The sequence below is a fragment of the Neptuniibacter sp. 1_MG-2023 genome, assembly GCF_030547185.1.
Taxonomy (GTDB): domain Bacteria; phylum Pseudomonadota; class Gammaproteobacteria; order Pseudomonadales; family Balneatricaceae; genus Neptuniibacter.
In genome coordinates, this window is record NZ_JAUOQR010000008.1 from 1 (window position 1) to 57,671 (window position 57,671).

At 43.0% G+C, this 57,671-nt stretch carries 59 protein-coding genes (1 of these 59 running past the window's edge); 33 read left to right on the forward strand and 26 right to left on the reverse strand.

Annotated elements, in window-relative coordinates:
- Window positions 1-291: 291 nt before the first annotated feature.
- Window positions 292-1,047, reverse strand: a complete 756-nt coding sequence (gene pssA, locus Q4492_RS10170; protein ID WP_303417563.1) for a CDP-diacylglycerol--serine O-phosphatidyltransferase — start codon at window positions 1,045-1,047, stop codon at window positions 292-294.
- 195 nt (window positions 1,048-1,242) lie between these two features.
- Window positions 1,243-2,241, reverse strand: coding sequence for a patatin-like phospholipase family protein (locus tag Q4492_RS10175; RefSeq protein WP_303417565.1), 999 nt, complete (start codon window positions 2,239-2,241; stop codon window positions 1,243-1,245).
- 158 nt (window positions 2,242-2,399) lie between these two features.
- Here Q4492_RS10175 and ilvY point away from each other — a divergent pair, with 158 nt between their 5' ends.
- On the forward strand, window positions 2,400-3,278 hold the full coding sequence (gene ilvY, locus Q4492_RS10180) for an HTH-type transcriptional activator IlvY (RefSeq protein ID WP_303417567.1): 879 nt from the start codon (window positions 2,400-2,402) through the stop codon (window positions 3,276-3,278).
- A 10-nt stretch (window positions 3,279-3,288) separates the two neighbouring features.
- Here the strand turns inward: ilvY and Q4492_RS10185 are convergent, their stop codons facing one another.
- The 4 genes from Q4492_RS10185 to Q4492_RS10200 all read right to left on the reverse strand — a co-directional run bounded on the left by Q4492_RS10185 (window position 3,289) and on the right by Q4492_RS10200 (window position 5,910).
- Window positions 3,289-4,092, reverse strand: a complete 804-nt coding sequence (locus Q4492_RS10185; protein WP_303417569.1) for a sterol desaturase family protein — start codon at window positions 4,090-4,092, stop codon at window positions 3,289-3,291.
- On the reverse strand, window positions 4,092-4,487 hold the full coding sequence (locus Q4492_RS10190; RefSeq protein ID WP_303417571.1) for a thioesterase family protein: 396 nt from the start codon (window positions 4,485-4,487) through the stop codon (window positions 4,092-4,094). Before Q4492_RS10190 ends, Q4492_RS10185 begins: the two co-directional genes overlap by 1 nt.
- A gap of 42 nt (window positions 4,488-4,529) precedes the next feature.
- Window positions 4,530-4,820 carry a hypothetical protein gene (locus Q4492_RS10195; protein ID WP_303417573.1) on the reverse strand — a complete coding sequence of 97 codons (291 nt, stop codon included), beginning with the start codon at window positions 4,818-4,820 and terminating at the stop codon, window positions 4,530-4,532.
- A gap of 418 nt (window positions 4,821-5,238) precedes the next feature.
- Window positions 5,239-5,910 (reverse strand): Bax inhibitor-1/YccA family protein, encoded by a 672-nt coding sequence (locus tag Q4492_RS10200; protein ID WP_067866632.1) that lies wholly within the window; start codon window positions 5,908-5,910, stop codon window positions 5,239-5,241.
- 133 nt (window positions 5,911-6,043) lie between these two features.
- Here Q4492_RS10200 and nhaR point away from each other — a divergent pair, with 133 nt between their 5' ends.
- Window positions 6,044-6,934, forward strand: coding sequence for a transcriptional activator NhaR (nhaR, locus tag Q4492_RS10205; RefSeq protein WP_303417575.1), 891 nt, complete (start codon window positions 6,044-6,046; stop codon window positions 6,932-6,934).
- Between the two features lie 56 nt (window positions 6,935-6,990).
- Here nhaR and fba read toward each other — a convergent pair whose 3' ends face one another.
- The 4 genes from fba to tkt form a co-directional block, all read right to left on the reverse strand.
- Window positions 6,991-8,055 (reverse strand): class II fructose-bisphosphate aldolase, encoded by a 1,065-nt coding sequence (gene fba, locus Q4492_RS10210; protein WP_303417577.1) that lies wholly within the window; start codon window positions 8,053-8,055, stop codon window positions 6,991-6,993.
- 79 nt (window positions 8,056-8,134) lie between these two features.
- A complete protein-coding gene (locus Q4492_RS10215) occupies window positions 8,135-9,298 on the reverse strand; it encodes a phosphoglycerate kinase (RefSeq protein WP_303417579.1) in 1,164 nt (387 codons plus the stop codon).
- Window positions 9,299-9,401: 103 nt separating this feature from the next.
- A complete protein-coding gene (locus Q4492_RS10220; RefSeq protein WP_303417581.1) occupies window positions 9,402-10,421 on the reverse strand; it encodes a type I glyceraldehyde-3-phosphate dehydrogenase in 1,020 nt (339 codons plus the stop codon).
- 77 nt (window positions 10,422-10,498) lie between these two features.
- A complete protein-coding gene (gene tkt, locus Q4492_RS10225) occupies window positions 10,499-12,493 on the reverse strand; it encodes a transketolase (RefSeq protein WP_303417583.1) in 1,995 nt (664 codons plus the stop codon).
- A gap of 311 nt (window positions 12,494-12,804) precedes the next feature.
- On the opposite strand from tkt, the gene metK reads away from it, so the two are divergent.
- The 10 genes from metK (at window position 12,805) to Q4492_RS10275 (ending at window position 22,929) form a co-directional block, all read left to right on the forward strand.
- Complete coding sequence (metK, locus tag Q4492_RS10230; RefSeq protein ID WP_303417585.1) at window positions 12,805-13,995, forward strand: methionine adenosyltransferase; 1,191 nt, start codon at window positions 12,805-12,807, stop codon at window positions 13,993-13,995.
- A gap of 122 nt (window positions 13,996-14,117) precedes the next feature.
- Window positions 14,118-16,247, forward strand: coding sequence for an EAL domain-containing protein (locus tag Q4492_RS10235; RefSeq protein WP_303417587.1), 2,130 nt, complete (start codon window positions 14,118-14,120; stop codon window positions 16,245-16,247).
- Window positions 16,248-16,278: 31 nt separating this feature from the next.
- The gene (locus Q4492_RS10240; RefSeq protein WP_303417589.1) at window positions 16,279-17,007 is read left to right on the forward strand and encodes a 16S rRNA (uracil(1498)-N(3))-methyltransferase; all 729 of its coding nucleotides are present in this window, start codon (window positions 16,279-16,281) and stop codon (window positions 17,005-17,007) included.
- Window positions 17,008-17,065: 58 nt separating this feature from the next.
- Window positions 17,066-18,013: a glutathione synthase gene (gshB, locus tag Q4492_RS10245; protein ID WP_303417591.1), complete on the forward strand. Its 948-nt coding sequence runs from the start codon at window positions 17,066-17,068 to the stop codon at window positions 18,011-18,013.
- Window positions 18,014-18,045: 32 nt separating this feature from the next.
- Entirely contained in the window at window positions 18,046-18,993 is a 948-nt protein-coding gene (locus tag Q4492_RS10250; RefSeq protein WP_303417593.1) for an energy transducer TonB, read from the forward strand.
- Window positions 18,994-19,029: 36 nt separating this feature from the next.
- Window positions 19,030-19,602: a YqgE/AlgH family protein gene (locus Q4492_RS10255; protein WP_303417595.1), complete on the forward strand. Its 573-nt coding sequence runs from the start codon at window positions 19,030-19,032 to the stop codon at window positions 19,600-19,602.
- Window positions 19,603-19,659: 57 nt separating this feature from the next.
- Complete coding sequence (ruvX, locus tag Q4492_RS10260) at window positions 19,660-20,136, forward strand: Holliday junction resolvase RuvX (RefSeq protein ID WP_303417597.1); 477 nt, start codon at window positions 19,660-19,662, stop codon at window positions 20,134-20,136.
- The gene (pyrR, locus tag Q4492_RS10265; RefSeq protein ID WP_303417599.1) at window positions 20,117-20,632 is read left to right on the forward strand and encodes a bifunctional pyr operon transcriptional regulator/uracil phosphoribosyltransferase PyrR; all 516 of its coding nucleotides are present in this window, start codon (window positions 20,117-20,119) and stop codon (window positions 20,630-20,632) included. The genes ruvX and pyrR overlap by 20 nt, the downstream gene beginning before the upstream one ends.
- Window positions 20,633-20,641: 9 nt before the next feature.
- A complete protein-coding gene (locus Q4492_RS10270) occupies window positions 20,642-21,646 on the forward strand; it encodes an aspartate carbamoyltransferase catalytic subunit (RefSeq protein WP_303417601.1) in 1,005 nt (334 codons plus the stop codon).
- Window positions 21,647-21,651: 5 nt separating this feature from the next.
- Window positions 21,652-22,929 carry a dihydroorotase gene (locus Q4492_RS10275; RefSeq protein ID WP_303417602.1) on the forward strand — a complete coding sequence of 426 codons (1,278 nt, stop codon included), beginning with the start codon at window positions 21,652-21,654 and terminating at the stop codon, window positions 22,927-22,929.
- An 80-nt stretch (window positions 22,930-23,009) separates the two neighbouring features.
- Here the strand turns inward: Q4492_RS10275 and Q4492_RS10280 are convergent, their stop codons facing one another.
- Together Q4492_RS10280 and Q4492_RS10285 are read right to left on the reverse strand one after the other, a co-directional pair.
- Complete coding sequence (locus Q4492_RS10280; protein ID WP_303417604.1) at window positions 23,010-24,176, reverse strand: PilT/PilU family type 4a pilus ATPase; 1,167 nt, start codon at window positions 24,174-24,176, stop codon at window positions 23,010-23,012.
- A 33-nt stretch (window positions 24,177-24,209) separates the two neighbouring features.
- Window positions 24,210-25,244, reverse strand: a complete 1,035-nt coding sequence (locus Q4492_RS10285) for a type IV pilus twitching motility protein PilT (protein ID WP_303417606.1) — start codon at window positions 25,242-25,244, stop codon at window positions 24,210-24,212.
- A gap of 86 nt (window positions 25,245-25,330) precedes the next feature.
- Between Q4492_RS10285 and Q4492_RS10290 the strand changes: the two genes are divergently transcribed.
- From Q4492_RS10290 to hemW, 9 genes are all read left to right on the forward strand, one after another.
- Entirely contained in the window at window positions 25,331-26,020 is a 690-nt protein-coding gene (locus tag Q4492_RS10290) for a YggS family pyridoxal phosphate-dependent enzyme (RefSeq protein ID WP_303417608.1), read from the forward strand.
- Window positions 26,021-26,080: 60 nt separating this feature from the next.
- Complete coding sequence (proC, locus tag Q4492_RS10295; RefSeq protein WP_303417610.1) at window positions 26,081-26,908, forward strand: pyrroline-5-carboxylate reductase; 828 nt, start codon at window positions 26,081-26,083, stop codon at window positions 26,906-26,908.
- A gap of 115 nt (window positions 26,909-27,023) precedes the next feature.
- Entirely contained in the window at window positions 27,024-27,569 is a 546-nt protein-coding gene (locus tag Q4492_RS10300; RefSeq protein ID WP_303417612.1) for a YggT family protein, read from the forward strand.
- A gap of 37 nt (window positions 27,570-27,606) precedes the next feature.
- The gene (locus Q4492_RS10305) at window positions 27,607-27,861 is read left to right on the forward strand and encodes a DUF167 family protein (protein WP_368389441.1); all 255 of its coding nucleotides are present in this window, start codon (window positions 27,607-27,609) and stop codon (window positions 27,859-27,861) included.
- A 143-nt stretch (window positions 27,862-28,004) separates the two neighbouring features.
- Window positions 28,005-29,174 carry a homoserine O-acetyltransferase gene (locus tag Q4492_RS10310; protein ID WP_303417614.1) on the forward strand — a complete coding sequence of 390 codons (1,170 nt, stop codon included), beginning with the start codon at window positions 28,005-28,007 and terminating at the stop codon, window positions 29,172-29,174.
- Window positions 29,174-29,764, forward strand: a complete 591-nt coding sequence (gene metW, locus Q4492_RS10315) for a methionine biosynthesis protein MetW (RefSeq protein ID WP_067866681.1) — start codon at window positions 29,174-29,176, stop codon at window positions 29,762-29,764. The genes Q4492_RS10310 and metW overlap by 1 nt, the downstream gene beginning before the upstream one ends.
- A 12-nt stretch (window positions 29,765-29,776) precedes the next feature.
- Window positions 29,777-30,226, forward strand: a complete 450-nt coding sequence (locus Q4492_RS10320; protein WP_303417616.1) for a DUF4426 domain-containing protein — start codon at window positions 29,777-29,779, stop codon at window positions 30,224-30,226.
- A 97-nt stretch (window positions 30,227-30,323) separates the two neighbouring features.
- Window positions 30,324-30,944, forward strand: coding sequence for an XTP/dITP diphosphatase (locus Q4492_RS10325; RefSeq protein ID WP_303417618.1), 621 nt, complete (start codon window positions 30,324-30,326; stop codon window positions 30,942-30,944).
- Between the two features lie 16 nt (window positions 30,945-30,960).
- Complete coding sequence (gene hemW, locus Q4492_RS10330) at window positions 30,961-32,097, forward strand: radical SAM family heme chaperone HemW (RefSeq protein WP_303417620.1); 1,137 nt, start codon at window positions 30,961-30,963, stop codon at window positions 32,095-32,097.
- Window positions 32,098-32,275: 178 nt separating this feature from the next.
- Here hemW and Q4492_RS10335 read toward each other — a convergent pair whose 3' ends face one another.
- The 7 genes from Q4492_RS10335 to Q4492_RS10365 all read right to left on the reverse strand — a co-directional run bounded on the left by Q4492_RS10335 (window position 32,276) and on the right by Q4492_RS10365 (window position 37,741).
- Window positions 32,276-32,899: a hypothetical protein gene (locus Q4492_RS10335; protein WP_303417622.1), complete on the reverse strand. Its 624-nt coding sequence runs from the start codon at window positions 32,897-32,899 to the stop codon at window positions 32,276-32,278.
- Window positions 32,900-33,124: 225 nt separating this feature from the next.
- Window positions 33,125-33,844: an HAD family hydrolase gene (locus Q4492_RS10340; RefSeq protein WP_303417624.1), complete on the reverse strand. Its 720-nt coding sequence runs from the start codon at window positions 33,842-33,844 to the stop codon at window positions 33,125-33,127.
- Entirely contained in the window at window positions 33,841-34,740 is a 900-nt protein-coding gene (xerC, locus tag Q4492_RS10345; RefSeq protein ID WP_303417626.1) for a tyrosine recombinase XerC, read from the reverse strand. The genes Q4492_RS10340 and xerC overlap by 4 nt, the downstream gene beginning before the upstream one ends.
- 30 nt (window positions 34,741-34,770) lie before the next feature.
- Window positions 34,771-35,454: a DUF484 family protein gene (locus tag Q4492_RS10350; RefSeq protein WP_303417627.1), complete on the reverse strand. Its 684-nt coding sequence runs from the start codon at window positions 35,452-35,454 to the stop codon at window positions 34,771-34,773.
- Window positions 35,451-36,293, reverse strand: a complete 843-nt coding sequence (gene dapF, locus Q4492_RS10355) for a diaminopimelate epimerase (protein ID WP_303417629.1) — start codon at window positions 36,291-36,293, stop codon at window positions 35,451-35,453. The genes Q4492_RS10350 and dapF overlap by 4 nt, the downstream gene beginning before the upstream one ends.
- A gap of 11 nt (window positions 36,294-36,304) precedes the next feature.
- Entirely contained in the window at window positions 36,305-37,561 is a 1,257-nt protein-coding gene (gene lysA, locus Q4492_RS10360) for a diaminopimelate decarboxylase (RefSeq protein WP_303417631.1), read from the reverse strand.
- Window positions 37,562-37,579: 18 nt separating this feature from the next.
- A complete protein-coding gene (locus Q4492_RS10365; protein ID WP_303417633.1) occupies window positions 37,580-37,741 on the reverse strand; it encodes a lipoprotein in 162 nt (53 codons plus the stop codon).
- Between the two features lie 212 nt (window positions 37,742-37,953).
- On the opposite strand from Q4492_RS10365, the gene cyaY reads away from it, so the two are divergent.
- Window positions 37,954-38,286, forward strand: coding sequence for an iron donor protein CyaY (gene cyaY / locus Q4492_RS10370; RefSeq protein ID WP_067866692.1), 333 nt, complete (start codon window positions 37,954-37,956; stop codon window positions 38,284-38,286).
- A 2-nt stretch (window positions 38,287-38,288) separates the two neighbouring features.
- The gene (locus tag Q4492_RS10375; protein ID WP_303417636.1) at window positions 38,289-38,855 is read left to right on the forward strand and encodes an SIS domain-containing protein; all 567 of its coding nucleotides are present in this window, start codon (window positions 38,289-38,291) and stop codon (window positions 38,853-38,855) included.
- Here Q4492_RS10375 and waaA read toward each other — a convergent pair.
- Complete coding sequence (gene waaA / locus Q4492_RS10380) at window positions 38,852-40,129, reverse strand: lipid IV(A) 3-deoxy-D-manno-octulosonic acid transferase (RefSeq protein WP_303417638.1); 1,278 nt, start codon at window positions 40,127-40,129, stop codon at window positions 38,852-38,854. The two genes, Q4492_RS10375 and waaA, sit on opposite strands and share 4 nt — an antisense overlap.
- 155 nt (window positions 40,130-40,284) lie before the next feature.
- Between waaA and Q4492_RS10385 the strand changes: the two genes are divergently transcribed.
- Both Q4492_RS10385 and Q4492_RS10390 read left to right on the forward strand, forming a co-directional pair.
- Complete coding sequence (locus tag Q4492_RS10385; protein ID WP_303417640.1) at window positions 40,285-41,472, forward strand: FAD-dependent oxidoreductase; 1,188 nt, start codon at window positions 40,285-40,287, stop codon at window positions 41,470-41,472.
- The gene (locus Q4492_RS10390) at window positions 41,466-42,263 is read left to right on the forward strand and encodes an aldo/keto reductase (protein ID WP_303417642.1); all 798 of its coding nucleotides are present in this window, start codon (window positions 41,466-41,468) and stop codon (window positions 42,261-42,263) included. Before Q4492_RS10385 ends, Q4492_RS10390 begins: the two co-directional genes overlap by 7 nt.
- Before the next feature lie 19 nt (window positions 42,264-42,282).
- On the opposite strand, the gene hldE is transcribed toward Q4492_RS10390, so the two are convergent.
- Window positions 42,283-43,716 carry a bifunctional D-glycero-beta-D-manno-heptose-7-phosphate kinase/D-glycero-beta-D-manno-heptose 1-phosphate adenylyltransferase HldE gene (hldE, locus tag Q4492_RS10395; protein ID WP_303417644.1) on the reverse strand — a complete coding sequence of 478 codons (1,434 nt, stop codon included), beginning with the start codon at window positions 43,714-43,716 and terminating at the stop codon, window positions 42,283-42,285.
- 17 nt (window positions 43,717-43,733) lie between these two features.
- Window positions 43,734-45,524 (reverse strand): lipid A export permease/ATP-binding protein MsbA, encoded by a 1,791-nt coding sequence (gene msbA / locus Q4492_RS10400; protein WP_303417645.1) that lies wholly within the window; start codon window positions 45,522-45,524, stop codon window positions 43,734-43,736.
- A 133-nt stretch (window positions 45,525-45,657) separates the two neighbouring features.
- Here msbA and Q4492_RS10405 point away from each other — a divergent pair, with 133 nt between their 5' ends.
- From Q4492_RS10405 to lpdA, 6 genes are all read left to right on the forward strand, one after another.
- Window positions 45,658-46,575 (forward strand): lysophospholipid acyltransferase family protein, encoded by a 918-nt coding sequence (locus Q4492_RS10405; protein WP_303417646.1) that lies wholly within the window; start codon window positions 45,658-45,660, stop codon window positions 46,573-46,575.
- 15 nt (window positions 46,576-46,590) lie between these two features.
- Window positions 46,591-47,454 (forward strand): glycosyltransferase, encoded by an 864-nt coding sequence (locus Q4492_RS10410; RefSeq protein ID WP_303417647.1) that lies wholly within the window; start codon window positions 46,591-46,593, stop codon window positions 47,452-47,454.
- Between the two features lie 3 nt (window positions 47,455-47,457).
- Entirely contained in the window at window positions 47,458-48,510 is a 1,053-nt protein-coding gene (locus Q4492_RS10415; RefSeq protein ID WP_303417649.1) for a glycosyltransferase family 4 protein, read from the forward strand.
- Window positions 48,511-48,516: 6 nt separating this feature from the next.
- A complete protein-coding gene (locus Q4492_RS10420; protein ID WP_303417651.1) occupies window positions 48,517-49,743 on the forward strand; it encodes an O-antigen ligase in 1,227 nt (408 codons plus the stop codon).
- Window positions 49,744-49,803: 60 nt separating this feature from the next.
- Window positions 49,804-50,550: a glycosyltransferase family 2 protein gene (locus tag Q4492_RS10425; protein ID WP_303417653.1), complete on the forward strand. Its 747-nt coding sequence runs from the start codon at window positions 49,804-49,806 to the stop codon at window positions 50,548-50,550.
- Window positions 50,551-50,661: 111 nt separating this feature from the next.
- Window positions 50,662-52,797 carry a dihydrolipoyl dehydrogenase gene (lpdA, locus tag Q4492_RS10430; RefSeq protein WP_303417655.1) on the forward strand — a complete coding sequence of 712 codons (2,136 nt, stop codon included), beginning with the start codon at window positions 50,662-50,664 and terminating at the stop codon, window positions 52,795-52,797.
- On the opposite strand, the gene Q4492_RS10435 is transcribed toward lpdA, so the two are convergent.
- Genes Q4492_RS10435 through Q4492_RS10450 form a run of 4 tightly spaced genes read right to left on the reverse strand, consistent with a single transcriptional unit; the run spans window position 52,770 to window position 56,029 of the window.
- Window positions 52,770-53,501: a glycosyltransferase gene (locus Q4492_RS10435; RefSeq protein ID WP_303417657.1), complete on the reverse strand. Its 732-nt coding sequence runs from the start codon at window positions 53,499-53,501 to the stop codon at window positions 52,770-52,772. The genes lpdA and Q4492_RS10435 overlap by 28 nt on opposite strands.
- A 2-nt stretch (window positions 53,502-53,503) precedes the next feature.
- On the reverse strand, window positions 53,504-54,352 hold the full coding sequence (gene mtnP, locus Q4492_RS10440) for an S-methyl-5'-thioadenosine phosphorylase (RefSeq protein WP_303417659.1): 849 nt from the start codon (window positions 54,350-54,352) through the stop codon (window positions 53,504-53,506).
- Window positions 54,353-54,397: 45 nt separating this feature from the next.
- A complete protein-coding gene (locus tag Q4492_RS10445) occupies window positions 54,398-55,309 on the reverse strand; it encodes a radical SAM protein (protein ID WP_303417661.1) in 912 nt (303 codons plus the stop codon).
- Window positions 55,310-55,330: 21 nt separating this feature from the next.
- Window positions 55,331-56,029: a DUF2064 domain-containing protein gene (locus Q4492_RS10450; protein WP_303417663.1), complete on the reverse strand. Its 699-nt coding sequence runs from the start codon at window positions 56,027-56,029 to the stop codon at window positions 55,331-55,333.
- Between the two features lie 187 nt (window positions 56,030-56,216).
- On the opposite strand from Q4492_RS10450, the gene nfsA reads away from it, so the two are divergent.
- Window positions 56,217-56,954, forward strand: coding sequence for an oxygen-insensitive NADPH nitroreductase (nfsA, locus tag Q4492_RS10455; protein WP_303417665.1), 738 nt, complete (start codon window positions 56,217-56,219; stop codon window positions 56,952-56,954).
- Between the two features lie 52 nt (window positions 56,955-57,006).
- On the forward strand, window positions 57,007-57,671 hold the 5' portion of the coding sequence (locus Q4492_RS10460) for an EAL and HDOD domain-containing protein (RefSeq protein WP_303417667.1). The gene runs 562 nt beyond the window's last position; the window shows 665 of its 1,227 coding nt (coding positions 1-665); its start codon is at window positions 57,007-57,009; the stop codon falls past the right edge of the window.

Here is a 57,671-nt window from a genome sequence, read left to right on the forward strand (position 1 = left end):
CAAGGACGGCGAATTATAGACACTTCCTAAACAAGGTCAACAGGCAAAACTAAAAAACTGCAAAATAAAGGCAAAAAAGCGACATTAAGCGGAAATCGGGGCGGAATTGGTTATTTAGCGATCAAACCAAGCACTTCCCCTCCTTTTTAAGCAAAGACAGAAGCCTAGTAACACACATGTACGTTTTAGTACTCACTAAAACAAGGGGAGCCTCATCAAGATTATTATTTATAAAGGTAAAAGTGACAAACGGATACAAAAACGGCCTTCATAATAGAAGGCCGCTTAAACTTACATACTAGATTTGTGTTTACTCTTTCGCCAAGCCCAGAGTAATGGCCCAGAGATCGCATACGCTAAAAAGAGTATCCACAGAAATATGGCAGGACTAATAGATATAACACCTACAGCAAGCACAATGCCTGCGAGGATAAGAAAGGGCACCTTCTCTTTTAGGTTTACATCTTTAAAGCTGTAATAAAGAACATTACTCACCATCAAAACACCTACGATAGCAACGTAGGCAGCGATAAGGTAAACATAAGGGCCACCATCTATATCGTATTCAGTCGCAGCCCAAACAAGCCCCGCTACGGCCGCTGCGGCGGCTGGACTAGGCAACCCGATAAAGTATCGTTTATCCGTAGAACCAATTTGGGTATTAAAACGTGCGAGCCTTAATGCCGCACCAGCCACATACACAAACGCAGCAAACCAACCCAACTTACCTATATCATCCAAGACCCAATTAAATACCACTAAAGATGGCGCAACCCCAAAGGAAACCATATCAGCCAATGAATCATATTCTGCACCAAATGCACTTGAGGTATTGGTCATACGAGCAACTCGCCCATCCAAACCATCAAGCACCATAGCAACAAAGATAGCAACAGCAGCATTTTCAAAATGCCCATTCATACTGGCAACTACGGCATAAAACCCCGAAAAAAGCGCACCCGTTGTAAAGAGATTTGGTAATAGGTAAATGCCTCGGCTACGCGGCTTAACTGATTCCGGCTTATCTTTATTCTGAAAGTCTGTCATTGCTCTTTAAATCACCTAATTAAGCATGCAAAAACACATTCTACTGCGCTAGAGGTTAGGAAGCCATGTTATCAAATAAATCTATTTTTCAGTTGTTACTGATCAACAAAAAAACCTTCTACAAATTACTCTACTCTCAAACCTGCTAGTACGTTCACGCTAACCGCTCACAACCAACCTCTATAAAAACTTTTATTACAGAAATAGAGGTTCTAAATCACAGCTCGGTTTATTACCGACCTTTTCCCAGTTTTCTACAATCCATCGATCGGCAGTTAAACGCCCTTTTTCTTTTAATTCCTGTAAAAATGTCTGCCGAGTATCATATTTACTCGCTTGCTCTAAAGATGAAAAAACCTCTCCTGACTCAATTAGATGAAAGCGTAGATTTCTAAAACGACGCTCCAATTTATTAAGACTAAAATAGCAGCTTTTTGCTTGCTCCATTGTGTAACTGATCGCACGCATCTCTCGTAAAAAAGTGCTCTGAAAGCCAAGCTCTGTCACTCTTTGATTAATTGCTTGCGACGTAGTGGGCAACTCTCCGCCTTGAAGGGGCTGTAACAAAACCAGCAATATGTCATCTTCTTTACAATCAAATATCAATGGATATACCGCAGGGTTACCTGAGAAGCCTCCGTCCCAATAGTAGTTCCCATCAATTTCGATTGCTTTATGTAATGTTGGCAAACACGCCGATGCTAAAGCATGCTCTACCGTCAACTCATTTTCTCGAAACAACTTAATCTTCCCGCTACTGACGTCCGTAGCAGCAATAAATAGCTTAACTGGCGATGCTTCTTTCAATTTTTCAAAATCAACAAGATCCTCTAGTAAGTATCGCAAAGGATTAATATCTAGCGGATTAAGATCGTATGGGGAAATATAACGCAGTAGATCCATCACCCAACCCGTCATAGACGTCACTTGGGTATCGTGTAGTTGAGAACCTAAAAGCTCTCCTGGAGAATTTAACGAAACTTGTGTCCAAAACTGATCTAATAAGGCTTTTGCACCCTCGGCTTTACCTTGCTGCCAACCATGGGCAAGCAATATGGCATTCATAGCCCCTGCACTCGTACCGGTTACAGCCTTGGGTTTAAAATCCTCCTCTAACAAGCGGTCAAGAACCCCCCAAGCAAAGGCACCATGCGCTCCGCCACCCTGTAAGGCCAGATTTAATATCTTTGTCATAACGAGCCTCCGGTTTTATTGTGCACTGCACAATAATAGCATAAATAATAAACACTACCGAAAGCAAATAAGCTTAAAAAGCTAAGATCACTAGTTTCAAATCCCACTAAATAGCATAAACTAATGGCAAATATCTCAATATTTGCAACAAAGTACATATGGATATAAAACAGCTACGACAATTTATTCACTTAGCAGATAGCCTACATTTTGGCCGCGCAAGCGAAGCATCTCATATTAGCCCCTCCGCCTTGAGTAGAAGCATAAAACAACTCGAAGACGAAGTCGGTGTATCCCTTTTTGATCGGGATAATAGAAGTGTAGCCTTAACAGCAGAAGGAAATATTTTTCTTAGCTATGCTCGGGAGTCCCTAACCCAGTGGAACACACTAAAAACTCAGTTAATGGAACGCACAGGAGAATTACAGGGCCAAATCAGCATGTACTGCTCCGTTACCGCTAGCTATAGCTTTTTATTTGCCATCCTCAGCGAATTTAGAAGCAACTACCCTAAAATTGAAATAAAGCTACACACCGGCGATCCTGAACATGCCATCAATCAAGTTCTTTCAGGTAATGAAGATTTTGCTATCACAGCCAAACCTGACTCTCTGCCGACCGGTCTAGCATTTAAACCTATTGCGCTATCCCCCTTATTATTTATTGCCCCGAAACAAGGGATTGAAGGCAAACCTAGATCAATTAACAAGCTCGATGAAACAGTACCTATGATACTGTCTGAGGAAGGCATTGCCCGAAAACGCATAGATCGCTGGCTAAAAGAACAAACAATAAAACCACTTATTTATGCCCAAGTTGCGGGTAATGAAGCGATTGTCAGCATGGTAAGCCTCGGCTTTGGCGTTGGGGTTGTTCCGCAAATAGTGCTAGACAATAGCCCTCTAGCTAATACTGTAGATATTCTAGACATCTGTCCAAAGCTGAAAGCTTACGAAGTAGGGATCATCACTTTAGAGAAAAAGCTCAAAAACCCTTTAGTTAGCGCATTCTGGGCACAACTAAAATCTAGCCTCTAAAAGAGGCTCACTAACGGCGAAACGGAAGCGTAATCATTCCTTTAAGTGAGCATACCAAGCTAGGCTCTTTAAGTTCAGATAAACCTATATCCATACCTAAATGACCTTTTTTGGGTTGCGCCGTGTAAGTTGAAAACAGGCGATCCCAGCAAGAAAGAGAGAAACCATAATTACTATCCGTTTCTTGTTGAATCTGCGAGTGATGCACTCGATGCATATCCGGCGTTACAAAAAACATCCTTACAAACTTATCCACAGTACGATGAAGTTGAATATTACTATGATTGAACATGGCCGATGCATTCAAAAGGATTTCAAAAACAAGTACCGCAACAGCAGGTGCTCCCAACAAAACAATAGCCGCCATTTTGACTAACATTGACAACAAAATCTCTATTGGATGGAACCTCGCACCGGTAGTGACATCATAGTCAAGATCAGCATGGTGCACTTTATGTAAAGCCCATAACATCGGTATTTTATGAAATAAAACATGCTGCCAGTAGATCAGCATATCTAAAGTCACAACCGCTATAAACGTACTTACAAATAGCGGTAGCCCCAGCAAATTCAGTAACCCGTATCCCTTTTGCTCAACTAAAAGAGCAACCCCAACGGCGGCAACTGGAAACAACAACCTAAGTATCAAACTATTCAGAAAAACCAATGCAAGATTATTGCTCCACCTATACCATCGAGTAAAATTAAGTGGACGACAAGGCCTAGCTTTCTCCCACAGAGCCATAATTAAAAACACCCCAAAAAAGGCGCCTAGACGCAGATACAGCTCATTAGTTAACAACCAGCTTTCCATCACTCAGCCTGCTCGATTAAAGCTTCTATTTCTGGCAATACACAAGGCCTACCACGTTGATTTAACGCAACGCCGATAACAAGGGCCTCAAGCGCGATGGTTCCATCCGAACAAATAACCTGCTGACGAAACCCAAACTTTACTTTACTAATGCGCTCCACATTCACACGCACCTCAAAACAATCACCACTGGTCAGCGAGCGTTTGTAATCCATTTCAGAACGAACAACAACCAAGTGTATTTTTTGGGCCGTTAACGCTGCAAAGTTAATCCCTTTAGCAAGTAAAAATTCATGTCGAGCATGTTCTAAATAATTAAAATAAACACCGTTATTTACAATACCTTGCAGATCACATTCATAATCTCGAACTTTAAACGCTAAGCAAAATGACATGAATTTTCCTTTTATACTTTTTCACAAAAAACAACCAAGATACTAAACAATACGCAGAACCCATACAGCACAAGCCACATTCTTACATTGAACAACCAAGAACTTAGGATTACTACAGAGTTTTAAATAAGGTAATACAACGATAGTTAACGCGCTATGCTTAGACACTATAAGCACCAACAAGTTGCCATTTACTTCCAATACTACAAAAAAAATTGTCGTTGAAATTAAATGATGGCTACCACAAAGAGAGCAACCATTGGTGTTCCCCACAAAAAGTAGATAGTTATCTAAGCTACCTATGCGGTCAGGTTTACTATGAGATAACGCCACCTTACTCAACCTTTCAATATTGCTTTCGCTCCCGTTGACGCAAAGCTACAGGCAGCGATCATGCAAGTAATATCATTATTCCGCCAGAGCAATTTAATGAACTCAATGTAAATCTAACAGCCCATATAGCAATACTAGGTTTTGACTTCAGCTATCGGCTGGGAAAAACGAGGGAAAAACACTTATCCATGAATTGTCTACGTTACATAAACAAGAGCAAAAAAATCAGTTGAAGTAGCAGATCTCTATACCTTAACTTTCCCAAAACAGGCATCAGGCATTAGTTATTTAGATATCAGTAACATTCAGCGACCTATATAAGTCGTGACTGACCGGTTGGCAGGCCCTAAAAGAAAAAAAGGCGGTTCCTTGGAAGACCGCCTATAAAATCCCTAACAGGGTTTATCACATAGCTAATTTACTCATCACCACCTAAAAAGCCTAAAAGGTGTAATAAACTGGTGAACAAATTGTATATCGATAGATATAAAGAAACAGTCGCCATAATGTAGTTTGTCTCACCGCCATGAAGGATATTACTTGTTTCATAGAGAATAAAACCGGACATTAACAACACAAACATGGCCGAAACTGCTAAAGATAAAGCAGGCATCTGGAAAAAGAAGGCCGCTAAGCTCGCGACGACACCCAAAATCATCCCGACCATCAAGAAACCACCCATGAAGCTAAAATTCTTCTTAGTGGTTAATACATATGCAGATAATGCTAAAAAGATAATTCCTGTCATCCCCATAGCATTCATAACTATAGCGCCGCCGCCAGGCATAGAAAGATAGTGCCCAACGATAGGCCCTAAGGTATATCCCATGAAACCAGTCAGCGCAAAAACGGAGGGAAGCCCCCAAATACTATTGCTTAATTTAGCGGTTAAGAAAAACAACCCTAAAAAGCCTACTAAAGAGATGATGATGCCGGGGTGGGGAAGTTGCAGCAATAAAGAACCACCCGCCATAATCGCACTAAATAGCAGCGTAAGGGACAACAATGCATATGTATTGCGCAGTACCTTATTCGTCTCAATCGCAGATGATTGCGAATAAGTCGCGGAAGAACTCATAGATGTTTTCATAACACCCCTCCTAAAAAAAATTAACCAAAAGCCTATAAAGACTTTCCGGCACCAACCTTAACAAACTAAACGGCTTCCAAATTCAACTAAAGTCGATTATTCTTAAACAAATAATCGTTTTTTACGAGCACTTATGATTAATTATAAACATCTTCATTATTTCTGGATGGTAGCTAAAGAGGGAAGTATTGTCGCCGCAGCAGAGCGTTTAAGCGTTACACCCCATACTATTAGCGCTCAACTCAGCTTACTTGACGACTATTTAGGCTGCTCTCTATTTACCAAAGTTGGCCGACAATTAGAGCTCACAGAAACAGGTCATATGGTACTAAGTTATGCCACTGATATATTTTCATTAGGTGGTGAACTGGAAGAGCGCGTACGCAATTTAGATAAAAATCGCCCACTGGTCTTTAAAGTTGGTGTCGTTGATGTCGTTCCGAAGTCCATTGCCTACCTTCTGCTTTCTCCGGCTATAGATGATATAAAAAATATACGCATGATCTGCCACGAAGGCGATGCTAACGAACTGCTCGCCCAACTCGCACTCCATCGACTCGATCTTGTTATTTCCGAGTCTCCGATCCCTACCGACGTTAGTATTAACGGTTTTAGCCACAGTTTGGGACGATGCGGTAGTAGCTTTATGGCACATCCAGACGTAGCAGCTCAACTGAGCGATGACTTTCCAAACAACCTGAATGGTAGTCCTATGCTGCTTCCAGGAGAAACCACTATTGTACGCAGCCAACTACTGCAATGGTTTAGCAAAAATCGCATTCACCCGAGAGTCATCGGCGAGTTTGACGATAGCGCTCTAATTAAAGCATTCGCAAATGCTGGCAAGGGTATTATGGTCGTACCTACACCGATCAAAGACGAGGTCACTGCTCAACTGGGGTTAATCAGCCTAGGGGAGACAGATGAAATTGTGAATAACTTTTATGCCATTTCGATCGAACGAAAAATATCACACACCGCAGTAGAAAAAATCACGGCTTCAGCGAGAGATTGGCTAGATTAAGTAAAAGACAGGCATAAAAAAACCGCTTATAAAGCGGTTTTTTTATGTTTAAACAATTAAACAATTTTTGGATCCAATTGGCCTGTCTCATACTGAGCCGCCATATCTTCTAGAGAGATCGCAGTCATTTTAGATGCATTACCTGCTGAGCCAAACGCCTCATAACGAGCAATACAAATATCAGTCATCGCATCCATTGTCTTCTTCAAATATTTACGCGGATCAAACTCAGCTGGATTTTCCGCCATAAATTTACGGATTGCGCCAGTAGATGCCAAGCGCAAATCAGTATCTATATTCACTTTACGCACGCCATATTTGATACCTTCAACAATCTGCTCAACTGGCACACCGTAGGTTTCAGGAATCTCTCCGCCGAACTCATTAATGACAGCCAACCATTCTTGAGGAACAGAAGATGAACCATGCATAACAAGATGAGTACCAGGGATACGATCATGAATCGCTTTAATACGGTCAATTGCAAGAATATCATCAGTTGGTGGGCGAGTGAATTTATAAGCGCCATGGGAAGTACCGCAAGCAATGGCCAATGCATCTACGCCTGTTTTATTCACAAAATCAGCAGCTTCATCAGGATCCGTCAACATCTGCTCTTGCGAAAGTGTACCTTCAGCACCAACACCATCTTCTTCACCCGCCTGCCCAGTCTCTAGTGACCCTAGACAACCTAGCTCCCCCTCGACAGAAACACCACACGCATGTGCCATCTCAACCGTACGACGTGTAACATCAACATTGTACTCATAGCTTGATGGTGTTTTACCATCAGACATCAGAGAACCATCCATCATTACGGATGAGAAACCCATAGCAATTGAACGCTGACAGATAGCAGGCGACGTACCGTGATCTTGGTGCATACATACAGGGATATGAGGAAACTCAGCGATAGCTGCTTCAATCATATGACGCAAGAAATTAGAGCCTGCATATTTACGCGCACCGGCTGATGCCTGAACAATCACTGGGGAGTTTGTTTTATTTGCGGCTTCCATAATCGCGCGCATCTGTTCCAGGTTGTTCACGTTAAATGCTGGAATGCCATAGTTGTACTCAGCAGCATGATCCAGCAGCTGACGCATGGAAATTAAAGCCATTTTGTCACCCTTTTATGTCCGTTAATATTGCCGTCAGGCAATAAGATAGGCGCAGTGTAACACCCATCACTTATTAAAATTATGAATTCTTCGCTTCTAAGGCTGCCACAGCAGGCAATGTTTTCCCTTCGACAAACTCAAGGAACGCACCACCACCCGTAGAGATATAAGACACTTTATCAGCGATATCATACTTATCAACAGCCGCAAGCGTGTCACCGCCGCCCGCAATAGAGAATCCTTGGTTTTCAGCAATTGCTAACGATAAAGCTTTAGTACCTTCACCAAACTGATCAAACTCAAAAACGCCCACAGGGCCATTCCAAATAATAGTACCTGCAGTTTTTAATAGCTCAGCTAACTGCTTAGCCGATTGGGGACCTATATCTAAGATCATGTCATCTTCGGCCACATCATCAACAAGCTTGACCGTTGCTTCAGCGTTTTCAGAAAATGTCTTAGCAACAACAACATCAACGGGTAATGGAATTGCAACCTTTTCCATAAGCGCTTGTGCGACAGGAATTAAATCATGTTCGCACAAAGATTTACCTACAGGCTTACCCGCAGCGGCAAGGAAAGTATTCGCAATACCCCCACCGACAATCAGCTGATCTACATTAGCCGACAGGGCATTTAAGACTTCTAATTTGGTTGAAACTTTAGATCCACCAACAATTGCTGCAAGCGGAGGCGTCGGTTTGTCTAGCGCTTTACCTAAAGCCTCAAGCTCTCCAGCCAGTAAAGGTCCAGCACACGCAATGCGTGCAAACTGAGCCACGCCATGAGTAGAAGCCTGTGCACGATGAGCCGTACCAAATGCATCCATCACATATACATCGCACAAGGCTGCCATCTTTTTAGCTAGCAATTCATCGTCTTTCTTTTCGCCAACATTAAAACGCACATTTTCAAGAAGGACTAAACCACCCTCTTTAACGTCAAAACCACCATCTAACCAATCTTTAATTAGTGGAACATCACGCCCCAATAATTTAGCCAAATGGTTAGCAACGGGTTGCAGAGAGAACTCTTCGTTATATTCACCTTCCGTTGGCCGACCTAGGTGAGACATGATCATCACCTTAGCACCTGCTTCTAACGCCAGCTCAATTGTAGGAAGTGCTGCACGAATACGTGCATCTGATGTTACTTCACCATTTTTTACTGGAACATTTAGGTCTTCACGGATCAAAACGCGCTTGCCGTTTAGATCCAGTTCACTCATTTTTAGTACGCTCATGACGTGCCCTAATTATATTTAAAAATTAAGATTGAAAAAATTGTCGCTAATCGAACCTGTAGATCTTATCTATTAGGCTCAATTGAAATTTTGTTTTCTACAATCAAGCCAATTGTAACCAATGTTTAGCTACATCTAACATTCGATTGGCAAAGCCCCATTCATTATCAAACCAACAAACCACTTTGACTAAATGCCCTTCAGAAACTTTAGTTTGAGTACCATCCACAACAGCAGATCGAGCATCACGATTGAAGTCTACCGATGCATGAGGCTCTTCGGTATAGCCCAATAGTCCTTTTAAAGCACCCTGCATCGAAGCTTGACGTAATATCTGATTAACCACCTCAACTGAGGTCTCTTTATCAACATTAATCGACATATCCATCATCGATACATTAATCGTAGGAACACGAATATGCAGGCATTGAAACTTACCTTCTAAATGCGGCAGCAAACGATCAATACCTTTATCTAAACCTGTATCAACCGGCACTATAGAATGCATTGCACTACGGGTTAATCGCAGATCGGTTTGATGATAACTATCGATTACCGGCTGATCATTCATCGCTGAGTGAATCGTTGTCGTCACGCCATTCTGAATACCTAGTTCTCTATCCAGCAGATCCAAAACAGGGATAATACAGTTAGTGGTACAAGATGCAGCAGAGACAATCTGATGCTCCGCTTTTAACAGCTGTTCATTCAAACCATATACAATAGTGGCATCAACATCCGTTGTCGCAGGCTGAGAAAAAAGCAACCTTTTCGCCCCCTGTTCTATATGTTTATCCGCTACAGCTCTCGATTTAAAAGACCCAGAACATTCAAAAATAAGATCTATATCTAGCTCAGACCAAGGCAGGTTTTTAACCTCAGATTCATTAATAACATCAATTTTATCGCCATTGATGATTAATTTCTTACCATCATGCTCCACTGAGGCTGGAAAGCGTCCATGGGTCGTATCATAACGCGTTAAATAAGTTACCGTTTCTATATCGGAAAGCTCGTTGATAACAACGACCTTAAAAATATTTTGTAGGCCATTCTCATAGATTGCTCGCAGTACACATTGACCGATTCGACCATAGCCATTTATTGCAACGCGATAGTTCAATCTATTTACCTATATAGTAGATTAAAATAGAACAGAAAAGGCCCAGTCTAGACTGGGCCTTAAGTTTCAATAGGTGATTAAAGTACTGATTTAACGGTATCTACAACATTTTCTATTGTAAAACCAAAGTACTTAAATAAGTCACCCGCCGGAGCCGACTCACCAAAGGTACGCATACCCACAATCGCTCCATCCAATCCTACATACTTGTACCAGAAATCAGCTTGCGCAGCCTCAACAGCAACACGTGCTGTGATTGCTGAAGGCAGAACCGATTCGCGATATTCCGCACTTTGTTTATCAAACAAGTTAGTTTCAGGCATTGAAACTACACGAACCCTAGTTCCTTCCGCTGCTAAAGCGTCTGCAGCATCCATAGCCAAACCGATTTCTGAACCTGTCGCTATAAGAATAGCATCAGGCTGACCATCAGTATCACGAAGGATGTAACCACCTTTCCTAATATTCTCTATCTGTTCCGCTGTACGCTGTTGATGGGGCAAATTCTGACGTGAGAACACCATCGCTGTAGGGCCATCAACACGCTCTAATGCAGCTTTCCAAGCAACCGCAGACTCAACTGCATCGCATGGACGCCAGCAGCTCATATTAGGTGTATGACGAAGGTTAGATATCTGTTCAATCGGCTGATGTGTAGGGCCATCTTCGCCCAGACCTATAGAATCATGGGTGTACACATGTATTGCACGCAGCTTCATCAATGCCGCCATACGTAAAGCATTACGTGCATATTCCATAAAGACTAAGAACGTCGCGCCGTAAGGAATAAAGCCACCATGAAGAGCAATACCATTCATTATTGCGGACATACCAAATTCACGAACACCATAGAAAAGGTAATTACCATTAGGATCATCTTTAGTCACACCTTTACAACCAGACCAAAGGGTCAAGTTAGAACCCGCAAGGTCAGCAGAGCCGCCTAGAAGTTCAGGTAGTAAAGGACCATAGGCATTCAGTGCGTTCTGAGACGCTTTACGAGAAGCAATCGTTTCGCCTTTCTCGTTAATTTCGTTGATCCAAGCATCCGCTTTATCAGAGAAATCGGCTGGAAGATCGCCTGAAATACGACGTAGAAGTTCAGCGGCCTCTTCAGGGTATTCTGCACGATAAGCAGCAAAACGATCATTCCACTCATTCTCTGCATGAACACCCGCTTCTTTTGCATCCCAATCCGCCGCTATATCTTCAGGAATTTCAAAAGCAGGATGTGTCCAACCTAAACGTTCACGAGTCAACGCGATTTCATCGTCGCCTAAAGGAGCGCCGTGGCAATCTTCTTTGCCTTCTTTATTAGGTGAACCAAAACCGATCACTGTTTTACAACAAATCAAAGTCGGCTGTTCTGTATTTTCTTGGGCTTGGGTAATCGCAGCACGGATCTGATCAGCATCGTGTCCATCAACCGCAGGAATTACCTGCCAGCCATATGCTTCAAAACGTTTAACGTTATCATCCGTATACCAACCTTCAACTTCACCATCGATAGAGATGCCGTTGTCATCCCAAAAAGCGATCAACTTACCAAGGCCTAAGGTTCCCGCAAGAGAACAAGCTTCATGGGAGATCCCTTCCATCATGCAACCATCGCCCATAAATACATAAGTATTATGGTCAACGATCTGATGACCTTCACGGTTAAACTGCGCCGCTAAGGTTTTTTCAGCAATGGCAAAACCAACAGCATTAGTCACGCCCTGACCTAAAGGGCCGGTCGTTGTTTCAACGCCTGGGCAATAACCATATTCAGGATGACCTGCAGTTTTTGCGTGTAACTGACGGAAGTTTTTAAGATCTTCAATGGATACATCATAGCCCGTTAAATGTAACAGACTGTAGATCAGCATAGAGCCATGTCCGTTAGACAAAATAAAACGGTCACGATCAAACCATTGTGGGTTAGTTGGGTTATGTGTCATGAAATCGTTCCATAACACTTCGGCGATATCAGCCATACCCATAGGGGCACCCGGGTGACCAGATTTTGCTTTCTGTACGGCATCCATGCTCAGCGCGCGGATCGCGTTGGCAAGTTCTCTACGAGAAGACATTAACTAAGCTCCTGGGCCGATAGCCCAATTTGAAGATTCAGGATAATTTGCGCGCAATTTTCTCGCAGATAGCGACTCGCATCAAATAAGATTTCGCATTTATTGGTAAAAATGAGTGTTTTTCATGCAAAAAGTTAAAATTCTCATCATAAGAGCCTCTTAATAATATGCATTTGGCTAATCTCACGAGTAGAATACGTCCTTAATTTTTAGGCAGGCTCATACGGCCAGACTGTATTTCTTCTTGAAACTCTCTTTTGAGTATGAAATTGAGCCGACCTTGACCACTTGTTCACAAAGGTATTTTAACGATGAGCGAATACAGCTTATTTACATCAGAATCTGTTTCCGAAGGCCATCCGGACAAGATTGCCGACCAGATCTCTGATGCCGTACTTGATGCAATCATTGCTGAAGACAAATATGCCCGTGTAGCCTGCGAAACTATGGTAAAAACAGGTGTAGCTGTAGTATCAGGCGAAATAAGCACATCCGCTTGGGTAGATCTTGAAGACCTTGTCCGTAAAGTTATTTGCGATATTGGATACACTTCATCCGATGTTGGTTATGACGGTGAAACCTGCGGCGTTATCAATATTATTGGTAAACAATCTATCGATATTGCCCAAGGTGTTGATCGCTCAAAACCAGAAGACCAAGGCGCAGGCGACCAAGGGCTTATGTTCGGTTACGCATCAAACGAAACGGATGTACTGATGCCTGCACCTATCACTTATGCGCACCGTTTGGTCGAGCGTCAAGCTGAAGCGCGTAAATCTGGCCTGTTACCTTGGTTACGCCCCGACGCAAAATCACAATTAACGTTCCGCTACGAAAACGGAAAACCCGTTGCTGTAGATGCCTTAGTTCTTTCTACACAGCACAATCCAGAAGTATCTCAAACGGATCTACGTGAAGCCGTGATGGAGCTCATTGTTAAGCATGTAATCCCTGCAGAATGGATTACGAAAGACACTCAGTTCCACATCAATCCAACGGGCAACTTTGTAATTGGTGGACCTGTCGGCGATTGCGGTTTAACTGGACGTAAAATTATTGTTGATACTTATGGGGGCATGGCCCGTCATGGTGGTGGTGCTTTCTCCGGCAAAGACCCATCAAAAGTTGATCGTTCAGCTGCATATGCAGGCCGATACGTTGCAAAAAACATTGTCGCTGCTGGTTTAGCCGATCGTTGTGAAATACAAATCTCTTATGCGATTGGTGTAGCTAAGCCAACCTCAGTTGCCATCAACACCTTTGGCACAGGCAAAATATCTGATGAAAAAATCATTCAGCTGATCAATGAACATTTTGACCTACGCCCTTATGCTATTACCACTATGCTGGATCTACTACATCCAATGTATCAGGCAACAGCCGCTTACGGTCACTTCGGTCGTAACCCATTTGAGATGGAATATAAAGGCGAGAAATTTACCGCTTTCACATGGGAGCGCACGGATAAGGCTGATGCACTACGTCAGGCTGCAAACCTATAAAAAAGTGCGAATACATAGATTTAATTAATTAAAAGCACCTTTCAGGTGCTTTTTTATTGCCTACATATTTTTATATGTCAATAATGGTAGCTTAATGCTTAATAGACAATTTGCTGTAAGTGATGACGCTAAGTAACTTTACAATAAGACAAAAATTAATAGGCCTCGTACTAATCCTTGCTTTAGGAATAGTCACGACCTCGTGCTTAGCCTTTTACTTTTCATACCAAGACACCCGATCTGGAAAACAAGAACAGATCAAAAGTATCGTTCAATCTGCTACGAGTCAGATCGTATTACTTAATCAACGAAAACGATCCCTTGAAATAAGCGATCAAGAATTTGATACGCGCCTCCATGATCTAATTTACAGTACCGCCTACGGTGAGCATGGCTATCTATACTTGCTAAAAAATGAGACCCAAATATATCTACACCCTAAGCGCAGTGATCTTGAAGGGCAATATATAGAAAAGATAGATAGCCCAGTTGATAGCACATTAATGATTAATGGGTTAAAGCAACTCAAGAAAAACCCTGACAAATCCCATGGCTGGCTTGTTTATTGGCCAAAACCTGGCAGCCAAGTCCCAGTTGCTAAACTCATCTACGCACAACACATACCTGATACCGACTTTATACTCAGCACGGGTGTATATATAGATGACCTCTTACCTCTCTATATCAAACGCGCTTTAAGCTACTTAATCATTACCCTTACTGTCTTATTCGCTTCCATTGCAGCAGCCCTACTGATCTCACGAAATATTGTTCGCCCCATCATTAACTTATCATCTCAAATGGAAAAGCTATCGGAGGGAGATACCGATCAAACCGTCAGATTCACTAACCACCGTGATGAAATTGGGCAGATGGCACGAACTCTTGAACGATTCAGAGAATATTTAATTGAAAACAAACGCCTCAGATATGCCCAAGAACATGTTCAATTTCTAGAGAACTTCGACCCTGTAACCCGTTTGTATAACCGTCGAGCTATGGGCGAATCATTAGAACGTGAAATCATTCGAAATTCCGAAACACAAGGACAAATCTACTTTCTTTTCATCCGTTTAGATCTACTCAGAAATTTAACAATAGAGTTAGGCGATGAACAAAGAGACCAGATCTTAATTGAAACAGCAAACCGACTTAAAGGGATCCTATCTATAAACCATCGTTTAGCTAGGCTTTCAGAAGGTTGTTTTGGCTTGATGCTCATAAACAAACCAGAAGAAACAAAAGTTGATGATTTAATAGAAACGATACTCCAAGCCATAGAGTGCCCGATTAAACTGCAAAACCTGCATATTCAGATAGTCGCTCGTATAGGGGTCACCTCTTATCCTGAAGATGGTGATCAGCAATTTGAGCTTATTGGCCGCTCTGAAATCGCAGCTAAAACTGCCCGTAAACAAGAACAAAGCTGGTTGTATTTCAGCCAAATAAAGGGGCAACAGGTCGAGACAAAAATGGAACTATGGCAAGATCTATCAACGGCTATAGATGAAAACCAGTTATATCTAGTTTTTCAGCCACTGTTTGACCTGAATAACAATGCTGCCCTCTCTGCAGAAACATTATTACGCTGGAATCATCCCGATTTAGGGCCTATATCTCCAGCTGTATTTGTTCCCCTTGCTGAACAAAGTGGACTTATATCCCGTTTAGATTACTGGGTACTTGATGCCGTTGCCAAGCAATGTAGAAAATGGCTAAATACCGATTTAGTCTTTCCAAAAATTGCTATCAATTTATCCGGCATTAGTTTCTTACGCAGTAATTTTGAGAATAAGCTCCACAATATATTCAAGCAATATAACGTACCTCTTCAACATATAGAGCTAGAGCTTACTGAAGGCGTATTAATTGAAGACCTTGCTCGTATTCAAGACAAACTCCATCGCGTAAGGGAAACTGGCGCTAGCATCTCAATCGATGATTTTGGTACTGGTTATTCATCTCTAAGCCGTATTAAGAATCTACCTATAGATCATATTAAAATTGATAAGTCTTTTATTGATGATCTAGATGTAGATACTCAAGATCTAAAAATAGTTCAGGCAATCATACTGATGGCTCAAGGGCTACAACTTAAAGTAGTTGCAGAAGGCGTAGAAACTGAACTACAACTATCTATTTTACGTGAAGCGAAATGCGATATAGTTCAAGGCTATCTACTCAGCCGCCCCCTTTCGGTTTCTGACTTTGAAGCATTGATCGATGAAGACCTTATTATTGAAGGCGACTGAATAAAAAAGACCGGCCGGACAATACACCTCTATGAGAATACCTAGATTTTACGACCCTCAACCACTCTCAGAGGGCGATGACATTGAATTAAGTGACGACGTAGTTCAACACGTCTCCAGAGCACTGCGCATGAAACCGGGCGAACACATCATTCTATTTAATGGTGACGGCTTCGAATATAAAACTCAGCTCACCCATGTTGAAAAACGTACAGTTCATGCCCATATACAATCATTAATAACCGTCCATACTGAAAGCCCGCTACAAATAAACATTGGACAATGCATATCCCGTGGCGAACGCATGGACTATGCAGTTCAAAAAAGTACAGAGATGGGAGCACAGGCAATTTCACCTCTGTTTTCAGAGCGCTGTGAAGTCAAATTACCAAAAGAGCGGCAAGCTAAACGTATTAGCCATTGGGCCCAAATTGCAGTTAGCGCGTGCGAACAGTCTGGTCGCGTATCGCCTCCGGAAATTACAGCACCTAAGCAATTAAAAGAATGGTTACTCCTGCAAGATGCAGAACTTAAACTTGTTCTACATCACCATAGTGAACAACCTTTGCAGGAGATGGAAAAACCTAATTCGGTAGCCCTGCTAATAGGCCCTGAAGGCGGATTAACTGAAGAAGAAGTTGAACTAGCCGTCAGTCATGGGTTCAAACCGCTGACATTAGGCCCGAGAGTGATGCGCACAGAAACGGCACCGGTCGCTGCGCTAACCCTACTAAATTATCTATGGGGCGATTTAAGTTAACTTCCTCGCCTCAGCCTTACCTGCTTGAAGCTAGGTAATCAAATAGGACTTATAACAAATGGCAATTAAACTTGGCATAGTGATGGACCCGATTGATGACATCACTTTCAAAAAAGACAGTTCATTAGCAATGCTCTGGGCAGCTCAACAAAAAGGTTGGGAGCTGTGGTATATGGAGCAACACCATCTATTTTCTCTTAATGGCAAAGCCCAAGCCAAAATGGCCCCCCTTTCCGTCGCCATGAATGAAGATGACTGGTTCACCCGCCAAGAGTACCAAACACGGGATCTATCGGATCTAGATGTTATCTTAATGCGCAAAGACCCTCCGTTTGATAATGAATTTATCTACACCACCTATCTACTTGAGCAAGCAGAGAAAGAAGGTACATTAATTGTTAATAAGCCTCAGAGCTTACGTGACTATAATGAAAAGCTATTTGCCACACATTTTCCAGAATGCTGTCCACCCGTATTAGCCAGTAAGCACGACGAGCTATTACGCGCCTTCCATAAAGAGCATGGTGATGTCATATTCAAACCACTCGATGGTATGGGCGGCTCTCAGATCTATCGTATCAAAGAGGATGGATTGAATTTAGGTGTGATCATCGAGACACTTACCGATCATGGTAAGCAAACTATCATGGCTCAAAAGTATATCCCTGAAATTGTAGACGGCGACAAACGTATTCTAATGATAGATGGCGAACCCGTCCCTTATGGTCTTGCTCGCATCCCAACCAATGGTGAAACACGGGGCAACTTAGCTGCGGGAGGCCGTGGAGAAGGAAGAGAGCTGACTGACCGGGAATATTGGATCTGTAAGCAAATTGCTCCAATTTTAAAAGAAAAGGGATTATTATTTGTAGGCTTGGATGTGATCGGCGATTATTTAACAGAGATAAATGTCACCAGCCCCACATGTATTCGAGAGATCGACAACCAATATGGTCTTGATATTGGAATGCTGTTAATGGATGCCATCGAAGCAAAATTAAGTTAAATACTAATCGGACAAAAAAGGCTATATAAAGAGTGAATACCGCTGCGACACAGACCGCTTCAGTTACTGAACGTTTCGGTTTCATTCTTTTCTTTGCCACTGCCATTCACGCTATTGCTATCATTGGCATCACCTTTTCTGCGGACAACTACACTCCTCCCCAAAAAACCATTGAGATAACCTTAGCTCAACACCAGCAAAAAGAAGCCCCCAAAGAGGTTGATTTTATTGCTCAAGCCAATCAAACCGGCAGCGGCCAAAGTCTCAATAAACATCTGCCCACCAGCAATCAACAAGCGGACTTTCAAGATCTAAAAATCAATCCGCAAGCCGCCCAACAAGCGGCAATTGCACCCGCTAAAACTGAAATACAATCAGCACCAATTGAGAAAAAAACGGTATCTAAAGAGCAAAAAAAACCTCTACATACGAGTCAAGTGAAGAAGAAAGTCGTTACCACAACTCAACCGAGTCAGAAGAAAATTGCAAAAAAATCACAAAAACCACAAACACAACAACCGGCACCAGCAACACCGGTGGGCTCAACCTCACTACTCGCTCGGAGCTTAGAGATAGCGAGTTTACAAGCCGAGATAGATAATCATCGTCAACTCATGGCCAAGCAACCTAAAATTAGACGACTTACCTCTGCCTCTACAAAGAAAAGAGAAGACGCCCTATATTTAGAAAATTGGCGCAAGAAGATAGAGAGCATTGGTAATTTACACTACCCAGAAGAGGCACGGCGTAACAAAATGTATGGAAGTTTGCGCCTATTAGTAGCGATAAAGCCTGATGGTGCAGTTAAAAGCATTGAGGTACTCGAATCCTCCGGTCAACCCATTCTTGATGATGCAGCCATTCGCATCGTGCGGCTGGCAGCTCCCTTCCAGCCATTCCCTGTAGAAATGAGAAAAAACACCGATCTTCTTGAGATAATTCGTACTTGGAAATTTGAGAAAAAAGCATACGTATACTAAGCCTTAATACAGTGCATTTAATATGAGCCTCTACCTATGACCTCTTCATGCTACTGTTTACGTAATCATTTTTTAATTTCAATGCCCCATTTAAATGATCTTAACTTCTCACAAACCGTCACTTATATTTGCGACCATAGCGAGTATGGCGCGCTTGGCTTAGTTGTTAATCGTCCTATTGGTTTAACCCTGATTGAACTATGCAAACATCTCAACCTACCTTGCTCCTCAATGCCTAATCAACAAACAGAGATCTATAGCGGCGGCCCTCTCCACAGTGATCGTGGCTATGTATTACATAAAGCAGACTCTCCTTTAGAGTGGACATCAAGCCATTTTATTGTCGACGATCTTTATCTCAGCACATCAACAGAAGCAATAGAAGCCGCGGCAGAAGGCCACTTCAATCATGATTACTTAATCGCTTTGGGCTGCGCGAGTTGGGGACCGAATCAATTGGAAGAGGAGATGATTGATAATGTATGGTTAAGCTGCCCTGCAAATTCAGATATACTATTCGATATGCCTGCAGATAAACGGCTGCAGGCCGCAGCATCCGTTTTAGGCGTAGATCTTGACCTACTGTCAACACATTCGGGACACGCTTAAGACTGATCGTTATAACGCAACTTAGTTGAGCCACAAGTTTTAAGGTTTTAAGCATACATGAGCAATTCTGTTAAGCAGGCATTGGCCTTTGACTTTGGCACTTTACGTATAGGTATAGCAACGGGCCAATCCATTACAGGCACCGCGACACCACTTGAACCTATAGCAGCTAGAGACGGCATACCCAACTGGGATCAATTAGCCAAAATAATCTCTGATTGGGCTCCTGATGCGCTTATAATAGGCATCCCTCTTAACTATGACGGGACAATCAGTGATATGGCTTACCGTGCCCGTAAGTTTGCAAACCGCCTAAATGAACGCTACAAAATTCCATGTTTTTTGATGGATGAGCGTTTATCAACCGCCGAAGCCAAAGAGATACATTTCGCCGCAGGTGGTAGCGACAACTTCAAAAAAGAATCAGTCGACGGCATTGCTGCTCAACTTATTCTAGAAAGCTGGTTTAATTGTGATATTCGCATTCCCAGCCATACTCGTTTGGAAGAAGTATATGATCTCAAACACACTTAATGCTCTTGAGCTACTCGACAAAATGAAGCTGGAGCTTATTGACTTGCTAGCGCAAGGCAATAGACCCGACCCACTTATGATCGGTATACATACGGGGGGCGCATGGCTCGCTCAAAAGTTACATAAAGACTTAGATATTCAAAGTCCTCTCGGCACTCTTGATATATCCTTTCATCGGGATGATTTTGATCAAGCGGGCTTAAATCCAAAAGTTCAGCCATCCAATCTACCCTGCACAACAGAGGGACGGCACATCCTGTTAGTCGATGATGTCATTATGAGCGGTAGAACAATCCGAGCAGCGCTCAACGAGCTATTCGATTACGGACGCCCAGCCTCCGTTACCCTTATTACACTACTTGATCTGCAACAACGAGAGCTTCCCATACAGGCTGATATTATTGGCAAGAATTTAATAATAGATCCAGATCAAATTGTAAAACTTACCGGTCCAGAGCCTCTTGCCCTGGAAATCCGCAACAGATCAAAAGACTGAGTGAAGATCATGCTTGAACACACGGATCCTAGTCAGGTTCAACTCACTAAAGATGGCGAGTTAAAACACTTTATTACAACGGAATACCTCTCCCGAGAGGTGTTAACTGAAATACTAGATACCGCCGATTCTTTTGTAGATCTGGGTGCAAAACAGGTAAAAAAGGTTCCTCTGCTACGCGGAAAAACCGTCGTAAACCTATTTTTTGAAGCCAGCACCCGCACGCTATCAACTTTTGAACTCGCGGCCAAACGACTCTCTGCCGATGTACTTAATCTCAATATAAGCACCTCATCCACATCAAAAGGGGAAACATTAAAAGACACCTTAATGACCCTACATGCGATGCACTCAGATATGTTTGTTGTACGCCATTCAAGCAGCGGAGCGGCCCATTTTATCGCAGAGCATGTTACCCCAGATGTTGCCGTAATCAATGCAGGGGATGGTCGCCATGCTCATCCAACCCAAGCGATGTTGGATATGCTTACCATTCGCCAAGCAAAAGGAGCATTTGAACCGCTATCTGTTGCTATTGTCGGTGACATTTTGCACTCACGGGTTGCTCGCTCACAAATTCACGCTCTACGCACATTAGGCGTGGAGGACATTCGCGTCATTGCACCGAATACTTTACTCCCTCGCCATATAGAAAGTCTTGGCGTGAAGGTCTACACCAACATGCAACAAGGCATTAAAGATGTAGATGTAGTAATGATGCTTAGGCTACAAAAAGAACGTATGAATAGCGCGCTGCTACCAAGCGAAAGTGAATTCTACAAACTGTACGGTTTAACTATGGATAAGTTAGCTCTAGCTAAGCCAGATGCGGTTGTAATGCACCCCGGCCCCATTAATCGCGGTGTCGAAATTGCCTCATCAGTGGCCGATTGTGATCGATCGCTGATTCTCGACCAAGTAACCAATGGCATTGCCGTTAGAATGGCAGTGATGTCTATGGCTGTAAGCGGACAAACAAAGAGCCGTTCCAATAATAATGGGACGGAGGTATAAGATTCATGAATATCCTTATTAAAAACGGACGACTCATCGATCCAGCTAATAAGATCGACAGCATTACTGATCTCTATATTTCCAATGGTCATATTGCCAGCATAAACACAGCGCCTGAAGGCTTTGTAGCTGATCAGTTAATCGATGCCAGTGACAAAATTGTCTGCCCCGGTTTAATTGATATATGCGCCCACGCTCGCGAGCCAGGCCCATCTCAAAAAGGTTCTATAAAAACAGAATCAATGGCAGCGGTTGCCGGTGGGATCACTACGATGATCACCCCACCCACAACCAATCCCATTATCGACACACCCGCCGTTGCCAAGCTCATTAAAGATCGCTGCACAGAGGCAGGAAAACTTACTATTCATCCCATGGGTGCTTTAACAAAAGCACTTGAAGGCGAACAACTCGCGCCTATGCATGCACTTGCCTCCTCAGGCTGCATAGCTTTTACAAACAGCCGCAACGCTATTGCTAACTCCCTTGTGCTTACCCGCTGCTTAGAATACGCAGCTACTCACGACTTCCTAGTCGTATTTCAAGCCCAAGATGCAGCGTTAGCACAGGGTGGCTGTATGCATGATGACAGCACTTGTACTCGCCTAGGCCTCAATGGTATTCCTGAGTCTGCAGAAACTGTCGAAGTCGCTCGCTGTTTGCTGCTAACAGAGCAAACAGGTGTAAGAGCACACTTTGGACAGCTTTCCTGTGAACGCTCCGTACGCATGATCGCAGAGGCGCAAGAGAGAGGCCTTCCGGTCACTGCTGATGTGTCTATTCAGAATTTATTGTTAACTGATGAAAACGTTAATGGCTTCAATAATAATTTCCACCTAATACCACCGCTTCGCAGCCAATTGGACAGAGCCGGTTTGATCCAAGGTTTGATAAGCGGCACGATTCAAGCGATCTGTTCCGATCATCAGCCCCACGAGCGGGCCGCTAAAGAAGCACCTTTTGCTGATACAGAGCCAGGTATGATTGGGCTTGAAACTTTACTATCTTTATCTTTATGGCTTGTAGAGCAAGAGATGTTAGACCTGCCACAACTGATTGAGAAACTAACACTAGCGCCAGCGGCTATATTAGGCTTAGACGCAGGTAATTTAGCCATTGGGCGTAAAGCAGATATATGTATTTTCGATCCTAAAGCAGAATGGAGACTGACGCCTGAAACCAGTTATTCCCGAGGCAAAAATACCCCGTTTATGGGCCATCAGCTAAAAGGAAAGGTAACAAATACACTTCATAACGGCCAAGTTGTCTATTCAGCTAACTGAAGCTATAAGTTATATAAGTGACACACAAAAAAGCCGGAGTGATTACGCCGGCTTTTTGACAACATGCAATCTATTAAAAACTACATCCCACTGACGTTAGCATCACCTTCGTTATGAAGGTAATCTTCCTCTTCCTGAAGGTGGAAAGATTGACCATCATCCTCCATCCCTAAACCTGGATTTGTGTCCGCATTGAGCTTAATCATCAAACGAAGATCATTAGGTGAATCCGCATGGGCCAAAGCCACGTCATAGGTAATCTCACCATCTTTGTAGAGCGCAAAAAGAGCCTGATCAAACGTCTGCATCCCCAAGTTGGTAGATTTTTTCACCACCTCTTTAATCTCGTGGACTTCACCTTTACGAATAAGGTCTTGAATCAAAGGCGTGTTAATCAAAACCTCGATCGCAGCACGACGTCCTTTGCCATCCTTAGTCGGTAGTAACTGCTGGGCGATAATCGCTTTAAGGTTTAATGACAGATCCATCCATAACTGGTCATGGTGTTCTGCTGGAAAGAAACTAATCACACGGTCTAAAGCTTGGTTCGCATTATTCGCATGTAAGGTGGCCAACGTAAGATGACCCGTTTCAGCAAAGACAATACCATGCTGCATCGTTTCCCGCGTACGAATCTCACCCATCAAAATCACATCAGGTGCTTGGCGCAAAGTATTTTTCAACGCCGTATCGAAAGACTCTGTATCTATACCCACTTCGCGTTGAGTAATGATACTTTGCTTATGCTCATGAATATATTCAATAGGATCTTCGATCGTGATGATATGGCCTCGATGATTGGTATTACGATAATCAATCATTGATGCCAATGAGGTCGATTTACCGGTTGAGGTTCCACCTACAAACAAAATCAAACCTCGCTTAGTCATAGCAAGATCACGGAGAATAGGAGGGAGATTCAACTCTTCTAAACTAGGGATATGATTATTAATTTTCCTAAGGACCATACCCGCTGAGTTTCGCTGAAAAAATGCAGAAACACGGAATCGACCTAAGCCCGGCGCACTGATTGCAAAATTACATTCGTGCGAACCTTCGAACTCGGCCAACTGTTTATCATTCATCGTGCTATAAACTAACGCCCGTGCCTGAGAAGGCTTTAACGTATCTTTAGTTAACGGCTTTAACGTACCATCGACCTTAATCGTCGGACGTGCGCCCGCTGTCACGAAGAGATCCGAAGCATCCCTTTCTACCATTACTTTCAGTAATTGCGTAAAATCCACGCTCTTCTCCTAAACTCCAGCTAAGCCACGAAATTAGAACTGCTGCGGATTTGCCGCACGCTCTCTGGCCGTTTCTCGGGATATCATACCTTTTTGAACCAACTCTTGCAGAGATTGATCGAGGGTTTTCATGCCAAACGAAGCGCCCGTCTGAATAGCAGAATACATCTGAGCAACTTTAGCCTCACGAATTAAGTTACGAATGGCAGGTGTACCAATCATAATCTCATGTGCAGCAACACGCCCGCCTTTAGGTTTTTTCAACAAGGTTTGTGAAATAACTCCCATCAGCGACTCCGATAACATAGAGCGCACCATATCTTTTTCGGCAGCAGGGAAAACATCGATCACACGGTCAATTGTTTTAGCCGCCGAGGTGGTATGTAGGGTTCCAAATACAAGATGCCCTGTTTCTGCGGCGGTTAAAGCAAGACGAATAGTTTCTAAATCTCGCATCTCACCAACAAGAATAATATCCGGGTCTTCACGCAAAGCCGAGCGCAACGCATTCGAGAAACTATGGGTATCTCTATGCACTTCTCGCTGGTTCACCAAACATTTCTTACTTTCGTGTACAAACTCAATCGGATCTTCAATCGTAAGAATATGATCTGCACGGGTATCGTTCACATAATCGATCATTGCCGCAAGGGTTGTACTTTTACCCGACCCTGTAGGCCCCGTTACCAGCACAAGTCCTCGGGGCAGATCAGATAGGTCTCTGAAAACCTTCCCCATATCTAAGTCATCTAAGGTTAAAACCTTACTAGGAATAGTACGAAAAACAGCACCCGCACCGCGATTTTGGTTAAACGCATTAACACGAAATCGAGCTAAGCCCGGTACTTCAAACGAAAAATCGGTTTCAAGCGTATCTTCATACTCTTTACGCTGTTTGTCGTTCATAATGTCATAAATCAGCGTATGCACCTGTTTATGATCTAAGGAGGGAAGCTTAATACGACGAACCTCGCCATCGACACGAATAATGGGAGGCATACCAGCAGAAATATGTAGGTCAGACGCGCCTTGCTGTACGGTAAATGATAAAAGTTCGGTAATATCCATAACGTTCCTGTAAACCGGAGCTGCTTTTATTTATGTTAGTTCTAGCAGAAAGCCGCGCGCAATCCAATCGCTTAGGTCACAAATATATGTCAAGAATAGCAGAGAACCTAATTAAGGTTCACCAACAACTTGAAATTAACGCCCAAAACGCCCAACGAACAGCGAACGAAATAACCTTGCTTGCTGTCAGCAAAACGCGCCCACCAGAAGATCTAATAGAAGCCTATCAGAACGGGCAACGGGATTTTGGAGAAAATTACCTCCAAGAAAGCCTTGATAAAATTGTAGAATTAAAGGATCTCGATATCTGTTGGCACTTTATTGGCCCAATTCAATCCAATAAAACCAAAGCGATTGCGGAAAATTTTACTTGGGTGCATACAGTAGAGCGCTTAAAAATAGCACAGCGCCTTTCAGCGCAACGTCCAACAACCCTCCCACCACTAAATATCTGTCTACAAGTAAATATTAGCGAGGAAGAGAGTAAATCCGGTTGTTTACCTGAAGAGTTACCCGCTCTAGCCGCTGATATTAACGGCTTACCTAACCTCTGTTTGCGAGGTTTAATGGCTATTCCGAAAGCAACAAATGATATTAATGAGCAAAAAGCAGCCTTTGCTAAGATGAAAGCCCTGCAACTTGAATTACAAGCGATTTACCCTCACCTTGATACATTATCTATGGGTATGTCTGGCGATATGGATACAGCCATTGCAGAAGGTGCAACCATCGTTAGAATAGGCACCGCTATTTTTGGACAACGGCAGAAAAAATAGTACGACAAGTAATAAGCTTGAAATGAACACCCCATTAAATTTATCAGTAAGGAACTAACTGTGAACTCACAACCCATTCTTGCATTTATCGGTGTTGGCAATATGGCTCGCGCTATTATTGGCGGCCTCATTAGTAACGGTTATCCAGCAGATAAGATATGGGCAAGTGAACCAGATATCACAGGCTTAGCTGACCTTGCTGAACAAGGTTTACAAACTACATCAGATAATAACCTAGCTGTAGCCGCCGCCGATTTAGTTGTATTGGCAGTTAAACCTCAAGTATTAAAAACCGTCGCGTTACATATTGCTCCGGCAGTCCAAAAACATAAACCGTTAATCGTTTCCATTGCTGCAGGCATCATGGCACCCAGTATTGATAAATGGTTAGGAGGCGATATAGCCATTGTTCGTTGCATGCCAAACACACCAGCCTTAGTACAAACAGGTGCCAGCGGTTTATATGCTAATAATCAAGTTACTACGGCACAACGCTTACAAGCAGAAACCGTCATGCAAGCAACTGGGATCACGATCTGGGTTGATGAGGAATCTCAACTTGATGCAGTAACAGCCATCTCAGGCTCAGGTCCGGCTTACTATTTCTTAGTTATGGAATCTATGATTGCAGCGGGTAAAAACCTAGGCCTATCCGAGGAAACAGCGACTCAACTTACACTACAAACGGCACTCGGCGCTGCCAAAATGGCCTTAAGCAGTGATGTAGAGCCGGATGAACTACGTCGTCGCGTCACATCACCTAAAGGCACAACGGAACAAGCTATATTGCGCTTTATAGACGGCGGCCTTCCTGAGCTATTTGATACGGCAATGAAAGCCTGTAACGATCGCTCAGTTGAACTAGCCGAGGAATTGGGCAAAGATTAACAGACAAAACCTAATATAAAGTTCAACTCGATGAGACAAGCTTCTATACTCTTATTACTCTGCAAAGCAGGAGAGGCTGTTCTCTTTAACTTAATTTAGTCATACAGGAATTATTATGGCACAGGATCCAATCATTCTGATTATCCGAACACTAGGCGAGATGTACGCGTTTATAGTTGTCCTTCGCTTTTTGTTACAGGTATCCCATGCTGACTATTACAATCCGATTTCACAAGCGATCGCTAAATTGACTAATGTCCCTATTTTAGCCATGGGCCGTATCATTCCGCGTATAGGTAAAATCGACCCCTCGGCCCTGCTTTATGCCGTCGCCGTGAAGATGGCCGTAGTTACTCTGCTTGTTCTTGTATCAGGCTTAGCTATGCCTAATATCCTACAGCTATCAATGTACTCTGTTGTAGGTGTAATCGATGCAATTTTGAATATCTACTTCTGGGCTGTGCTAGCCTCTGTAGTTATCAGCTGGATTGCTCCAGGGAGCTATCATCCGGGCCCTCAGTTGATTCAACAGTTAACAGAACCCGTATTCTCTTTAGCCCGTAAAGTGATCCCGCCTATTGGTGGTTTAGATCTATCGCCCATTCTAATCTTTATCATCATCCAAATTTTACAGTCTCAATTAGGTAGGTTGCTTTATTAATACGCAATGGTATCAATGGCAGTCAGATAACCTTTTACTGAACTGCCATTTACAACCGAAAGCAAGTAAAGATGAGTTTTGCGGATTACATGGTGACAGCCTAAAAATTCGCATTACCGCCCCTCCTGTGGATGGCAAAGCAAACGCTCATCTTATTAAATTCCTTGCTAAACAGTTTGGCGTAGCTAAGAATGCAGTAAGTGTTATCAAGGGTGAGCTTGCACGCCAAAAACGCGTTAAAATAGCTCAACCAAAGAAAATTCCTGAACAACTGAATATCGAGATTCAATAAAGTGGCTGCACTATCCTACATTCCTCTCAATCACCTACTCATCTTTTATGAGATGTGAAGCTCGACTTAAAGAAAACAGCTAAGTCCAAGCGCATAATTTTTACCCTATTTATAGATAGTATTGATAAGAGTCGAACTGAGAAATGCCCACTGTTATTCCTGAAGATTCGGTTGGAATCGTCCAACCACAAAAAATTGATTTTCATGACCCTCTCCAACTCAGTTGCGGGCGAGTACTTGAACGTTATCACCTCATGGTGGAAACCTATGGTGAATTAAACGCAGACTGTTCCAACGCTATTTTGATCTGCCACGCACTCTCTGGAAACCATCATGTTGCTGGATACCACAGTCTCGAAGATAAAAAACCCGGTTGGTGGGATTCTGCTATAGGCCCCGGAAAAGCGATAGATACCAATAAGTTTTTCGTTATTGGCCTTAACAATCTTGGTGGTTGTCATGGTTCAAGTGGCCCCAATCAACCTAATCCTGAAACAGGCCAGCCTTACGGCCCAGATTTTCCAATCATCACCGTTGATGATTGGGTAGAGAGCCAAGCCCGTTTAGCTGATCATTTTGGGATAGAACAATTTGCTGCAGTTATCGGCGGAAGTTTAGGCGGCATGCAAGCTCTACAATGGTCGATCAATTACCCAGAACGCCTTCGTCACTGTATGGTCATTGCCGCGGCGCCCAAACTATCGGCACAAAATATTGCCTTTAATGAAGTTGCGCGACAGGCAATCAGTAAAGATCCCCAGTTCCATGATGGCCATTACTATGCACAAAATGAAGTCCCGAAAGTCGGCTTAATGCTTGCCCGTATGCTGGGACATATTACCTACCTTTCTGATGATGGTATGCGTAGTAAATTTGGTCGAGAACTTCGATCAGGTCAGATTAGTTATGATTTCACCCCTCAATTTGAGGTGGAGTCCTACCTTCGCTATCAAGGAGAGCGCTTCTCGACTGAGTTTGATGCCAATACTTATCTGCTTATGACTAAAGCATTGGATTACTTTGATCCAACCGCCACAGAGGGTAAGCCCTTATCTGAGGTACTGGCAAAAGCAAAAGCTAAATTTATGGTGATATCTTTTACCACTGATTGGCGCTTCTCTCCTGAACGCTCACGGGAGATTGTGGACGCCTTAGTGGATGCAGATAAACAGGTTAGTTATGCGGAAATCGAAGCGGCTCAAGGCCATGATGCTTTCTTAATCCCGATTCCTCGCTACCTCGATGTCTTTAACGCCTATATGCAACGGGTAGAAGCTGATACAAACAGCCTAAGCAGCAAGGAGCCCTCATAATGCGCGCAGATCTAGATTTAATTAAAGATTGGGTCGAACCCGGCAAGCGAGTTCTCGACCTCTGCTGTGGTGATGGTGAGCTTCTGCACTATTTACATAGTGAAAAACAAGCATCCGGTTACGGCTTAGAAATAGGCCCAGAGAACATTACCGAATGTATAGGCAAAGGCGTTAACGTTATTGAAAAAGACATTGAGGAAGGTCTCGCCTCAATCAAAGATAACACTTTTGACACCGTCATCATGACCCAAGCGATTCAAATCATGATGCGTCCCGACGAAATCATTGATGAAATGCTGCGCATAGGCAAAGAATGTATAGTCACGTTTCCAAATTTTGGTCATTGGCGAGCACGAGGCTACCTTGCATTCCGTGGGAAAATGCCTGTTTCTAAGTTCCTACCCTATACTTGGTATAACACACCAAATACCCATTTCTGTACATTTAAGGACTTTGAGCGCCTATGTGTAGAACGCAATATATATATTATGGAACGGACCGTTGTGGATAATGAACATCAGCACCGTTGGTGGATTCATCTATGGCCAAATATGCTGGGTGAAATTGCTATTTACAGAATCACAAAATAAGTGGGGGAAATTATGAATCAACTAGCTAAATGGACAGTGACAACACTCCTAGCAGTGGTCGCTTTAATTAGCCAGCCGCTATTTGCAGATCAATATGTGTCCCATGGAGATTATGAGATACATTACAACGCCTTCAATAGCACCTTTATACAGCCCGATGTTGCTAAAAACATTGGTATTTCACGTAGCAAACGCAGAGCACTAATCAACGTTTCAGTTCTTAAAGTTGACGGCAATCAAAAAACGCCCGTGCAAGCCGTTGTCACTGGAACAGCTACTAATCTGGCGGAGCAACCGCAGAAACTAGCGTTTAAAAAAATAGATGAGGGTAGTGCAATCTATTATTTAGCACATTTTGGATTCACCAACAGCCAAGTCTTTCGTTTGGCTCTAGATGTACAGCCAGATCCAAATCACCCCGCCTTTACGGTTGAGTTTGAACAACGTTTTTACGAAGACTAAACTCACTGAAGGTCATAAAAAAGTGTGCATATCATGCACACTTTTTTTGTATACCCCCACTTAATTAAAAGCGCTACATAAGAAAAAGGCAGTAAACATGGTCCAGAAAATTGTTTTAGCTAGTGGAAACAAAGGTAAACTGAATGAGTTCAACCACGCACTCAGTGAACTCAATGTAGAAGTCATTCCACAAGCCCAATTTGATGTCCCCGATGCCGACGAAACAGGTCTAAGCTTTGTTGAAAATGCTATTTTAAAAGCCCGCCATGCAGCGAAAATTACCGGCTTACCCGCATTAGCAGATGACTCAGGTCTTGAAGTCGACGCCCTCAATGGAGCACCGGGTATCTACTCTGCTCGCTTCTCGGGTGCGGATGCCAGCGACGCAAAAAACAATGCATTGTTATTAGAAAAGCTAAGTGGTTTAGGGGCAGAGCAACGCAGCGCGCGTTTCCGCTGTGTACTTGCCTTTATGCGCCATGAAAATGATCCCACTCCTTTAATTTGCCAAGGGACATGGGATGGCATCATTCTTGAAAAAGCCTGTGGAGAGCAAGGCTTTGGTTATGACCCGCTATTTTGGGTGCCTGAATTAAATAGCGCATCAGCTCAACTAAGCCCAACACAGAAAAACAAAGTCAGTCATCGTGGGCAAGCTGTAGCACTGCTCAAAAAGACGATAGCTCCTTATTTAGCATCTATTAAAACGTCGAACTGAGCGATTAATAACACCCATGAGCCTTCTACTCCCACCACTCTCACTTTATATACACGTACCATGGTGTGTGCAGAAGTGCCCCTATTGTGACTTTAATTCCCATGCTCAGCGTGAGACTTTACCCGAAGCCGATTATATTAAAACACTGCTTGATGACTTAAATAACGAACGCCAATTTGCCCAAGGCCGTGAGATACAGAGCATCTTTATTGGCGGAGGAACCCCCAGCTTATTCAGTGCTGATAGTTATAAACACTTACTACAAAAAATCCATACTATCATTCCTATCCGCACCGATGCAGAAATCACACTGGAGGCAAACCCTGGTACTTTTGAGAGAAATAAGTTTATTGGCTATAGAGAAGCAGGCATCAATCGCCTATCTATCGGCATCCAAAGTTTTAATGATCAACAGCTAAAAGCTCTAGGACGTATCCATTGTGCAGACGAAGCGATAAAAGCAGCAACTTTAGCGCGTGAGCTTTTCCCTAAGCTAAATTTAGACCTTATGCATGGTTTACCCAACCAGACAGAGGACGGTGCCTTAGCCGATCTTCAGCAAGCTATTGAGCTTCAACCCGATCATCTTTCATGGTATCAACTGACCATCGAGCCCAATACAGAATTCTATGCTAAACCACCTCAACTTCCGGTGGATGAAACACTATGGTCCATTCAAGAAAAAGGCCTCCAGCACATCCAACAAGCGGGATTCGAACAATATGAGATATCCGCTTACACTCAAGGGAACACCCCATCACAACATAACTTAAACTACTGGACCTTCGGTGATTATATAGGCATAGGGGCTGGCGCCCACGGTAAAATTACTTTATTAGAAGAACAACAGATCATCCGTCGCTGGAAACAGAAACAACCTAAAGCTTATATGCAACCTAGTAGCCGACTTGTAGGTCATGAACTGATAGAACAAGATGACCGCGCTTTTGAGTTTATGTTGAACGCCCTGCGCTTACATAAAGGAGTACCTAAACAGTTATTTTCTGAACGTACAGGTATCCCACTAACCACACTATCACCACTGCTCGATAGCGCCATAAATAGAGGACTACTAAGCGCATCCAATAATCGCTTAGTACCGACCCAACAAGGCCGTTTATTCTTGAATGATCTGCTAGAGATATTTCTTTAAGCTAGATAGCCAAAGACAGTAATCACCTTAGCTTGTCGATTGAAAACCAAGTAACCCGGGCCAGATAAAAATAAGAATCTCATAACAGCTGACGTAGATTTACACTTGCAGTAACATAATGGTTACACATAAAAAAAGCGTGGAATACCACGCTTTTATGTCTTTATGTTAGTCGCTGCTAAACCTTATCCGCTCGCCTTTTGCTAATCACTTGCCATAAAAATTCCACAGCGGCGATAACCAATAAAGCATAACCTATTAACTCAGTCCCCTCTTCCGCTATATTTTTGACCACTCGCATATAGCCATCACCCATCACCGCTTCCCAAAAGGATCCTCTACCAAACAGGCGAGAGAAAACCAGAACAACTAAAATACCACTTAGAAATATTCCAGCACTAGATGAACGGGAGTACTCAATTAGAGACTCTTTGATTGGACGAGGTTGCTTAAATAAATAAAAGGCGGACGCCGCTATAGAGCTATAAACCAATACCTGCCAAGCCCCGTCAAAAAAGTTATCGTCCAGAAATGCGTCAAATTCTCGGATCAGCATTAAACCAACTAATGTCGCTACAATAACAACAGCGGGCCTCAGCGACTGAGTTAGTTTGGCTGCGATAAAAAACACCACACAACTTATAAATGCAAAAGCATTGTGCATTTGTTCCGTGGTCGAATGCTCACCATAATCACTTTTAGTCAGTTTAGAATAACCTTCCATTGAAAAAAGGTGTGCCACGCCCACAATAAACAACACATAAAACAGGGAGCGCACCATCAGCATTGCAAATGACTGCATTATAATAATCCATTTAATTCAAATAGTTGGAAGAAATACACCATATCCCGAGTCTGAAGTTAGCAACGTATCGCTGCCTTTGGTGCACTAAAGTGGGGCTCATTTTATAGGAAACTGCCCTTAAGACAAAAGAATTAATAAATTGTTCACAATAAAGTAAAAAAAATGACATTAAAAAGGGATATGTCAAACAGATTGAATTTATAATTCATTTGGAATGGATATTTACAAAACCACCTTCTTAACAGCCTCCTCTCTAATTTCTTCAACTTTTTCCACTATTTCACTCAAGCAATTTACTTCTTTACTGGCATTTGGGATATGAGCGTCTTGCTTCAGGTTAACCCAGATTGTCCACAAACCTGCGGCTTCCGCTCCCTCAATATCATGCTGAGGGTTATCACCTATATGTATCACTTGTTCAGGACGCAGATTTGTATGCGCTAACATCTGCTCAAACATGAGCGGATGAGGTTTCATCGCCCCAACATCATCGGCTTTAAACTGGAAATCCATCACATCTGCTAATCCAACCTTGTGGATATCTGCATTGCCGTTACTTAACGCGCCTAAAATATAGCCCTGCTTTTTTAACGCCAGCAGCGTTTCACGGGCATGCTCAAAATAACTTACTTGTTGGCGCGCATGTAAAAAAACATCAAAGGCTTGCTCTGTTAATAACTTAACATCTTGCGCCGAATAGCCAGCCTTCTCTAAACCAAAGCATAATTGGGCCATTCTAATTTGAGTCACACTATGGGCAATATCAGGCTGTTCCGACAAAACAGCCGTTCTTAATATGGCTAAATCCTTTAACTGATAGCAGCGAGTAAACGCAGGCGCATATTGAGCCAACCAATCAAACATAGTCTGATTGGCCTGCTTTATCACGGGATCAACAGCCCATAAAGTGTCATCCAGATCAAAGGTAATACATTTAATCATTTCTTTGCCTTTTTATGTGCCCTAGGGTGCGCACCTTCATAAACCTGCATCAAATGCTGAAAATCTAAGTGAGTATAGATCTGGGTCGTGGAGATATCTTCATGCCCTAAAAGCTCTTGCACAGCACGTAGATCTCCACTGGATTCCAACATGTGGCTAGCAAAACTATGTCTTAGACGGTGAGGATGAACTTTGCCTTGTACCCCTAATCGCTTGCCCCAATAATCCATACGTTGCTGTACTGCTCTTACTGATATACGACTACCACGTTTGCTCACAAATAGAGCACTCTCACTATAATCAGCTAACTGATGCCGATAATCTAGCCACTGATCAATGGCCGTAATTGCCTTACTTCCTATTGGCAACATACGCATTTTACTGCCTTTACCAGTAACTCTTAAGCTATGGTCCGCTAAATCGATACTATGCATATCCAAGCTAACAAGTTCGGATATACGTAAACCCGATGAATAGATCAACTCCATGATTGCAGCATCTCTAGCAGACACTGCATCAATAATAGGAATATCTAATAACTGGACCATCTGATCCGCATCCAGTGTACTAGGAAGTTTACGTGATGATTTTGGCGCCTGAACCGCAAGCGCAGGATTTTGCTCGACTAGGCGCTCTCGGGCAAGAAAACGATAAAAACTACGCGTAGCAGACAGCGCCCGTTGAATACTAGCGCCAGATAGCCCCTGCCGATGAATTTTAGCCACAAACTGGCGAACGTGTTTGGCTTCTACATCAGCCCACTGAGATAGGTCCTGCTCATCAATGAAGTCACTAAACTTTGCAAGATCACGTGCATAGTTATCCAGCGTATGATGAGACAGTTGCTTTTCAGTGGAGAGATAGTGCAAAAATTGCTCAAGCTGAGCTTCCTTCAAACTATCTTCTCCATCTTGTTGTGTAAAAATTTAATATTCCTGTTGGCGCATAATCCGATAAGCAACACGACTTAACACTTCACCAACGTAACTAAGCAAAACAGTTCCTTGGCTACTTGTGAAGTAATTAGGATCAAAACTACCTACAGCTAATAACCCCAATGCTTCTCCCTGAACTAAAGGCACTACCGCCGCAGATTGCACTTTGATCGCGTCAGCCGCAAAAATAAACTCGTTTTCAGCCTTACTTAATTGTCCACAGCTCGGAAGATTGGTACTCATCAACCCACTGATAACACTGGCGCTATCTTGATCCATCAGACGCAAATTATTGACATCCAAAGGTTTATGGGTAAATAAAATCAATGAGGTTGTATCACTCGCAAAATCCTGACAAAGGCTTTCATCGATAGCGACCGCTATATCATCCAATGTTTCAGATTCAAGCAAAGCAAGTACCATACGTTTAGTTTTTTCAAACTGAACATCATTATGGCGAGCAATATCGATCAGATCTGAAAGATGTGACGTAAGATTTTGATTTTTCTCACGTAGCACAGTTGTCTGGCGCTCGACTAACGAAACAGCTCGACCTGTTTCATGAGGTACATATAACTTCTCTAACAACTTAGCATTACGAGTAAAAAAGTCCGGATGCTGCTGTAAAAAATCAGCAACCTTCGCCTCTGTCAGCTGTTCTAATTGATCACTCATATAAAAACCTGTCCTTCAAAAACCGTTGTTGCTGGCCCAATCATAATAACGGGCTGTTCCTCACCATGCCATTCAATCTGCAAATCACCACCAGGCAGATGAACGGTAACTGGCATATCAAGCTTACCACGCAACGTCCCTGCAACAACGGCTGCACAAGCACCTGTGCCACAGGCTCGGGTTTCCCCTACGCCGCGCTCAAAAACACGTAGATTAACTTCATTACGATTAAGTACCTGCATAAAGCCAATATTAGCTTTGGCTGGGAACCGTGGGTGAGCCTCCAAAAGTGGCCCCAAAGTTTCTACTGGCACTTCATCTGTACTATTAACCAACAAGACAGCATGAGGATTACCCATAGAAACAGCACTCAGCTCAACAGTCTGTGTCTCACCTTTCACATCCAGATCAACGGAATAGGTAATTGCCTGCTGATTAGCTACAAATGGAATAGCCTCCGGTTGAAGAATAGGCGCCCCCATATCCACTTCAACCTTTTTATCGGGATGAACCTTCAGTTGTGCACGTCCATTGGCCGTCTGCACAGTAATAGTCGTTTTACCTGTAAGCCGTTTATCACGCACAAACTTAGCAAAACAGCGAGCGCCATTACCGCAGTTTTCAACCTCCGAGCCATCTTGGTTAAAAATCCGATAACGAAAATCAACATCAGGCTCTGTCGGCGGCTCAACAATGAGTAGCTGATCAAAACCAACACCTAAGTGCCGGTCACTGAGCTTTTTTACAAGTTTAGGTGTCACTTTAATACGCTGAGTAACAAGATCCAGCACCATAAAGTCATTACCTAACCCATGCATTTTAGTGAAACGAACTAACATAGATAAAGCTCCTAACGATCTTTAGGTAAAAGTTGCTCACCTCTAACAAGATCCGTCAAAGTTTCACGTTTCCGAATAAGATAGTGCTGACTATCATCAACCATCACTTCAGCTGGGCGACCACGGCTGTTGTAATTAGATGCCATCACAAAACCATAAGCACCGGCAGAGCAAACCGCCAACAGGTCACCTGGCTCTAAATTTAGAGCGCGATCTTTACCTAAAAAGTCACCCGTTTCACAAACCGGGCCCACTAGATCCCAAGATTTAGTTTCTCCACCCTCCCGCAAAAGGGCTGGAATAATATCTTGATAAGCACTGTATAGCGCAGGGCGTATAAGGTCATTCATTGCGCCATCAATTATGGCGAAGTTTTTCTCATCCGTGCACTTCAAAAACTCAACTCGCGTTAGCATCACGCCAGCATTTGCAGCAATCGAACGGCCCGGCTCAAAAATCAGCCCTAACTCACGGTCGCCTAATTTATCTAAGACAGCAGCGATATACTCTTGCGGAGTAGGCGGTTCTTCATCGGTATAACAAACACCAAGCCCCCCACCTAAATCTAAATGTTTAATCTTGATGCCTTCTTCAGCCAACTTATCAACTAAAACCAAAACACGATCAAGAGCATCCAAGAATGGCGCAACTTCAGTCAACTGACTACCGATATGGCAATCCATACCGACAATATCAACATTATTCATCTCTGCTGCGCGCTTATAAATGCGTACAGCTTCATTAATATCAATACCGAATTTATTATCTTTTAACCCTGTAGATATATAAGGGTGTGTACCCGCATCAACATCAGGATTCACTCGGAACGATATAGCGGCAATTTTATCTTCAGCAGCAGCCACATCATTAACACGAACTAATTCAGCTTCTGACTCAATATTAAAACAGCGGATCCCCGCATTAAGCGCTTGAATAATCTCGTAAGGCTGTTTGCCTACCCCTGAAAAAACGACTTTAGAAGCATCACCACCCGCTCTTAAAACCCGCTCAAGCTCACCCGCAGAAACAATATCAAAACCAGCGCCTAAACGAGCTAATACATTCAATACTGCAATATTAGAATTCGCTTTTACTGCATAGCATACGAGAGCATCTCTCCCTTCCAGAGCTTCTGCATAAGCAAGATAAGCGCGCTCTAGTGCATCTCTTGAATAAACATAGGTTGGGGTGCCAAACTCTTCAGCAATTTGCGTCAAAGCCACTTCTTCACAGCAAAGCTGTTCGTTTCTATACTCAAATGTATCCATTAAAAATCTCTTAACATTCTATTTCTGCTGTGAATTTTTATCTGCTTCTTCACTAGGCAGATACAAAGGGCCTTTTTGACCACAACCACCCAAGATAAGTAAGCTTAACAACATGACCAACCCAATACATTTCGTCTGTGCTTTCACAGCAGCTTTCCCCAAATAAACGGCATAATCCATCGATTATACCTATAACCAGAAATATTCATAAAACCGTTTTCAAATTTAGTTAAAAAAACCTTATTTAAAGACAAATAAAATAACCTTTTTTAGCTAAATACAGGCAAAAACTCGACGGTATAATGAGAATCATTCTTCGGCTTTTCAGTTTAGCTTGATATACTCCTATGCCATAGCCCATGTTTGAAGGCTTTAACTAGCCGGAGTGAGAAATGACTGAGAGTGAATTTAACGATCGTGTTGACGCAACCTTAGAACAAATTGAAGAGATTCTAGATGAAGCTGAAACAGATATAGATGTACTACAAGGTGGTGGCATACTGACCATTATCTGCGAGAATAAAACTCAGCTTATTTTCACCCGACAAGCTCCTGTTAAACAGCTCTGGCTTGCTACTAAAAGCGGCGGCTACCATTTTGACTATGATGCGGAACAAGCCAGCTGGGTATTAGACAGTAATGGAGAGCAACTCAGCCCCTTCCTGACCCGCGCATTTAGTGAACAAGCGGGCGAGACCCTTGAATTTGATTTGGCAGGGGCGTAAACATGTCATTTGATAATGCATTGCAGCGCCACTTCGATACTTTTAACAAACTGCAAACGATCAAAGCAGAAACAGAGCAATTGATAGAACAGATCGATCTTTGTCTTCAAAAAGGCGGCAAACTTATTTTTATGGGCAATGGCGGTAGCGCAGCTGACAGCCAACATTTAGCCGCCGAGTTTGTTGTCCGCTATAAAGCTGAAAGAAAGCCTTTATCAGCTATTGCGCTCACTGTAGACACCTCAATTTTGACCGCCCATAGTAATGATTATAGCTTTGATACGGTCTTTACCCGCCAAATTCAAGCTTTAGCTAAACCAGAAGATCTCATCATTGGTATATCTACATCAGGCAATAGCGCAAATATTATTGATGCCATCAAAGCAGCATCTGAGATGGGCTGCAAAACATGGGCTTGGACGGGTGCTCACGGCGGCCAACTCAATGAGATTGCTGATCATCTCATTCGCATACCATCCGATGAAACTGCACGCATCCAAGAAGCTCATATTTTTATCGGCCACTGGTTATGTGAAGAGATGGATCGTCGAACTTCAGAAAACACTTAATCCTTTAAGCAGTATTCATCCGTCAGGGCGTATAGTTTCTCTAATGCGCCCTGATTTTGCATAACAAATTGATACCCTCCCTGCCCCTGGCTGCTCAACCGCTCCGTATCGTCTAACAGACGCCTTAGCTCGCCAGCAAGTCCATCCGCATCACTCACAACCGTTAAGCCACCAGCTTGCTGAAGGGAGTCGCAGATCAACTGAAAGTTAAAATAGTGTGGTCCCATAATAACGGGCTTTTTTAACACCGCAGGTTCCAGTGGGTTATGTCCGCCACGCTCAACCAAACTGCCGCCAACAAAAGCGATATCTGCAGCAGCCAATAGTTTCATTAACTCTCCCATAGTATCGCCCAGATACACTTGTGTGCGACTCTCCGGCTGCTGCCCTAAACTACGCCTCGCTAATTTCAGACCAGCTTGCTTAATTAGCTCTGCTACCCGATCAAAACGTTCAGGATGACGCGGCACAACCACTAATAAAAGATCGGGGTAATCGGATAGTAGTTGCTGATAAACCGCAATCAATGCTGATTCCTCTCCCTCATGGGTGCTCGCACCAATGAGGACTTTCCGTGATTCCCCCCACATCTGGCGCAATGCATAAGCCAAACGTTCACTTCCTTCTGGCGCTTTAACATCAAATTTGATTGACCCAGTGACCGACATAGAGCGAGAAGGCAGACCTAAATCTAAAAACCGTTGGCCATCAATCTCATTTTGTACGGCTATCATATTGATCTGTTCTAACATCTGCCGCGCCAATGTACTAAATCGCGTATAACCTCTAGCGGAACGTTCAGACAACCGTGCATTCGCAACCAGTAAAGGAATACCACTATGTGCGCAACTATTAACAAGATTCGGCCATAGCTCAGTTTCTACAATTACGCAGGCCCGAGGATTTAGCTTTTTAATAAAACGTTTGAGAGCACAAGGCAGGTCATATGGACAGTAGTAGTGGGTCACAGTATCAGCAAAACTTGCCTTTACCCGTTCAGCCCCTGTCGGCGTCATAGTTGTCATCACAATAGGTATATCTGGATAACGCGCCTGAATCAGCTTAACTAGGGGCACTATAGCTAGAGTTTCACCTACAGAAACAGCATGAATCCAGAGCGGCTGCGTGCTCATCTTGTTTTTAGGTTTAAAAAAACCCAACCGTTCTAGCCAGCGCTCTCTATAAGCGGGTGCTTTCAAACCTCGCCACCATAACCGGCCTAAAATAAAAGGCAACGCGAGGTAAAATAAAACGGTATAGAGCAGACGATTCATTACAGTTTTTCAGCCACAAACAAAGAGCAGCAATTATATCATGCTTACATGGTTTCTATACCTAAAGTCATTTTTCTCATCCATCCTGATAACCTAGCCAGCGCCCCCTGCACTTGCCTATAATGGCCCCCTAAACTTTTGTAACGAAGCCTTTTATGAACACCCTAAAGCTTGACCTAATTATTATAGGTGGCGGTATCGCGGGCCTATGGACATTAAATCGCGCAGTTAGCGCAGGTTTTAATGCTATTTTGCTGGAAAAAAGCACCTTAGGTGGAGGGCAATCAATACGCTCTCAAGGTATTATTCATGGCGGCACTAAATACGCACTGAGCGGTGTTCTAACACAAGCCTCAAATACAATTAAAGAGATGCCTCAACGCTGGCGTGACTGCTTAGATGGCCAAGGTGAGATCAACTTAAACGGCGTAAATATCCTTTCAGATGCCCACTATATGTGGTCAAAAGGCTCTCTTGGCTCTCGCATGACAACTTTCTTTGCGACCAAAGCCTTTAGAGGGCGGGTTGAAGAAGTTTCCGCTAATGAGCGCCCACAGGTATTCAAAAACAAACAATTCAAAGGCTCTCTATATCGCCTAAATGAACTAGTTTTGGATATTCCTAGTGTTATCAACACGCTACGCCAACCAGTGGAAAATAGAATCTATCAAGCCGATATCACTAACGCTCAGATTGATAGCGATGGTAAAACCATCAAAGGCATCACCTTCCCAACCCAAAGCCTACGCTTAGAAGCTAAGAATTTAGTACTCACTTCAGGTGAAGGTTTTGAAGCACTAGCTAAAACACTCGATATCCGCCAACCCGAAATGCAGCGTCGCCCTTTGCATATGGTAATGGTCAAACACCAATACGACCTACCAACCTATGCCCACTGTATTGGCACCGGCAGTAAACCAGTCGCAACCATCACAACACACCCCTGTAAAGATGGTAAACATATATGGTATTTAGGGGGTAACGTCGCAGAAACAGGCATGGACCGTACAGAGCAAGAACAGATAGCCTTCGCGAAAGAGGAGCTTGCCACACTGCTGCCTTGGGTTGATCTATCTAAAGCAGAATGGGCCGCTTTCCATATTAACCGCGCAGAACCTAAACAATCAGCACTGGTAAGGCCAGATTCCGCTTATGCAGAAAAAGTAGGTAACTGTATTGTGGCTTGGCCTACTAAACTAGCGCTCTCTCCCGACCTTGCCGATCAAGTATTATCTTTATGTGATCAACCTAGCCAAGCAGTAGAAAGTAATAGCTTACAGCCCCTACAAATACTGCCCAAACCTGAAACCGCAGAGCCTGTTTGGGAGACTCTATTTTGCTAAAACGTCAGTTGGCTAATACGGGTTTAAATATCTCCCCCCTTGGTTTGGGAACAGTCAAGCTCGGCAGAAACCAGGGCGTTAAATATCCTACACATTTTGTATTGCCTAGTGATAAGGAAGCCAGCGATCTTATTGCTCTAGCTAAAGAGTTAGGGATTAATTTAATCGATACAGCGCCTGCTTATGGCAATAGTGAAGAGCGTTTAGGTAAGTTACTCAAAGGACAGCGGCAAGACTGGATTATCTGTTCAAAAGCAGGCGAAGAGTTTGATAATTCAACAGGTCAATCCAGCTATATTTTCACCCCTGAACATCTGCAATTTAGTGTAGAACGTAGCTTAAAACGCCTTGATACCGATTATATTGATATGTTGCTAATCCATTCCGACGGTAATGATGTAGAAATCATAGAACGCTACGGCACACTTCAGGCGTTAAATGAATTAAAAACTCAGGGAAAGATACGCGCAAGCGGGATGTCGACCAAAACTATCGAGGGCGGACTCTTAGCGCTGCAACAATCGGATTGTGCAATGGTCACTTATAACTTAGATCACACAGAGGAGGAACCTGTGCTTGATTATGCTGCGCAAAATAACAAAGGTATTTTACTGAAAAAGGCACTCGCATCAGGGCATATTTGTGCGGCTTCAAACGGAGACCCTGTACAAGCCAGTTTTGACTATATCTTTGCTCATCCAGGCGTAACATCCGCGATTATTGGTACCATCAACCCTGAACACTTACGCAGTAATGTTAAAGCAGCAGAGAAAGCTATCAATCGGAAATAGCTTTCTCTTATCTTAGCACTTAAAGATCTGTGTCTTTCTGAATCTTTTCTACAATAGCCGTTGTAGAGCAATCATCAAGAAATGATAATACTTTAACTTCACCACCATAGCTGCGTACAAACTCCCCACCGACAACACCTTCGATACCGTAATCACCGCCTTTGACGAGTACATCAGGACGTACCCGCTCCAATAAGCGCTCTGGCGTATCTTCATCAAAATAAAGTACCCAATCCACCGCTTCTAAACCGGATAGAACCGCCATTCGCCGCTCAACAGGATTAATAGGGCGGCCTGGGCCTTTAAGGCGACTGACTGACTCATCACTATTGATCGCTAAGACAAGACGATCACCTTGGGCGCGTGCTTGCGCTAAGTAACCTACATGGCCAGCATGAAGAATATCGAAGCAACCATTAGTAAAAACGATGGACTCCCCTGCCGCTCGAGCATCAGCTAAGGCTATAAGTAGCTGCTCTTCAGTCATGACCCCTTTCTCTGCACCTTGCTCCTTGCTAACCTCTCGACGAAGTTCTGGTGCACTAATCGCCGCCGTACCCAGCTTACCAACCACAATACTGGCAGCAATATTAGATAGCGCAACGGCATTAGGGAGATCTTCACCTGAAGCCAATGCAGCCGCTAACGTTGAGATGACTGTATCCCCCGCACCTGTCACATCAAACACTTCTCGGGCACGTGCAGGAAAATGTAACTCTTCTTTATTAGCACGAATGAGTGTCATGCCCTGCTCACTGCGAGTAATCAGTAACGCTTCAAGCTCCAACTCTTTAACGAGTGCCTGACCTCGTGTTACCAACTCATCTTCAGTTTTACAAACACCAACAATAGTCTCAAATTCGGACAGATTTGGCGTTAGTAGCGTGGCGCCTTTATAGCGACTAAAATCACATCCCTTAGGGTCCACCAATATAGTTACATTGTTATTTTTAGCGTCACGAATCAGGCTCTGACAATCTGATAACGTCCCTTTTCCATAGTCAGATAGCACCAAAACACCAACATTCTCTAAAAGTGGCGAAGTAGCATTTTCTATCTGCTCACTATAGTCATGGGAGAAGGGCTCTTCAAAATCCAACCTAATCAACTGCTGATGACGACTAATCACGCGCAACTTAGTAATTGTCGGCTCATTCTCAGCCTTAGAAAAAGCACAGTGTACGCGGGCCGATTGCAACTGTTTCTCAAGCGATACCCCCGCCTCATCATCACCTACCAACCCTACCAGTGAAACACCAGCCCCTAACGCTGTGACATTAAGGGCAACGTTTGCAGCGCCACCGGGACGATCCTCATGCTGCTCAACTTTAACAATAGGAACCGGCGCCTCAGGAGAGATACGTGAAGTCGGCCCCTGCCAATAGCGATCTAGCATCAGGTCACCAACAACAAGCACCTGAGCTTTATCAAAACGCGGCATATGGATTTTCATTCAATATCTCCAGTACTTTATTTTTCAGTCGTATCTAGGTTCGAGTGAGCAGCACCCACACCTTCACTAAACTGCTTTTTGTATAGTCCAGCGTAGGTACGTCCCATGGCTAATAGCTCATGATGTGTGCCTTGCTCAATAATTTGCCCCTGCTCCATCACAACAATCTGATCTGCAGATTCAATAGTCGACAAACGGTGGGCAATGACCAAGGTGGTTCGACCCTGCATTACATTTTCCAGTGCTGCTTGAATATGCCTTTCCGATTCAGTATCTAAAGCAGAGGTAGCCTCATCGAGAATAAGTACAGGGGCATTTTTAAGAATGGCACGCGCTATAGCAATACGCTGACGTTGCCCACCAGATAATTTCGTTCCTTTTTCCCCTACTTCGGTATTTAAACCATCACTCATCCGCGAGACAAATTCCATAACATGCGCGGCTTCAGCGGCGGCGAGAATATCCTCTTCACTCACATCCTTCATCGCACCGTAAGCAATATTTTCTCTAATGGTTCCGTCAAAAAGAACAACATTTTGTGTTACTAATGCGATCTGATTGCGTAACGATGCTAATTCGTACTCCGCCAGAGGTTGACCATCAAGCAAAATCTCACCCGATGTTGGCTCATAAAAGCGAGGCAACAGATTTGCCAAGGTTGACTTACCACTACCCGATTTACCGACAAAAGCCACTGTTTGGCCGGGAGCGATCGACAGATTAAGGTTGGTCAAGACTGGCTTATTGGGTAGATAGGAGAAACATAGATTATGGAGTTGTAATCGACCTTCTCCGCGCTCACTGATGACTGCACCAGTATTGTTTTCTATCTCTTCATCAATCAACTCAAAGATACTCTGCGCTGCGGCGATCCCTCGCTGAATTGCACCATTCACTTCAGTTAAAGAACGAAGCGGTTTAGCAATCAAGCCTGCGGCAGTAATAAAAGCAATAAATTGCCCCGCACTCATACCAGTACTCATCAGAGGATGTAAGGCTAGAAAGATCAACAATGCTAATGCACTCGATACTATAAGCTGCACTATAGGGGTACTCAACGCCTCAGTGGTTGCCATTTTTAAGCTCTGGCGTAAATTTTGTCCACTCGCCTCACCAAAGCGTTGACGCTCCTTATCACTACCACCAAATATTCTAACAACCTGTACACCTTGCACGTTTTCAGAAGCCACATGAGTCACCTCACCCATAGAGTCTTGAATACGATGACCTAAACGACGAAAGCGTTTAGAAGCTACAGCAACGACCAGCGCAATAAACGGCGACACCGCAGCAAACACTAGGGTTAATTGCCAATTAAGAAACAACAGATAGCCGAGCAAGCCAAGAACAGTCATCCCCTCTCTTACGCTAATTTTGAGCGATTCCGTGGCAGCGTTAGTGACCTGCTCAACATTATAAGAGATTTTAGAAAGGATATGACCCGAGGCATTATTGTGAAAATAATCCAAAGGAATAACTAACAACTTATCAAACATCACCACCCGTAATTGATGAACAATATTACGCGCCACATAAGCAGTAAAGTAGTTCCCCATAAAGGTGCCAAGCCCTCGAGCAAAAGCAATACCCATCAAAGCCAAAGGGCCATAGATATACGCATTCTCTTTCTGCTCCCCTATAGCATCAACAAGATACTCCATAAGGGCAGCAAACCCTGTTTGCGTCGCGGCATAAATAATAAAACCGATAATACCTAGGGAAAAAGGCAGCCAATATGGCCGTACATATGCAAGAAGACGAAGGTATATCTTCATCCCTGTTCCTGATGCTGGAACCTGATCAGTCATATAGATCTATCTTATATTACAAATAATTAGTCACTATTGTACCTTGCTAGCCTCAGTTGCCCAACCTTCCATCTAGCTGAGTATTGCTGACATAGGTATAATCCCCCACTGATCCTAGAGATATACATAAACAGTGAATACATCAACCTCTTTCTTTGCACCCAAATACTGGCCAACATGGCTAGGCATTCTAGTATTAAGGCTACTGGCTTTTCTACCTTATAAGTTAGGCTTAAGCTTCGGACGTTTAATTGGAATAATACTTTATCATTTACTTCCTAAACGCCGTCATGTCACTGAGGTAAACTGCTCCTTATGCTTCCCTGAACTAACAGCGGCCGAGCGTGAGCAGTTTGTAAAAGATGTATTCAAAAACAATGGAATAGGCATTATTGAAACTGCATGGGCCTATTGGGGCAATAAAAAACGGCTCATCGCACGCACCGAATACATAGGCTTTGAACTACTCGATGAAGCCCTTAGTCTTGGTCGCGGTGTGATTTTACTCGGCGGCCATTACTCTCAGCTCGACTTGGGCGGTCTATTGTTTTCAGTTTATAAAACTCCAATAGCTACAACCTATAGGGAACATAACAATCCTCTTATGGATGCAATGATCACTAAAGGACGTTCTTCTTTTAGTATCCCTGTAGAACGAAAAAAAATACGCGAGATAATCAGAAAGCTAAAACAGAACCTCATTATCTGGTACGCCCCTGATCAAGACCTTGGACGAAAAAATTCTGTATTTGTGCCCTTTTTTGGCCAAACAGCCGCAACAATCACAGCCACCACTAATATGGTTAGGTTTAACAATTCACCGATTGTTTGTTTGCATCTACGCAGAAAAGAGGATGATTCAGGCTATATTATGGAGATTGTTTCTGTCCCAGACTTTCCAAGTGGCGATGAAGTTGAAGATGCGCGCTTAATGAATTTAGCGGTAGAAGCGGGTGTAAGAAAAGCGCCTACCCAATACATGTGGGTACATAAGCGCTTTAAAACCCAACCCGATGGCGATCAAAAACTATATAACACAAAAGCACGCTAATCTTAGGAGACTCTTGTGAAAGTCAGTGGCTTTACTTTTCTAAAAAACGGTTCAACACTGGGTTATCCTTTTGTTGAGAGTATCCGCTCGGCATTACCTTTGTGTGATGAATTCATTATCGCATTAGGGAACTGCGATGATGATACAGAAGCGCTCCTAAATGAGATTAACGATCCCAAAATCCGCATTATCCATACAACATGGAACGACAAAATGCAGGACCGTGGCTATGTCTACGGCCAGCAGAAGATGATTGCACACTTCAACTGTACAGGAGATTGGGCCCTGTATATTGAAGGTGATGAAGTCTTACACGAAAACGAGATCGAAGCGATTCGTGGCAATATGGAAAAATACCTCGATGATCCAGAAACTGAAGCGTTCTACTTTGATTTCTACCACTTTTATGGGCGGCCGGATCAAGTAGGTATTTCAGGATACCGTCGAGCACCCCGCATTATTAGAAACTCAATTCGTAGCTATGCGCCAGATGGTTTGTTCTTTGTTGTACTCGATAAAAACAAACGTGGTCGCTATCCAAAAGCGCGCCATGCCGGCGGTAATATCTACCATTATGGTCACGTAAGAAACGTCGCCAAGATGCAAGAAAAGATAAACCAAGTTTCACAATACTGGAATGAGAAACCCGCGCCGTTTCCTGGATATGGTGATATAGACCCTGCGGTTCTGCGACCTTTTAAGGGTACTCATCCAGCGGTCGTAGAAGATTGGCTAAAAACTGATGCTGAATGGGAGTTCACTCCTAATCCTAGTTACAAACTGACAAAACGAGACAAAAAAGTCCGATTAAAGCTAAAAATTGAAGATATGTTTGGTCTTGAGATCAGTAAAAAACACTATACCGATCTGGATAAATAAATCGTGAATATACAAACATCTTCAATTCACATTGTTCGTCGCTATGGTCCTGTAGGCGGCATGGAGCGCTATGTTTGGGAACTGACCCATGCATTAGTAACACAGGGTCAAAAAGTTAAAGTTATTTGCGAACAAGCTTATGAAGAATGCGATAAAAATATCGAAGTCATCGAACTGGGGAGTGTAAAACCAAAACCACGCTGGCTTTCAATGCTCAGATTTTCTAAACGCGTCTCTCAATACTTTAAAGCCGCCGATATAACAGGCTGGGTTATACACAGCCATGAACGTTGTGCTGAACATCATGTGACTACATTTCATGGCCCATCCATTCTGACACGCAAAAAAAGAGTTTTAGATTATTTATCCCCTCGTATTGCCACTTGGGAATATTTAGAAAAACGCGAACTTTTTGGTGAAAATGTCCAAACTATCCTGCCAAACTCGCTTCTCGTTTCAGATCAGCTGGCAAAACTATACCCTGCAGCGGCCCATAAACTAGGGTTTCCCGCTTATCCTGGGGTATCAGAACAGTTTACTCGACTTCCCCGACAATCAACCGGCTCTGCCATTGGTTTTATTGGTAAAGAGTGGCAACGGAAAGGACTAGAATTTGCCGTCAAAGTCGTTAAACCATTAGTCGATCAAAACCCTCAAATCACATTTATTGTGACTGGGCCTGAACCAGAAGAGATAGAACATCTATTTACAGAATGGCCAAGTGATAACTACCAATTAAGAGGCTGGCAACGTTCTGAAGATACATTGCCATTAATCGACATTCTGATTCATCCCGCAACAGCTGAACCGTTCGGGATGGTCATTGCTGAAGCAAACGCAACAGGTTTACCTGTCCTTATATCTGACTGTTGCGGTATTGCAGAATTGATCCATGAGCAACATGGCTTAGTACTACCATTAAATCAGACCGAAGCTTGGCAACAAGCTCTATTAAAACTAATGACTGAACAAAAAGTCGATTCATTAAGATTAACTTGGGATAACTTGGGCTTTCAGCACCAACAACTTTATTTAAAAATTGCGCAGGGAAAATAGCCGCTCATGTCATTCGATAATTCAGAAAGCACCCAAGCTCAGCCTATTCTATTAAATATAGGGGCTTGGATCTTAACAGCAGGTATTTTTAGTATTCCATTATTGGGAAACGCCGCCCACAATCTCCTGTTGGGTCTCCCTATTATCATCCTATTCTTCACAAAAAATATTACTACATATCCTGCACTGTTAAAAAACAACCACACAGCGCTGCTTGCCACACTGCTCTTTATCTGGCTCGCAATCAGTCTCTTATGGTCAAGTGCAGAAACAAGCTATAGCGGGAAGATACTGTCAAAATACCGAGAATTTTTACTCATCCCTCTATTTATGATCTATTTCACCATTGAAAAATATCGCAAAAATGCCTTAATAGCGCTTTATGCTGCCTTACTTCTCTCTTTATTTTTTTCTTACCTTATACATTACGATCTAACAAACTACTGGGATAATCCAAACAGCATTAAAAACCGTATATTTCACGGTATATCTATGTCTATTTTTGCTTATATAAACCTACAGGCAGCAGCGACATCAAAAAGATATAGAGCACTTTTTGTCGCTTTATTTATTATCACTTTTCATAATTTATTCTTTATTGAGAATGGCCGTCTTGGATACCTATTAATCTGTGTACTCAGCGCTTTATTTTGTTGGCAGCAGTGGCGGGTAAAAGGTTTAATAGCCATGATCGTTCTTGCTAGTCTCAGTGCTATTGCGCTCTTACTTTTTGCAGACTTATCACAATTAAGAATCATAGGACGCTTAGATGTTATAAGTAACGCCAGCGAAATAAATCTATCTGTATTACAAGCAGCAGATATCCGTCTTGAATTCTATATTTTGTCGCTCTACTGTTTTATGGATAGTTGGCTACTAGGACATGGACTAGGCAGTTTCCCCGAAGTTTATGCCTTACAACATGAAGCAATCCAAACCTATTGGAAAACAACCGTAAATCCACATAATGAGTTTTTACAAATTTCAATTCAAACAGGCATTATAGGTTTACTTCTCTTTATCGCTTTTCTTATCAGCTTTCTGACACAAAGAGATCAACCTTCTTTACAAAAACAATGTAAAACAGCACTCTTTTTCACCGTTTGCCTTTCCTGCATGTGCAATTCATCGTTTATGGATCATGGTGATGGTGCGCTCTTTATGATCCTAATCGCCCTAGTGACCGGTTCGACATGGAAGACAGCGAATAACTATACTGACACTACTAAGTAATGAAGGGAGGGAGCGTTAGCTCCTCACTCTTAAACCTTTTAAACCCGTGAAGATACTTTGATGCTCTCAATCATTATTATTACTAAAAACGAAGCCCATAATATCCAAGACTGTCTCGGCTCAGTTTCATGGGCAGATGAGATCATTGTTGTAGACTCAGGCAGTGAAGATGGCACCCAAGATATCTGCCATAAAACAGTTAACTGCACCTTAGTAGAAACAGATTGGCCGGGGTTTGGTGAACAGAAAAATAGGGCCTTAGCACTGGCAAGCCATGAATGGGTGTTATCTATAGACGCTGATGAAAGAATTGATAATGCCTTAAAAGATGAGATATTAAACGCCATAGAACAATCCCAATACGATGGTTTTGAGATCCCCCGCCATTCGCAATATTGTGGCCGCTTTATTGATCATTCCGGCTGGACGCCTGATTATGTTCTTCGTTTATTCAAACGAGAAAAAGCAGTATTCTCTGATGACAAAGTCCATGAGCGGGTAATTTTAAACGGAAAAACCCATAAACTTTCTAACCCGATGCAGCACTATTCATACGCAAACTTAGAACAAGTTTTACGTAAAGTTGATCAATACTCAACCTTAGGCGCTGAGCAATTATACGCCCGCGGGAAACGGTGCGGACTAGGTACTGCACTGTACAAGTCCTTCTGGGCTTTTATACGAACTTATCTTCTTCGTCGAGGTTTTCTTGATGGAAAACACGGTGTGATGTTGGCTATTTCTAATGCAGAAGCAACCTATTACAAATATGCCAAGCTTGCATTAATGTCCAGCTCAGACAAGTAGCCCTAAAACTACACACTGAAACTCAACTAAGAAAACGATAAGTTAACATTGAACTTATCACTCAAGATAAAGACTAATCATTCAATAATCTTATTCTTGAGCATATTATTGATGAAAAAGCTTTCTCTTTTATTAATCATCGCGTCGGCCATCGTCGCATTCTTCTTCTTTGATCTAAACCAATATTTTAATTTGGCATTTATTAAAGAAAACCAAGCACGATTCGATCAACAATATGCAACGAGCCCGATTCTAACGGCAGCTGTGTTTTTCGGCCTTTATATCGTGGTAACCGGTTTATCCCTTCCTGGTGCAGCAATAATGACACTTGCAGCAGGCGCCCTATTTGGCTTAACAACGGGGTTACTTCTTGTATCCTTCGCCAGCTCAATTGGGGCAACGCTCGCTTTTCTTTTCTCTCGTTTGATCTTGCGCGATAGCATCCAAAATCGCTTTGCTAGTCAGTTATCCGCTATTAATAAAGGTATCGAGAAAGAAGGCGCATTTTATCTATTCACACTTCGTTTGGTTCCTCTATTTCCTTTTTTCGTTATCAACTTAGCTATGGGAGTTACTCCCATAAAAACATGGACATTTTATTGGGTGAGCCAGCTAGGAATGTTAGCGGGAACAATTGTCTTCGTTAATGCAGGCACTCAGTTAGGCCAACTAGAAAGCTTATCCGGAATTTTATCCCCTAGTATGCTGGCATCCTTCACCCTCCTTGGAGTTTTCCCATTGATTGCAAAGAAAATAATCGAGCTGCTACAAAGCAGAAAAGTTTATGCAGGCATTAAAAAACCAACAAAATTCGATACTAATATCGTTGTTATTGGCGCGGGTTCAGCAGGCTTAGTAACGTCGTATATTGCAGCGGCGGTAAAAGCAAAAGTCAGCTTAGTCGAGAAAAACCTGATGGGAGGCGACTGTTTGAATACTGGTTGTGTACCGTCAAAAGCACTCATTCGCTCAGCGCGGTTTGTATCAGATAATAAACGCTGCAAGGAATACGGTATAGAAAAGAGCGAAGTCAGCTTCAATTTCGCGGACGTGATGGAACGAGTTCAAGAGGTTATTAAAACAGTAGAACCCCACGATTCAATTGAACGTTACACAGGTCTAGGTGTGGATTGTATTCAGGGTGCTGCAACTATATTGAATCCCTATGAAGTCGTGGTGAATGGCGAAATTATTACAACCCGCAATATTGTTATCGCGACAGGTGCTCGCCCACGCATGCCCGCCGTAAAAAACATAGAAGCGATGAATCCTCTTACATCAGATAACTTATGGAAAATTCGTGAACTACCTAAACGCTTATTAGTGATCGGTGGTGGTCCGATTGGCTGTGAATTAAGCCAGTGTTTTGCTCGCTTTGGTTCTGAAGTCAGTATCTTACTGCCCGATGGGCGGATCATGTCGAGAGAAGATGAAGATGTTTCAGCCCTAGTAACTGAACGCTTCAGCGCAGAAGGTATTAATATCTTAAATGATAGAAAGATGCGTGAATTTATAGAACGCGATGGCGAAAAGATTTTGATCAGCGAATATAAAGGGCAAATCGAAGAAATCCCGTTCGACCAACTTCTCGTAGCGATAGGAAGACAAGCAAATATTGAAGGTTTCGGCCTAGAAAATCTTAATATAGATATTAGAGGCAACGGCACAATTGATGTAAATGAATATCTACAAACAAGATTCCCTAATGTTTATGCCTGTGGAGATGTCGCTGGTCCCTTCCAATTTACTCATGCCGCAGCACATCAAGCGTGGTACGCAGCGGTCAACGCATTGTTTGGCAAATTTAAGAAATTCAAAGTCGATTATTCCGTTATTCCTGCAGCAACCTTTACGGACCCTGAGGTCGCGCGCGTCGGTTTAAACGAGCAAGAAGCAAAAGCACAAAATATAGCTTATGAAGTCACTCGCTTTGATTTAGCGGAGCTTGATCGCGCTATTGCAGATAATGATGCCCACGGTATGGTAAAAATACTCACAGTGCCCGGCAAAGATAAAATCTTAGGTGCAACTATTGTTGGACCACACTCCGGTGAGTTAATCACTGAGTTCGTCACTGCGATAAAACATGGCTTAGGTCTTAACAAGTTACTAGGGACGATCCATATTTATCCAACCTTAAGTGAAGCGAACAAATATGCAGCGGGAGAGTGGAAGCGAGCTCATGCGCCTCAGAAAGTTTTACAGTGGTTAGAAAAGTTTCATCGCTGGCAGCGTGCAGAGAAATAGCGCTGCTTTAACAGCTTAAGTAATTCAGGAATTGCCTGCCTTATCCATAAGTATTGATAACGGCAGGTAAGATACCACCACCCTTTGTCTCTGTATTTTCTAGCACTCGTTTGCAGATATTGAGTACAACATTTTAACTTTATTCCCCGCTGCCTTGCGTACCACACAAACAGATGGTCTTCCCCATAAGATGCATCTTCAGGATAGCCTCCCACTTGTGCGAAAAGCGTTTTACTAATCGCAAAGCCTTGATCTCCAAACGGTATGCCTAATAGCCGAGAGCGCAGATTAGCGCCCCAACCATTTAACGCCATACCATTAGAACCATCCGCCAAAAACTGTAATAAACAGTAATGCAGTTTATCCGGTGCCCTCGATAAATTAACCCATAAGCTTTCGACTAACTCAACGCTAAAGCGACTATCGACATGCAGAAACCAAATGAACTCACCTTGCGCCGCTTGGGCACCATAATTCATCTGCACTGCCCGCCCTTGACCTGATTCAAGCCAACTTACCTGAAAAGGCGCCAAGGTTGCCACAATATCTTGCTTATATTGGTCATCGAATCGTTGATGACAGACAACAAAGATAATTTCACTTGCAGAAGGGATTGATCGAAGATCCTCGATCAACCCCACAGGAATAATGGACTCCGCAGGCCCGATGGGAATAACAATAGAAACAGATAGAGAGTGCTCCATACTTAGGAACTTAACACCTCGAGTAAAGAGCGTTGCTCGGCGTTTAACGCGTCTTTAGGGGTCAACACTGCAGCCGCTAAACTGGTTCGGCAAGAGCAAGTATATTCCACTTCATCTTGATCAATAAAAGCGGTCAGTAAAGTTTTAGCTTTTTCTAAACTTGCTCCATAACGCGCAATAACCTGCTCTACTGATACATGCTGATCAGGATCATCCAACCAGCAATCATAATCGGTAGCTATAGCGATAGTGCAATAGCAAAGCTGTGCTTCACGCGCTAAAAAGACCTCAGGCACATTGGTCATTCCAACCAAATCACAACCTGCGGCCCCTCTCAGAAAAAAGCTCTCTGCTCGTGTACCTAAACGCGGTCCATCGACACAACCATAAGTTTTATCAGTATGAAGTTTTATATCAACGCTTTCACCTGCAGCAACTAAACTTTCTGACAAACAATGGCATGTAGGTTCTGCCGTTGAAACATGTGCAGCCAAACCTTTACCAAAAAAAGTTTTCTCGCGATTACCTTTTACAAAATCAAAATACTGACTAGGGAGTGACAGATCTCCCGGCGCAACCTCTTCCTGCAAACTACCCACAGCAGAAAGACCAACAACCTGAGTCACACCTAAAGACTTTAACGCCCAAATATTAGCGCGATAATTTACCTCAGAAGGAAGAAGCTGATGTTGGCGACCGTGTCGAGGTAAAAAGAACAAGGTTCTGCTTCCTCTTTTACCCTCAATAATCGGTGCTGACGGTTTCCCAAAAGGCGTATCAACATCGTGCTCGCCAACAACTTCTAAACCTTCTAATTGATAGATCCCTGTACCACCAATAATTCCTAACACTTATGTCTCCTTATTTAAATGGATCATCATTAACATCTCAAATAGCTACGCCTCGCTACATGAGGAGCCATAAGCAAAACAACTATAGCAACGATGATGTTTCATGCTAATTCTTTCACTTAAACTTTCAGTTAAACTAAACCCCTGATCATACTCTTCATCATCATCCACCAGCGTACAAGCATACACTTTCATCTGCCCGTTTTTTTTCACAACCATTTTGCTAAAAGCACACATAAAGTCCTTCCGGCTTTTTTCGGTCTGATAAGTAGTCATACAACTTGTCGTCACTTGAGGGACATGAGGTAAGCTTCCAGGGGTAGCAAAGTCAGGGAAAGCAACAATATGCAGATCTTCCGGTAAACCGTAAGCAATAAACAGATCACGGTAAGACGCCTCAACCTCTTCACGCTGTTCCTCTTTTTCCATATGTCGTGCAACAGAAACGGGGAACCCTAAATCGTATAATGCTTTAAGGCCTTGCATCGCTTTATCAAAATTACCCTCTCCTCGTCCAGCATCATGCTGTTTTGCAGCAGCGTAATCTATACTAATACGAAAACTAACAGGGTGTTCTGCATCTTGCAGCGAACGCACTTCATCCATTCTCTGCTGAAGGGCATCGGTACCATTAGTGAGCACAAGGCAAGGTTTAAACTTAGCCGCATAAGCTAAAATTTGTACAAGTTGCTTTGCGAGAAAAGGCTCTCCGCCGGTAAAGGAGAATTGCTCTACATCTAAGGTTAATGCTTCATCAATCAGCGGTTTAACATCCGCAAACTTGACTAAATCTAATCGGGTGTCACCTGGCCCTGAACCTTCCAAACAAAAAGAACATTGTAAGTTACACGCAGTGCCGGTATGAAACCAAAGTTCTCGTAGCGCATGAGGCTCTATATAACCTCTAGGTTTACCGTCAGGAGTGACAAACCAGTTATCTGTATGAATACGTTGCATTTTTTAATCGCCTAACTGGGGTTAACTTGTCACTTTAATAGTGTCGTTATGAGTAATAAATTGAACAAGCCTTAACAAGGCTTGCCGTGATGATCTTACATCATCAGCTAAATCTACTATCAACTTGTGCAGATCTTTTTCGTAATCAATATCATAACTTGGTGGAGCATAGGCAACTGAACGTTCAGCATCTATACAAGCATGATAAAGAGCCTCACCTAAACGATCGGTACTCCAAGGAAGGTCGGCAATTTCAGGCCAATGGCTATTGCTTCCCATTAAAGTGACACCCCCATCTTCGGCGGCACTAAAAGTAACATCTTGGGTTTTTAAGGCGTCTAAAGCACAGGTAAAAACCCTCTCATTTAAGATAGGAGCATCAGTACCTATAATAATTATTTTTTTATGGCCTTTATCACGTAACTGCTGATCAACTGCCATTATTCGTTGCCCTAAACTACCCTGCGGCTGGGCGAGTACCTCAGCGTCTGTTAATAGACCTTGCGCCCACTCAATCTCTTCTGGGCCTGCTGGCGATAGCACAACAGGACCTCTCCATTTAGTGGCGTCTTCCAAAGCACAATCCAACAAAGCAGATGCCAGATTAAACGCTGTCTCTGCTCCCAGTGTGGCAGCTATTCGTTGCTTCCCCTGATTTAGTCTCGGTTGTTTACAAAACACGAGCAGGGTGGCACCTTCCTGTTGATACTTATTTTTCACTAATTATATTTCCACTCAAAACAGTTAAACTGTAGACCTAAGCATAAACGGATAGTTCAAAATGGGGTAAAGAATTACCCAATTCAACACGGCTTAACAATAAGACTTCTGCTAGCCATAACCCTATGTTACAAATAGCACTTAAAAACTCTTATATACCAATATCTATAGCACCTCATGGGCAATTATGAATACAGTTATCGAGTTACTTAACTCTCATCGCTCTATCAGAAAATTTAAAGACCAAAAGATCGAGCAAGCATTAATCAATAGCGTTGTCCAAGCAGGACAAGCCGCAGCAACCTCCAGTTTTATTCAGGCTTGCACTGTTATTCAAGTAAATGACGAAGGGAATAGAGCAAATATTGCGGAGTGGGCAGGCAATCAAACTTACGTTAACGACGCCCCAACCTTTCTCATTTTTTGTGCAGATATGAATCGCCATAAGATAAGCTGTGATATGCATGATGCAGAGATGCTATCGGGCTTCACCGAACAGTTTATTACCGCTACTGTTGATTGCGCGCTCTTCGCCCAAAACGTTGCAATCGCTGCCGAATCAGAGGGATTAGGTATAGTCTATATTGGTGGAATTCGTAACAAGATAGATTTGGTTTCTGAAACCTTAAATCTGCCCGAGCTCGTTTATCCCGTTTTCGGTATGTGTTTAGGCTTTCCTGACCAAAACCCTGAAGTTAAACCCCGACTACCCTTAGATATGGTATTAAAACAAGATACCTATGATAGCACTCAAGACAGAGAGCTAATCAGCGAATACGACCATCAAGTCCGTGAATATTATTTAAATAGAACCGGTGGTCAAAAAGATATGACATGGAGTGAACAGATCTCTGGCATGCTACAGAAAGAAGCGAGACCGCATATGCTGGCATTTCTAAAAAATCGTGGTTTTTTACAGAAATAAACACAAACAAAGATATAATTATTAATATACGTATACAGCTAAGGAACCGAGAATGACAGATAGTATTGATACAGATGAACCAATGGATCTCCTGTTAGCCCGTCAGCCTGTATTTAATAAAAGTCAGGACGTTGTTGCGTATTTGCTACTGTACCGTAATGATGACAACTCTTTAACGATTAACGATCATCTCGCCACCTCTTCAGTGATCCTTAATACCTATACGAGCATCTGCCAACATGGTCAAGTTCGCTCACTACCCTGTTATCTGAAATTAACCGACACAACCTTAATGGCGGAAAACTTTCCTGAACTACCCAAAGAAAACTTCATTCTCGAGATCTTAGGCCATTCAGAAATAACTCCCGCCCTTATTGAACGTGTTAAAGAGTTAGGAGAGCAAGGTTATCGGCTCGCGCTATCCGAATATAGGCTAGAACCTAAGTTTGAACCTTTACTCAATCTTGTACATATTCTAAAACTCGATGTGCAATCTATCGGGCTGGATACTCTACCCTCTATAGTTAAACACCTTCGACCCTATAACCTAGAATTACTAGCAGACAAAGTCGAGACAAAAGAAGAGTTTCGTCAGTGCTATGAACTTGGCTTTGCTCTTTTCCAAGGGTATTTCTTAAGTAAGCCAGAGCCTGTCAAAGGTAAAAAATTAGGCAGCAGCAAGGTTCTACTCTTACAGATGATGGTGGAGCTACAAAG

Bases quoted from the DNA above. Each gene is read 5' to 3' on its own strand.
- dapF (WP_303417629.1), bottom strand. From the start codon at position 36,293: ATGTTAGTTCGTTTCACTAAAATGCATGGGTTAGGTAATGACTTTATG.
- Q4492_RS10435 (WP_303417657.1), bottom strand. From the start codon at position 53,501: ATGGAGCACTCTCTATCTGTTTCTATTGTTATTCCCATCGGGCCTGCG.
- Q4492_RS10290 (WP_303417608.1), top strand. From the start codon at position 25,331: ATGTCAAGAATAGCAGAGAACCTAATTAAGGTTCACCAACAACTTGAA.
- Q4492_RS10215 (WP_303417579.1), bottom strand. From the start codon at position 9,298: ATGAGCGTACTAAAAATGAGTGAACTGGATCTAAACGGCAAGCGCGTT.
- Q4492_RS10335 (WP_303417622.1), bottom strand. From the start codon at position 32,899: ATGCAGTCATTTGCAATGCTGATGGTGCGCTCCCTGTTTTATGTGTTG.
- Q4492_RS10185 (WP_303417569.1), bottom strand. From the start codon at position 4,092: ATGGAAAGCTGGTTGTTAACTAATGAGCTGTATCTGCGTCTAGGCGCC.
- nfsA (WP_303417665.1), top strand. From the start codon at position 56,217: ATGAATACAGTTATCGAGTTACTTAACTCTCATCGCTCTATCAGAAAA.
- Q4492_RS10385 (WP_303417640.1), top strand. From the start codon at position 40,285: ATGAACACCCTAAAGCTTGACCTAATTATTATAGGTGGCGGTATCGCG.
- Q4492_RS10310 (WP_303417614.1), top strand. From the start codon at position 28,005: ATGCCCACTGTTATTCCTGAAGATTCGGTTGGAATCGTCCAACCACAA.
- msbA (WP_303417645.1), bottom strand. From the start codon at position 45,524: ATGACTGATCAGGTTCCAGCATCAGGAACAGGGATGAAGATATACCTT.
- pssA (WP_303417563.1), bottom strand. From the start codon at position 1,047: ATGACAGACTTTCAGAATAAAGATAAGCCGGAATCAGTTAAGCCGCGT.
- pyrR (WP_303417599.1), top strand. From the start codon at position 20,117: ATGATCTCAAACACACTTAATGCTCTTGAGCTACTCGACAAAATGAAG.
- Q4492_RS10320 (WP_303417616.1), top strand. From the start codon at position 29,777: ATGAATCAACTAGCTAAATGGACAGTGACAACACTCCTAGCAGTGGTC.
- fba (WP_303417577.1), bottom strand. From the start codon at position 8,055: ATGGCTTTAATTTCCATGCGTCAGCTGCTGGATCATGCTGCTGAGTAC.
- lysA (WP_303417631.1), bottom strand. From the start codon at position 37,561: ATGGATACATTTGAGTATAGAAACGAACAGCTTTGCTGTGAAGAAGTG.
- cyaY (WP_067866692.1), top strand. From the start codon at position 37,954: ATGACTGAGAGTGAATTTAACGATCGTGTTGACGCAACCTTAGAACAA.
- Q4492_RS10190 (WP_303417571.1), bottom strand. From the start codon at position 4,487: ATGTCATTTTGCTTAGCGTTTAAAGTTCGAGATTATGAATGTGATCTG.
- Q4492_RS10240 (WP_303417589.1), top strand. From the start codon at position 16,279: ATGAGAATACCTAGATTTTACGACCCTCAACCACTCTCAGAGGGCGAT.
- Q4492_RS10275 (WP_303417602.1), top strand. From the start codon at position 21,652: ATGAATATCCTTATTAAAAACGGACGACTCATCGATCCAGCTAATAAG.
- Q4492_RS10235 (WP_303417587.1), top strand. From the start codon at position 14,118: ATGACGCTAAGTAACTTTACAATAAGACAAAAATTAATAGGCCTCGTA.
- hemW (WP_303417620.1), top strand. From the start codon at position 30,961: ATGAGCCTTCTACTCCCACCACTCTCACTTTATATACACGTACCATGG.
- Q4492_RS10200 (WP_067866632.1), bottom strand. From the start codon at position 5,910: ATGAAAACATCTATGAGTTCTTCCGCGACTTATTCGCAATCATCTGCG.
- Q4492_RS10325 (WP_303417618.1), top strand. From the start codon at position 30,324: ATGGTCCAGAAAATTGTTTTAGCTAGTGGAAACAAAGGTAAACTGAAT.
- Q4492_RS10175 (WP_303417565.1), bottom strand. From the start codon at position 2,241: ATGACAAAGATATTAAATCTGGCCTTACAGGGTGGCGGAGCGCATGGT.
- Q4492_RS10340 (WP_303417624.1), bottom strand. From the start codon at position 33,844: ATGATTAAATGTATTACCTTTGATCTGGATGACACTTTATGGGCTGTT.
- hldE (WP_303417644.1), bottom strand. From the start codon at position 43,716: ATGAAAATCCATATGCCGCGTTTTGATAAAGCTCAGGTGCTTGTTGTT.
- gshB (WP_303417591.1), top strand. From the start codon at position 17,066: ATGGCAATTAAACTTGGCATAGTGATGGACCCGATTGATGACATCACT.
- Q4492_RS10300 (WP_303417612.1), top strand. From the start codon at position 27,024: ATGGCACAGGATCCAATCATTCTGATTATCCGAACACTAGGCGAGATG.
- Q4492_RS10425 (WP_303417653.1), top strand. From the start codon at position 49,804: ATGCTCTCAATCATTATTATTACTAAAAACGAAGCCCATAATATCCAA.
- lpdA (WP_303417655.1), top strand. From the start codon at position 50,662: ATGAAAAAGCTTTCTCTTTTATTAATCATCGCGTCGGCCATCGTCGCA.
- Q4492_RS10445 (WP_303417661.1), bottom strand. From the start codon at position 55,309: ATGCAACGTATTCATACAGATAACTGGTTTGTCACTCCTGACGGTAAA.
- Q4492_RS10420 (WP_303417651.1), top strand. From the start codon at position 48,517: ATGTCATTCGATAATTCAGAAAGCACCCAAGCTCAGCCTATTCTATTA.
- nhaR (WP_303417575.1), top strand. From the start codon at position 6,044: ATGATTAATTATAAACATCTTCATTATTTCTGGATGGTAGCTAAAGAG.
- waaA (WP_303417638.1), bottom strand. From the start codon at position 40,129: ATGAATCGTCTGCTCTATACCGTTTTATTTTACCTCGCGTTGCCTTTT.
- metW (WP_067866681.1), top strand. From the start codon at position 29,174: ATGCGCGCAGATCTAGATTTAATTAAAGATTGGGTCGAACCCGGCAAG.
- tkt (WP_303417583.1), bottom strand. From the start codon at position 12,493: ATGTCTTCTCGTAGAGAACTTGCCAACGCGATCCGCGCGCTGAGCATG.
- ilvY (WP_303417567.1), top strand. From the start codon at position 2,400: ATGGATATAAAACAGCTACGACAATTTATTCACTTAGCAGATAGCCTA.
- Q4492_RS10255 (WP_303417595.1), top strand. From the start codon at position 19,030: ATGACCTCTTCATGCTACTGTTTACGTAATCATTTTTTAATTTCAATG.
- Q4492_RS10375 (WP_303417636.1), top strand. From the start codon at position 38,289: ATGTCATTTGATAATGCATTGCAGCGCCACTTCGATACTTTTAACAAA.
- Q4492_RS10285 (WP_303417606.1), bottom strand. From the start codon at position 25,244: ATGGATATTACCGAACTTTTATCATTTACCGTACAGCAAGGCGCGTCT.
- Q4492_RS10350 (WP_303417627.1), bottom strand. From the start codon at position 35,454: ATGAGTGATCAATTAGAACAGCTGACAGAGGCGAAGGTTGCTGATTTT.
- Q4492_RS10270 (WP_303417601.1), top strand. From the start codon at position 20,642: ATGCTTGAACACACGGATCCTAGTCAGGTTCAACTCACTAAAGATGGC.
- ruvX (WP_303417597.1), top strand. From the start codon at position 19,660: ATGAGCAATTCTGTTAAGCAGGCATTGGCCTTTGACTTTGGCACTTTA.
- Q4492_RS10365 (WP_303417633.1), bottom strand. From the start codon at position 37,741: ATGGATTATGCCGTTTATTTGGGGAAAGCTGCTGTGAAAGCACAGACG.
- metK (WP_303417585.1), top strand. From the start codon at position 12,805: ATGAGCGAATACAGCTTATTTACATCAGAATCTGTTTCCGAAGGCCAT.